Genomic DNA, 56,811 nt, shown 5'->3' with positions numbered 1-56,811 from the left:
GATCCGGCGCTGCTTGCGACCGAACGACAGGTGGTGGGCGCCGAAGCTGCCCAGCGGCTAAGCCCGCTCGCTCGCAAGCTGCGCGATGCCCAACAGCCATTATTCTATGCGGGCACCAGGGCAGCGACGCGCGACGTGATCGGCACAGCCAGGACGCTGGGGCAGGCGGATGCCAGTACCCTGAAGGCCTATTACGAAGCGTGGTACCGGCCGGACAATGCCGTCGTGGTAGTCGCCGGCGATGCAGATCCCGCGTTGCTGGAAGCGGAAGTGCGCCGTGCGTTCGGTGGCTGGAAAGCAGAGGGCGAGGCACTCGCCGCGCCCGACTGGGGCGCACCTGTCACACCGGCGTCGCCGGTCGTGACGTTGGCTGACGCACAGCTGCCCGATCTGTTGTTGCTCGGTTTTGTCGCCCCCCATCTCGACCGGACGTTCGACGTCGCCCGCCAGCAGGAGCAGTTTGCCGAAAGGGTCGCGATTGGCATCCTCAACCAACGGTTCGCGGCCGCCGCCCAGCGTGGTGCGGCGTTCGTCAATGTGAGCGTGCAGTTGGTACAGCAGCGCCGTATCGCGGATCAGGTGCTCGTTCAGATCGGCGCGAAGTCCAGCCAATCGCATGCGGCGCTGAATCAGGCCTATGCGGTGCTGAACGGGGTCGTCGCAAATCCGCCCGCCCAAGCCGAGATCGACCAGCAGGCGGCCGGACTTGCGACCTGGCTCCAGCAACGTGCGGCCTCTGCGTCCACGCAGACAGGCCCGGCGCTTGCCAACTCGATGATCGCGGCGGTGGAGAGTGCGGACGTGGTCGCCTCGCCCGACTATTATGCAAAGTTGTTTGCTGCACAGCGCCCCAGCCTCACGCCGGTGGCGGTGCAGGCGGTCCTTAAACGGCTGCTAGCGCCTGCGCCGCGGTTGTTCGTCGCGGGGCCGCAACCGGTCCCGGGGGGCATCGCTGCCATGACGCAGGCACTGGCGGCTGCACAGAAAGTGGCCGGCGGCGCGACCGAGCTGCTGCGTGCCGTATCGCTTGATCAGTTGATCCTTGGGGGAAAACCGGCAACCGTCACCGGCACCACGGCCATCCCTTCGCTTAACGCCGACATCGTGCGCTTCTCGAACGGCGTCGAACTCGTGTTCAAGCACACCGAGTTCGACAAGGACCGGGTGCTCGTGCGCGTTCAGGTCGGGCGCGGCCTGCTGGGCGAGCCACGCGGCGATCTTGCTCTCTGGTGGACGGCACCGGCGCTCACCGCGGCGGGGGTCGGACCGTTCTCGCCGGACGAACTTGCCCGTGCCGCGGCGGGGCGGCAGGTCGGTTTCGTCGCGCAACAGGGGCTCGACGCGCTGATCCTGACTGGCGCAACCAACGGCGCCGACCTCGGCGACATGCTTAAGCTGGTTACCGGTGCACTTCAGCAGCCGCGCTTCGACGCGGTCAGTGTCGCCCGGGTGCGCGATGCTACGCTCGCTAACTATGCGTCGATCTTCAGCCAGCCGGTCGGCGTGCTGCAGGCGTTCGGCGGCGCAGCGCTGCATGGCGGCGACGACCGCTTCTTGGCAATACCCCCAAAGGAAACGATCGCAAGCCTGTCACTGCCTGCCTTCCGGCAGTTCTGGACCGAACGGCTCGGCCGCGGGCCGCTGCGGATCGTGGTTGTCGGCGACGTCGACCGATCGGCCGTCGTCGCGGCGGTCGCTCATAGCTTAGGCACCCTGGGTGGTCGGCGTGCCGCGCCAGCGTTCGCTATCGACGTGCAGGCGACACCGCCGGCAACGCCCGTGATGTTGCGTCACAAGGGCGACCCAGGCCAGGCGCTCGTCATGCGCGCCTTCCCGACATTGGGGTTTCTGGAGCAGCCCGCAACCAGCGCCGCTCTGGATCTGACCACGGCCATCGTGCAGGCCCGCCTGACGGAAGGGTTTCGCGCAAGCGAGGGATCGACCTATTCGCCGCTTGCCGCGCACAGCCAGTCATCGGAGCTGCCGCGCTTCGGCGTGCTGGTCGCGGGCGCGCAGGTCCAGGCGACGCGCATCGACGGGTTCGAACGTTCGCTCGACGCGGTTCTTGCGGATCTTGCCGCCAAGGGGCCGACGGCCGACGAATTCGGACGGGCGCAGACGACCGCGATCAGCGCTGCCGAACGCAACCGTGAGAACAATGGCTGGTGGGTCGGCGTTCTCGGCAGAGAGCTCTCGCCCGACTTCGTGTCAAGCCTGGCAGGCAGCACGGACCGGTTGAAGGGGCTCACCGCCGCGTCGGTCCAGCGCGTGACGGCGCGTTACCTGACGGTGGAACACTGCTTCACCATTAAAGTCTTGCCCGAAGTAGCTCATTAAACGGAATGTAGATAGTATCGGTGCCGGTCGAGGGCCCTATTACAAATTAGATGATCGAACCGGTGTGGATAAACAGATCCGACGCTTCAAGTTATTTTCACCGTGGTATGACTGCATTGGGAAGGGTGGGGTCAAAACCCGAATGGCGATTTCTGGGCTTTTGCAGATGGTTCGCTTTCGCCGTTCTGCTCGGCCGTGTCGCTGATATCCTAAGTTTCGGACGTCTCGAATGTCGGCCCTTTTTGCGACAGCGGCGTCGCGTCAGGCTATGATCGCGAACGTCCGGGTTTGGGCGTTTGCGGACGGGCGGCTTTCGGGCGTCCGCTTTGCCGATCACTAATGTCGCACTCTGGTGGAAAGCCGACATTCGCTTTCCAAATAAAACGATCGCGTCATGGCAAAGAGCCTCAGTCCGCATTTCGTGCTCATCTTTTATCGTGGCGCTGCTGGCGTGATAAGGTTTCCACCGTTGCATGAGCGAGCAGCATTGTCGGAGTATGTCCCATCCTCAACCTCAATCCGCCGCCCAAGGTCATTACCTTCGACTGCTATGGCACGCTGGTTCAGTGGCATCGTGCCGTGCGGCAGGCCGCTCGAGCCATTCTCGATCGCCACCTGCAGGCGAACACCTCGCAGGAACGGGTTGCCGAACTCGCAAGTCGACTGCGTGCGATCGCAGTGGAGCACCAGCAACAGGCCGGCTTTGTTGATTATGAAACCGTGCTGGATATTAGTTTGAACCAGGCACTGTCCGAAGCCGGTTACGAGGCAGCGGCAGCCGACTTTCAAATGCTCTTGGCAACCCTGGGCCGGATCGATCCTCATCCCGAGGTCCCCGACGCGCTCTCCCGCCTGCGTGAACGCTACTGGATCGCCATTATCAGCAACTCCGGGGACGACCTTATCGCCGGAACCGTGCGGGCGATCGGGACACCCATCGACTTTGTCGTCACTGCTCAACAGGCGCGGGCGTACAAGCCCGACCACCAGCTCTTCCTTCACGCATACGCCACCATGGGTGTCTCCAAAGACGAAACGATCCATGTGGGCATGGGTCAGTTCACGGACCTGAAAGTGTGCCAGGAACTCGGCATCCGGTCCGTCTGGATCGATCGAGAGGGCGAACCGCTCGATCCTGCCTGGCATCCCGACGCGACGCTGAACGATCTGTCCGGACTGCCGGAACTGCTCCTCCCGTCCTGACGACGCTGGTTGTCGTTGGACCGGGCTGTCCAAGGGGATGTCCGCTATTGGACGTTTTCAGCCCCTCGCCTGATAGCCGGTGCGAACGTCTGGCCTTGGTGGAAAACGGACATTGATCAAATGGAGTGCGGGGGCCGACCGGGCGTTCGACGAAAATAGAAGCGGGCCACACACCCTGCCGCTCCTGCGGGTCGGAAAGCGGCGGGGTCCGCCACTTGGCATGAACCGTTCCGATCGAGCGGACCATAAGGCAACCCGCACATGCTACCGTACAAAAATCAGTCTTTCGTAGCAGTCCAGCATTCAACAAAGGATAATAACATAAATCAACAATCTTTTTTAAGTGGCCGGCGATAACGTTCGCACGCGGCCCATACATCCGAGATACCTATGAGCATCACCACGCCCAACGCCAATATGGCCGAACCGATTCATCTCACGGTCGGTACCGATTGCATCCACATGGGTGTGCCGGATGGTGAACTCATTTCGCTGAGCGCAATCGAAGCACTTCGCTTATCGGAACGTCTGCTTAAAGCCGCTGTGCTTCTGCAAGGGCGATCCGCTTCGTCACGTTAAACGAGGATTGGCGAACACCGAAACGCGATACCGAAAAATAGTACCAGATTAGTTCGTTCGCTTTTCCCAGTCGGTCGCTTCTAGGCATCCGTTCGCTGATAACGAATGTCCGCTATTGTGCGTTTGCGGACATTCGCCGGATCGCGGGGCCGGAACGTCGGATTGTGGTGGAAAGCGGACATCAGGCAATGCGGCCGTCAGGAGCCATCTTTGGGACGTGCAGGGCCGGATCGGGGTCCTTGCTCCATGCAAGAAGAAAGTCCCAGGCATGACGATCGTGGAGATGGGCGAACCAGCCAAGGCGCTGACGGTTGCTCCTGTACTGAAAAAGCAACTCCTCAACAGTGAATGGGACAGCGGCAAGCCGGTCGACGATAAGTCCTGCCCATAATTCCGCCGGCACTGGCAAGCCATGCTCAACCATAAAGCCTCTGAGTAATTCGTCGTTTGTCGAGAAGTATCCCGTGAAGGCCCCACGGAATATGCCGGCCTCATCACCCGGTTTATGCTTCAGCAGCCATGTTCGAAGCGCTGGAATCTCCAACCCTAAAACACCGCAATAAACGAACCCCCACGTCCGCCGGTAAGGAGATGGCGAAAAGTACGGCACTACCTCGGGTCGGGATAGCTGCCAAACCTTATCACCCTTCGGAAAAAGCGACTGTTTGGTGAGGCCCGCTTCGGCTAACGCCGCTCCCACAGTCCCGCGCAATTGCTTGATGTCCATGTCTGGACTTTGCAACACGAAGCCTAGGTCCGCAATCGAGCGCTACCCGACCTTCTCATGTTCCAAGCCGGAGAGCAGGTCGGCAAGCTGCCGCCTACGCAATGGCGCATAAGCCGGGTCTTCTGCACGAATGTCGTCATCATCGGCCCAGTAGCTGAGGCCGTGCCACGCCTTCCGCTCCGCGCCCCGCAAATCGGCTGGCTCAGCGATCGCCGCGCCAAGCTCGTTCTTCGTCACGTCTCCGCCATCGATCACGCGTCGGAGGGCCGCGAGCAGGAAGGTGCGAGCGTCGGTCACAGCAGCAGATTGCTACATCGGCGCTCCCCCGGCAACGTCTGCAAGTGGGCGTTAGCGGACGTTTGCGGCGTCACGGGTTAGCCAGCGATTTAACCAAAGGCACGCTACCGTTATCGCGAATGGCGCAAGCAGCATCATGATTGCCCCACCCATGTCGACGCCGGAGCCATCTGGATTTCGCTGATAAGCGATACCTTTTTGGAGCCACCACCATGCCAACCAAAGAGAAACCCCAAGGCCTGCAAGCCAAGGGAGGACATGCTGGCGTGCCTGAAAAGCTAAGACCATCAGCGGCAAAGCAGTGAAGAGCGCGCTCCAAACGAATATGATCGGTTCATCAATGGCGATCGGTCTGCCAAGTGAATTGCTGAACATCAGCCTCTCCGCGCATTGAATACCGAAGCCTAGCACCGCGGCGAGCGCGACTAGGATTGGATGGCGGCGGAAGCGATACTCAAAGATCATCCACGGAACCTGCCGTAATGAATGAATGTCCGCAACTGGGCGTCAGCGGACTTTCGTTGGATGGCCGAGCGGAACTTCCGATCGTGGAGGAAAGCGAACATTCAACAAGGGGTGTCGGCAAACGGATAGGCAACCACTTGGACGTCGTCCTCATAGACGATGTAACCGGGGCGCGCGGTGCGGAGCATTATAACGCTCAAGCCGTAGGCTTGCAGCAATCGCTGATAGCTTTGCATCCGCCGGACGTGTTCGGCAGCGGTATCCCGAAACCAACTTATGGCTTGGGCCTTCGCATGCGGTCGCGCGGAAAGTGAGAAGCGAGTCGGCACCGCGAGATTTGCCTTGAACCAACCGTAAGTGGCGCGGAGTTCTTCAGCGTCACCCTCAGCCATACAACCGTCTCCGAGCAGGTCATCACCAGCTTGAAAAAGGCCTTGTCGCCGCCCAGAATCGCTGTCGATGTGACTGATGACAAAGCGGATGAACATAGTTGCTTTTAACATCTTCGATCGCCCGGCCTAGCGTCCGCTATTTAGCGTTTCCAGCCGGTCCGCTAAGTCAGCGTCTGCCCGGCCGATTGTGAACGTCCGGACGTGTTAGGGGGCGGACGTTCAGTCCACGACGTTGCGCAACAGTTCCGCGACCCTCTCCGGCCCACCTATCTTTCCATCGCTGCGGAAGACTTCGACCTCCGGCTCACGGTCTGCGAAGAATTCTACCTCCCAGCGCTCGCCGGGAAGCGCCACGTGCACCATCACCGCGGCCTCGCGAACCGAGCTTAGAGAATAGTGTGTCCGGCTCGCGTCAAGCTGGCGAAGGAAAGCGTGGATCGGGGTTGCGGTCATCATGCGTGCTTAGAGCCTCACCGTCGATGTCCGCAATTAGGCGTTTCGGGACATTCGTCGGTCGACAGACCGGACCGTCCGATAGTGGTGGAAAGCGGAACGACGTCGTCCTGTCTGGAACGGGTTTAGTTGTCGAGATCGGATCGCCGCATCCGGTTCACGACAAACCGGACTGTGATGAACAGCCCGAGAGCGATAGCCGTACTTGGAAGCAGAACAAATTGAACGAAGCCCTTCTTGCATTCAACGTCCGGGGCGCAATCGCCCAGAGCGTCAGCGATCAGGAAGATGTAAGAATAGCGGCGCGGTCACGAAAGCTGCGACGCCGCAGCCCCACTTGCTTCCTGCGGTACTACCGCCTTGATACCCCCTGTCGCCCACGGACCTATGCTGAACGACCGGCAGGTTTCGGGCAAGGGGCGTCCGTGGCGCTATGTCCGCAATTGGGCGTTTGCGGACATTCGCGCGATCGTCCTGCCGAACGTCCGGGCTTGGTGGAAAGTGGACGTCAGAGAGTTAGGTCCACGTGCTCCACGACACGTCCATCGCCGTTCGCAGGCGCAAACACGAATTTGAATGAAGCGTCGGAAAGCGAAATGCGCTCAGTCCCGCTCGAGCTGGTGATGATCGCCTGGTCGAACGGCTGTTGCGATGAGGATAACCTTACCACCCGCATTGGCACATCATGCCCGGCCGTTGCCGCGAGATAAGCGTTGCAGTCGACGGGTGGCACGTCCCAGCCGTAAGGCACGGTGCTGATCAGCGAGAGCCCGTCTTCGCCTACAGCAGCATATTCACAGGGCTCGGAAACAAGCGTCATGAACAGCACCGATGCTACCCGTTCCCAATTATCGTGCTGCTCCTCCTCCGACCACGGAACAAGGGCCGCATCCATTGTCGGCACCAACCCCCGGCATCCCTTCGCGAAGTTTCGCACGAGGTCGGTCACACTCACTAATGTGCTTGCGTCTTGATGCATGTTCCGTGTTGCTCCGGCCTCGTTTTACCCGTTGTGGCTTGTGACGATAATGCCCGCAATTGGGCGATTGCGGCCATTCGTCGATCGTTCAACGGGAAGGTCCGGGTTTGGTGGTTAGCAGGCATAGGGCAGTCTTGGTCAGACACCCCCGCTCAACATCATTCCACACCCCAGAAGCGCAATCAGAATTGCAGACATCCATGCGTTCAAACAGAATACAACCAAACGTGATTGACGAATGGTATAGATCGCAACTTCTGGAAGAACCACGCCAGCCATAATCAAGCCCAGTGAGCCGCAACGATACCAGAACTCTTGCTCACGACTCTGGAAGGGAAGCTGTTCTATGAGTGCGACGCAGAACCCTATGAAAATCGCGTTGACGATGAGCATTGTCCACGCGTCTCCAACGTCTTTAGCTGGTTCCTGCTCAGTCTGCCCCGCCGGTTCCATTCGAGCAACGTGGCAGGGTCTGGGAACGTCCGCAACTGGGCGTTTGCGGATGTTCACCGGTCGGCGGGCCGAAACGTCCGATGGTCGTTAGCGGAAGTTCGCTGATGACGGCACGGCTGCGCTGCGCTTCTCCGAGATGATCTGCCTCAACATGTGGCGGACCTGTTCGACGGTAACGGTCTCAAGTTGTGCGGTCGGTATCGACTGCACCTCCGATAGGGAAGCGTTGGTCTCCCGGACATAGTCGTTTTTCATGAGAGCGATGCTTGCCGCACGAAGCTGGACGCAGTCCTTCTCGGCTGCAGCGATGGCCGCTTCTGGGTTCTCAGTCGCTGCTGCTTTAAAAACTTTCTCGGCGGCACAACGAACATAAGGATACTCGCTGGCCGTCCCGGCAGCAGCCCAACTCTGAAGTAGCATGATCAGGACCAGCATAGGACCTCCACTGTTGTCCAACACGCGGATTACACCATGCCGCTGATGTCCGCTATTGGGCGTTTCCGGACATTCGCCGGTCGGTCCCACGAAATGTCCGGGTCTGGTGGAAAGCGGACGTTGTTGTTTCGACAAAGTAGCGTCATGGTTCGGAGAGTGAAAACCTACGTTTGGAAGTGGCCGGGGCGACGCGACCTGTATCTGGCGGCTGGCATCCTAGCGAGCAAGAATGGATGCGGCGATTGGGTGCAGTGGGCGTCCGATACGCTGATCCAAGACTTGGACTTACACGGAGACCCCCGGCAGGGCGTGGGTTCTTGGCTTGCTGCCGACGAGGGTGACATCGTGAATGAGTTGGGCGAATGTTTGTGGCGTATTGTCGGACCCGACCCATTCAGCGCTGCCATGAAAATAGCGGCGGAAGGTGCTGCACTCCGGTCGATTGCTTCGAAGCTCGTCGAGCGCATGAAGGCGAACGGACGCGCAGTGGGCTGAACGTCCAATAATGGCGGTTTGCTGACCCGCCGGTTTCGCAGCCGGAGCAGCCGATTTGGCTCCCCGCAGCTGACGAGGAGCCGAAGACGGCTACACCTCGATGCCCTCTGCCAACGTCAGGGCATCCTCGACGTCGACGCCAAGGTAGCGCACGGTGCGGGACTTTCAGAACAAGCTGGTCTGCCAGCGGTGCGGGTATCGCGGGTGGTCGTTTATCAGCCCGGCAAGTCGGGGCTAAGCTTCGTCTGTTCCGCGCTCCGGGGGGTCCAGGACCCACGTCCCCCGCACTACTGTGGCCTTCACGCCGCAGCAGCGGCCGACCGCGCGCAGGGGCTGACCCTCGGCTGTGAGGAGGATCTGCCACTCATGGCCGAGTTCATCGCACGTCATCGGCGGCGGGAGTTCGTCTTTCACGAGCCGAACATACTGAACTCGCCCGCCTTTCGATAGGCCGAGCGAGGTGCCGTCTCGCCGATCAGTTAGCGCTCCCAGCCTCTCCGACGTTACCCGGTCTAGGCGCTATCATTGCCGAAAACGGCCGATACCGCTTATGACAGGGCCGAACCTTTGACGATGTTGTGCAATAACGTCTCGTGCGCCAATCTTCGCACTTAACCGGCATTTCAGGCGAGGGGTTGTCCTGGTCGAAGCGTGGAGACTTTAAGTGACGGACGCGAACGACAACATGACCTTGTCAGCCAGCCTTCGCGGGGCCATCGACATGTGCCGAGGGGCGCTGGAACACGGCTTTGCCTATGCCGACATGGAAGGGCTGCTAGCGCATGCGATGCCGTGGCTCCCGTCGGCAGGTCATGCTGAACTGGCGTTGCTGATCGGTGCAGTCCTGAAACGCAGTGGCGAATGGGATGAAGCCTCGTCGTTTCTCGTTCACCAAGCGGACCGCTTCGACCTGGTACCGGACTTGAAATATGAAGCGGCGCTGGTTTCGATCGATGCCGGGCGTCACGACCGCGCCCGCATGCTGTTCAGTGCGCTTGCAGCGCAGCTGGACCAGCTCTCGCCACGCCAACTTCGCGGCATATGGCGAGGGGCCTCAATGGTGGGCCAGTTCGACATCGCTCTGGCTGCGATCACTGCCCCGGCCGGCCGATCAGGATTTTCCATATCGCCGCAGCTAATCGACCGTATTCGAACGGCAGCCGAGGTCCAGCAAAGCCTCGACCAGCCGACGATAAAAGTCGTGTCCATCGGGGACAATTGCTTGCCGTGGATGGTCGCCAACCGATGGGGCCTGCGCGCAGATCCGGGCGCGGACCATGAACAGAGCGTCTTCAACCTCGCGCAATGCGCGCCGGAAACGCCTTCGAACTTGTTCGCATCCGGGCTGCAGTCGCTTCTGGACCCCACCCAGCTTGCAACCTTTCCGACCGACATCGGAACGCCGCTTCCTTATCATGTGTCGAGCGGCTTCCAGTTCAATCACGAACAGGGGACGGCATGGTGCGCCAACGACTACCAAGCCCTACGGTCTAAATACGATGGCGCCATCTCGAACTTGAACGATGCCTTCGTTGGCCGCGCACGAATCTTCGTCCACTATCGTGAAAAATCCGGCGATATGAACCGCCTAATCGCGACGCTTGCTGCGCTCAACAAGGACCAGAACTACCGTATCCTAATCATAGATCCCCATCGAGATACCACCGAGCCGGTATCGCAACCGCATGCAACCATGAAGCGGATCGCGTTGCCCGCCGCGGAGTATGTCTGGTTCAAGCCCGAGGATTATGAGAGTATTCCGGGGATCGAATTTGAGCGGCAGATCGCAACAGCCATCCTAAATGAAATGGCGATATTACGCGGTTGATACGCATCGGTCTCATGCCCGCCTCTAATGCGAGGTTTGCTGTCCGGTCCTGTCTTGGCTGGACAGCTCTTCGACGCGGGTCGCTATGCGCTCCCAGGTCTCAGCACCTGCTCTGTTCCCCGCCCATGTGAGATTGCAAATCCGCTCATCGATATAAGCCGTGGCGTGTTTGCCATGATTGCGCATGTAATGCTGCGCAATGATTGAGATCTGCCAATCTGCTAGCTCAATTGTCATCATTGGTCCATTCGTCGGTCGACTAGTATAGTATCTAGGTTGTCTTCGCGTCCTCGATCGCTTCTACCTTGTATCTCGGACAGATGGGAAGCGTCGACGTCAGCGTCTCCATGCCCCGTCGACGCAACCGGATGCTTGGTCACCGCGCCTCTAAAACAACGATGTCCTGAAAATCGTGAATACCGCCAGCGACAACGTTCAAAACGTTAAAATACTCACCCCAGACGCGTTGGAGATAATTTCGGTTAGAGAAGGTTATGCCATATTCATAAGCTTCTGAGGAGAGATGTGCCATTTGATTATAGAAATGAAACCCGGACCCGTCAGCTAAGGAGGTCAATGCAAGCTCGAGTTCCTCCCGCGGTGTATTCATCATCTGGAATATCCGCTCTTCATTAACCGCGCGGCTGAGGGCGCGGTAACCGTGAACGGTCAGGAGAAGTGTGCCGCCCGATTTGGTAACACGCTTAAGTTCGCTAAGGTAGAACCGCTGATCGGCTTCGTTCATGTGCGTAAATACAGAAATGCTTACCACGCAATCGAAATGGTTGTCTGGGAATGGCAGCGGCTGCCGAGGGGTTGTCTGGTATGCCTCCACATACGGCAGTGCCCCCTGCATCCATTCAATGCTCTGCTGGTGGACGTCTACGCCGACGTATTCACCGCTGAATCCCTTGAACATGCGAGCCAGCCTGCCGACACCGCAGCCAAAATCGAGGATCCGCGCGAACTTGTTCAGCGGTACCGGGGATGCTGCCGACAGAGCGCGGCTGCATGTCACGCCATGCTCGGTGAACGCAATCTCAGTCCTCTCAGTCGTCGTGAGTTCCATGAGATCAGCGGGTGGAAACGCCGAAACATACTGCCGACCCTCCTCATCAAGCAAGCCGGGCCCTTTGTTAAAGGCAAGCCAGGGCTCGAGCTCCCCCGCCATGCCAGCCTTACCAACGTCTGCGTCTGCATGAGAAAGCGTCATAAGTGGCTGCTCTTCTTGTTGGGGTGTTCACGGAAATTGTCGCATCAGCCGCAATGGCGCAACCGACCTTGATGAAATTCCAATGTGGACGATCCAAAGGACTTGCCACTGATCGTTAGTCTTGTCGTCCGCCTATCGGCGAGATCAGAGGTCCATGTTGCGCCGCTCCATCTCACCTAGCGTCAGCATTTGCTCGTTGGTGGGTTCGCCGTTGACCGCGTCCCAGAGCGCCCGCAGTTCGGTCTCGGACATCGCCATCAGACGGTCTTCATATGCGGTGGTCTCGTGGTCGGTCATGGTCACGCTCCTCGCCCAAATGGAATGCTGCGGGGATGACAGGCGCTCGTCAAGCGCGTGAGGGCCTGAGGATGCCCGTATGGGGCAGGGGGAGGGTTTCCGAGGCTGTCACGGGTCCTCCCTGCGGGTTTTCGACGTCTCGCGAGGTTTTCGATCGATTTTTATGTTTCTGATCGACCAAACTTGCGACCGGGATTGAATCATCTTCGAGTTCGCGGCCGGCGCTGCGCACTTTCGACGATCCGGCCGACTTCGCGCGCCATCGAGCGCCACCGAACAGCAGCGTCGTGGTCGCCATCACGCTTCGCCGCCGGGATCGCTTGGTGGAAATAGTCGCGCACCTCACCGCCGTGCAGACGGATCAGTGCGAGGGCGTCGAGCCAGCGCTGCTCGATATCGACGATCGGCTGCGCGCCGGCCGCTTCGAATAGCTCGACGCCGATGCCGGAGTAAACGCGGGCCCTGCGACGGTCCCAGCTGGCCTCGCCAGCATCGATCGCATCCTATTGGGCAAGGTTCCGATTAGCGCGCCACTGCCCGATCGACTTGCGGAACCGTACGGGCCGGTACCGCGTCACGTCTCTGCCCCAAGTCGTAACGCTGAAATGAACGTCCGATTGTGGTGGATAGCGGACGCTCACTCGACGTCGCTGTTCTCCCACACGAGCCGGGCGGTGCGTGGCTCATAGCAGTAGGTCGGCTCGCCCCCCACGTCACCTGCGCTGAGTGCGAAATTCACGCAGGACATTGAGGGAAAGTTGATTACTTGGACGTGATAGGGTGACATCGCCTTCTCGACCGTTCCACCATTCTTTAGCGACCACCGGCGAATTGCGTCTTGTACAATTGGGGAGCCTCCCAACCTTTCCCGTGACTGGGCGATCACCGCAGCTTTGGCAGCCCGGATGTGATCCACTTCAGAGGCATGTTGTCTTGATAGCCCGAGCGCGTATCCGGCTACCGCAGACGCCAACACTATCGCAATCAAGCCAACAGCACGGGTCGTAACAGATCGCTGCGTCATGAGCTGGATGGTGCCAGCAAATCTGAATGACTGCTACTGGGCGTTAGCGGTCATTCCCTAATTAGCGTGCCGAAATTCGGATCGCGGTCAACAGCGGGCGTGACACTCAACACGCGATCTCCGGCGGAACATGCGCTTCCCACGCTGCTCGGGGTGTGGACAACGTAGAGGGATAAACATCAGCATCATCCTGCCCCGGCACGCTAAATCGCAGAACGGCAAACCGGACACGGTCAGCATCGACACCCTCGTGTCGAAGCCGTCGCGCAATCGTCATTTTGCGCCGCTCAGCGAGTTGACGCGCCGGTCCGTCGATCTGTCCCGGAACGGTAGGAGTGACCGTGATCCAGCCAGAACGCCACAGCGGAACGTTGATGTTCGCGATGTATGCGCCGATCACCTCCTCGGTACGCGTGTCTAGACGAGCGGTGCCGGGAATAAAGCCAAACAGCGGTCCGCCCGGACAGGTCTGGGCGTCCGCCGGTATAGAGGGGGTTGTGACTAGGAGAAGGGCGAGCAGAGCAATCACTGGGCTACACTCCTTCAGGAATTGAATGTCTGCAACTGGGCGACCGTCAGCACCCGTTCGCATCGACTTCGAAGACGATGGGCTTTCCTCGGGAGATTGGCTCCCATCCCGCCGCCAGAGCCGCACGAACCCCGTTTTCGACAATTTGCTGGTTGACGCGCGGACGACGAAGCTGGGGCTGCAGCTTCGATCGACGCGCCGATGGCATCGGAAACTCTAGAACTGCTTCTCGTTGGGCATCATGCATCCGAACGATGATTGTCATGCCCCTCCAACCATCGACGGTGCACCACTGCGGTTCGCGCTGAAGGACCCACTCATACTGGATGCCGTCAATCTCCACGGTGCCACTCAAATCACGGGTGTGAAGCATGCGTGGTACTACCATCTCAGCGAACGCTTACAATCATCGGGGCGCTCGGCTGGGCAGTTGATCGAATGTCCGCTTACGCCCAAACCTGGACATTCCCGATCGACGATCGTTGATCGGGAATGTCCGGGCGTGGTGGGGAACGGTCGAGCTGCTATTGTGTTGGCGATCGGGCCAAGGGGAGGTTCAGTCGAGCGGGGGACTCCAAGGCTCAATTGCCGTCGCTGGATATATTTGAACCGAACCCGGTTCATAGTGGCTTTCAATCGCGTAGCCGAGAGCAGTTAAGTCTGTGCGATACCAACCTACTATCTTGCCCCTCCATGACGCACGGCCCTTCTTTGCTGCATACTCGCCCATCTGGAAGCTGGCGTCTGAGGGCCAAGAGTCATCATTCATCACGGCTCCGATCGATATGGCGGCACGATCTCAATCGCTATGGCGTCCGCACGCATCTGTCCACGCAAACAAGTGACAACTATTGGGCCGCTGCGGTTCGGTGAGGAAGGTCGCAAAGCGGGCGGTAGCGGACAATCCAGCTTTTCCGATCAACGATCCTTCGTGGGAAATCCAGACGAAGGGCGAGGTCTGTTGAGAAGATTAATACTGCTCGGCTTCCTATCCTTGGTTCCATTCGTAAACGTGGACCGGCATACCGCTCGACGGATGAAGGCCTTTATCTACAAAATTCAGTCCTTCGGCTTCGTAAAATCTTCCTGCCCGTTCATTCGTCGCAGTCATTCGCAACCGAAAGCCCGTGGGCATCGCGCGCTTCGCAACCTCCAACAACACACGGCCTACGCCCTTTCCCTGTTCGTTAGGCACGACGAAAATCTGATCGAGCACCGCATCTACAGGCTTGAGAGCAAGCAGTCCGACCACGCGATCAGCACGAAGGGCGACATAAAGCTGCCAACCTGCTTTGAACTCTTGTGCGACACGGCGGCGCATTAGCTCCAAAGGAGGGACATAGGGGTGTCCGTCCATGTTTAACGCGCTTTCCCGCCAGACCTCAGCTGCGGCGTCTAGGTCCACGTCAGCCGCTGGCCTCACAACAAGATCCGGTTCTACCACGGAGGGAGCTTACGCACGTTCCCGTGCGCCGCAATCTCGTTTTGCACCCTATACCGTCGTTCCCAAAACTCGATCGAGTTTTCGGGAACGAGATCGGCTTCTCAAAACTCACGTTGGGTGTGGGAATGAGAGGCCGTCGATGCGATCACGACTGGCAAGCGCTAGGTAAGTTAACTGCCTTTGCCCCTGGCCGCCACTTCATCAGCCATATCTACGCGACCATCAGCGCGAAGACCGCGCTCGACCCCGATCCGGTTCGGCTCCGGCTGGTTCTGACTCGCCTTCCACTTCCCTTCAATCCGCTCGATCGGGATTTCGAGGCCAACGATGCCTTTCATCTGCCCTGCGATGAAGTCTGCGGGAGCGTCATCCGGGCTCCACGGTTCAGCGCGTCCGCATTCATGGATCGAAGTCAGCTCATCGATCTGATTGCGCAGCCAATCCCGGTCTTCGATCACCATCGGCGTGCCGCGCACCTGCACGATGACGTAATTCCAAGTGGGAACAACCTTTCCATGCTCCCTCTTGGTCGCATACCACGAGGGGCTGATGTAGGCCTGCGGCCCTTGGAAGATCACTAAAGTAGGCGATCCGTCCCGCAATTGAGCCACCTGTTCATTTGCTCTGGCTAGGTGCGCCCGCAGCACATCACCCACAGAATCAAGGGTGAATGGCACGACATTCGCTACCAAGCCCGGCGAGCCACAGGTGACGAGCGTGCCGAGCGGATGCGCTCGTATCGCATCGTGGAGAATGTCGCGACGATCTTCGCGAAAGGCGGGAGGGCGGTACATAACCGCTTACATACGGCAGGCGCTCTGCATCTGCTATCGTGACGCTCCCTGCCGATCGGGCTTTCCCAGTTGGGATGGTATTCCGGGAAAGGGGTCAGCAAGCTGCGGCAGATCATACGAGATGCGACCAGCAGAGGAAGCATCCTGACCCTTATTCGGTGAGACCGAACAAGCGATCGGACCATGCATATATCATCCGATCGCAAGCCCCGTCGCGGATCGCTACGCAAATGAATGTCGTTCTCTCGTTAGGAAACCGCTGCGCCGCGACACTCATCCCGTATCCAAAACCGCCATGCCCCCAAATCGGATGCTTGCCCGCCTGGGCGACGAAGCCGAGGCCATACCAACCCTTCTCACTTGGTTCGGTGGCCATCACGCGTGACTTGGCAGACAGTAACACGTTCGAACTGAGCGCGGTGAAGAAGCGCAGCATGTCGGTTGCGCTGGCAACACCGCCTCCGGCAGCCGATCCACGCCAAGGGAGAACTGCGGTGGACGCGATGGGCTTAGGCTCGGCTTCGAAGAAGGTGGAGTAACCGACTGGAACGTCCTTGATGTGCTGCAAGTCCGGGAACGACGCGTGCGTCATCCCGGCAGGGCCGAATACGTGTTGCTGGATGTAGTCTTGATAGGTCTGGCCCGACACCCGCTCGATCACCGCACCAAGTAGAATAAACCCATAATTTGAATAGTCGAACTTGCCGCCCGGCAGAAAGGCTGGAGGCCGGTTGCCATTGAGTTTGATATAATCGTCGATCGTGCGGACCCACCCCCGGTTTGCCGTATCCTCGCGTTGCAGAACGCCATCTTCGCCGGTGCCGCCGCGATGACCAAGCAGCTGCCTTATTGTCACTTTTGCCATGTCCTTGTTCGGGTAGTCGGGGACATAGCGAGAGAGGGGCGCATCAAGCACGACCTTCCCTTTCTCGATTAGCTGAAAGATGCCCACCGCCGTGAACATTTTGCCGGCCGACGCCAGAAACATCGGCGTATCGGCCGTTATGGGCCGTTCATCATCCCGGTTGAAGGTCCCGACGGAATAGGTCCACGGCGCTTGGCCGTCCTGGGCTACGATGATCGAGCCAGCGAATGCATCCGATGCCGCCAACCGCTGGACGATGTCACGCGTGGCGGTAAGCGCGCGCGCTTCGGGCATTGCGAAGGGCTGAAGGTTGAACTTCTCTAGCGTCTTGCCGTCGGCAGCGACCGAGAATGACACGCGGAAAAGCGCCGGGAAACAGCGTTGGACCAGTAGGGCGCGAAACGCTTTGTCGCTCTTGTCCTCGACCCGCGCCAGATCGAACCCACAAGTTTCCTCGCGCAGATTACGGGCGGTCAACGCATCGGCATCGCCAAGATGTTCGCCATAAAATTTCTGGATCGCCGCCTTGTCGCCCGCGTTGAACGTCGCCAGCCAGTTTTTGAATTGCGTTGTCGCGGGCTCCGCATGAGCCGCATTTAAAGGTGAAAGCAGGGCAATAAGGGCAAGAGTTGCTCTGGTCATTCTGTTTCCTTCCGCGAGCCTTCAGGATGTCAGTCTGACATGCAGATTACGATTACAAAAAACTCGTACGCAAAATATTTGGCGGGTGCGCATTGCGCCAGAATTGATCTTTAGATGTTTTGTGTCGTGGGATCACCCGATCCAGCCACTCAGCTAAGCCGGCGAACTCCGTTACAGCGCATCTCCCTGTAGACAGCCGAGCGTTCCCGCAAACGAACGTTGAATGGGAATCCTGCCTTTGGAAGACCCCAAAGGCTCACCGATTTTCTCGAAACCTGTTCCCGATTACGTTGTCTCGAAACTACCCATCAGACATGGCCAAATGGGAAAGCGATCATGTCGCGTAAGTCCTAAGTTTCGGACGTCTCGAATGTCGGCACTTTTGCGACAGCGGCGTAGCGTCAGGCTATGATCGCGAACGTCCGGGTTTGGTGGGAAGCAGCGGGTCAGGTTTATAGACGAACCTTAATTGCCGATCGTTAAAGAGGCTGAGCAGGGAACATCCTGGCTTACCGGTCAGCCGTTATAAAAACATAGTCTGGTTGCACGGCGGCATCCGTGAAGAGCATGGTCCGCGGCTCACCTCGGCGTGGCGGCTCTTGGTCGTCGTCGTGGACAAGGTAGCCCACAATGCACTTGCTTCGCCCTGCCGAACGATAGCCGCGCAACTTTATACCTACCCGACCGTGAAGATGCGACACGGTGTCTGAATAGAGGATCGATTGATCCGCTGAAACCTCACCGCACAAAGTGAGCCGATATCCAACGAAAGCGGGTAGATCGTCCCGCACAGCGTCAATGGTAGGATGATTGCCGGCCGTAGCCGCACCGAGCAAAAGGAACGTGGCTATGATCGTCATAAGGCCGGCAGCCTATGGCCGAATGAATTAGTGGCCGCAATGAGGGGACCGGCTAGAGGCTGTTCGGAATCGTCCGCTAAGCCTCCCGACCGTCCCGATTATGATCGTTCAACGGGAACGTCCGGTTGTGGTGGAAAGCCGACGTTCTGTTTTTGAACGCTCTTGCGGGAACGCAACCTTCGATCGCATACGCTGACGCGATGGAAGGCATGACCCAGTTCAACATACGTGATGAGCAGGGTCTGCTATTATGCCCTGCATGCGGCTATCCGGACTTCTCCTACGCCCCCACATATTTTGACCGTGGCGGAGAACGTATGGTGATCTGCCCGTGCTGCCTTTGGGAGCCGGGTTATGACGATGCAGACGCCCATACCGCAGCCGATGTTCTCACTGCGCTGCGCAATTATCGAACGGGGTGGTCCGGCTCCGCCTCTTGGATCTCGCCGAACGATCCGCCTTGTAATTGGGACGGTCAACGGCAGCTTTCGCATCTTTTCGAGGTCGCACCTAACGTCCGCTAGTCGCCGGTTGCGGACATGCCGCTTTCGGGCGTGCGCCTCGTTGATCGCGAATATCGCATTCTGGTGGAAAGTGGGCGTTCCGCTTACTGACTGGTGACGATTAGCTGCTGCAGCATTCGAGATACGTCGTTGTCCCGGTCGGGCTGTACAGGAAGCTCCATCCGATCTCGAACGACGCTTGTCAAATAGCCCGCGATCTGCTCCGCAGGGGTATTGGCTTTCAGCATTTTAAGCACTTGAGGGGCGTACATGTCGTACTCATCGGCAGCCTCCTCGACGCCTCGTACGCCGATTGGGTCCCAAGCCCAGTGTAGGACAATCCGGACCATCTGTAGGCTGGTATCTTCGCTCATCGCGCGACCCTACGATCTATACCGAATGTCTGAAAGTGGGCGTTAGCGGACGTTTCAGCCTTCCCACAAACGAACGGCTATCGAGACAGACTGGTGGGCCGCGGCAGTCGCGCCGTCTCATCTCGACCATTTTCCTAAAATCCGTTCCTGATTGGCTCTTCTCGAAATCGGCGAACAATGACGGAGAAACGGGAAAGCGGTTTGTTGCATATATTCATGCTTTTGCGACGGTTGGATTGCGCCAGGTGGTGGACTGCGACGCGACTTTCGAACCGGGCTGCCCGATAGGCGCCTTCCCGCAAACGATCGTCGAATGAGAAAGCCCACGGCAGCTCTTGAGACGCCAAGGCATCGCGCTTAACCAACGTAATCTGCTGAACTGCACGGGACGTGGGTTCACTCAGGCCGGCTTCCAGCAAGGCACCGTTGCTTGAAATATGCCGCGCGCCCAGGTGGCAACTTCACCATCGTTGCTCGACAGCGACAACGTAGCTGGCGCACCGCTGGGTTGCTTTACCCAGCCATAGCCACGCACCGTGTAGTCAGTGCCGTGGAGCATTGGTAGACGGATTGATGGTCGGGGTTGTAAAGTTTGCCTGATAGGACCGATGCCAAAGCGGATCGGCAACTGCTCAAGCCGCTCAAGCCAGTCGAGAATTGCCGGACAGTTGGTCGAATAGGCCCAGCGCTCGACCGGTGCTACAGTCAGATCTGACCCGACGGAAATTTTCCGTAGCGCCCAGTGCAGCTTGTTATTTCGGTACACGGTCACAACAGTCCCTCCCATGCAGAACGACTGTGTGGCAGTGACAATTATGGTTCCATAGTATTGGCTATCCGAGTTGGTCTCGGGTGGCAGCTTTGCCGTCGCGCTGTCCAGCCCAGCTTGCATTGTTGTGCAGCGATCTTCCGCGACCGGCCGCGGACGAGAGGGCAGCGTAAGTAATAAAGCCAGTAATAGCGGCATGACGTTCCTTTGACATACCATGCTACCCGCCGGCTCCATCGTAGCCTAGGGGAAATGCTGGGCTGCCATTCCCATTCAACGATCGTCGAGTGAGAAAGCCAAGTTAGGGTTGATCAAAGGACGGGCAATACTCAGTATATTGATCCAGATATCTAATATCAGACCTGAACCTCTCGCTTAATGAGGAACGCGCAAAGCGTCCAGCACGCCGTTGCTGTCAAATATGCAAGAAACAACATTGCGTTGAGGTCGACTCCAGAGAACCATGTAATAATGGAAGCGGCAAAGATCACAAATACGATTACATGCAACCATTTACGAAATAATAAACCACTTACTATAGAGACAACTATTACAAGCGGATTTATCATCGCGGAAAGTGTAATAAGCACTGTAAAACCTAGGAATGCCACGTGATCTCCTGATGTTCTGTATTAATACTACAATAGCTGTTCGGGGGTAATCTGTCCAATGGGCGTCTTACTACAATCGATCGTTCAGCGGGAAAGCTGGAATTTCTGCTAACGCTCACTACCGAACATACTGCCCGGATTAAGATGCTCCGCGGCCATATGGTGCCAGTGCATCTCCCAGAGGGAGAGTTGCGAGCCGAGCGCAAGCGCGCCAAGTGTCAGTTTAGCGGATCATGGTATTCATCGCTGGTGATCACCCCGTCACGATTGCGGTCGTAAGTCGCAAAGAGCTTTTCGATCTGCTCCCGGTAACCAGGAGCTCCTAAGTCGAACGCATAATCGGCCTTGCGTATCGCGAGGTCTGATGGTGCTGCCAGCAAAGGCGGACCTCCGAGGTCGCTCCGCCTTTTAATTTCCCGGCGGAGTTCGGGATCAAAGAGATAGTCGGGCAGGAATCGGCCCTGCGCCAGCATTTTGAACGGGCCCAACGGGCCCTGTGCCAGTTTCTCGAGTGGGCCCAAAAAGAGGACAGCATCTCCCTCTATTGCGGGAGGTTCCGGTCTAGGAAGGACAGGTCCTCTTGGTCCAGACCCGCCCGGCCGGGATCCGCCCGGCTCAGGTTCTAGAGGTGGCAGGGACAGGGTGAAGCATTCACGCGCTCCTCCGCCAGTCTCGTCTCGACTGCGGGTCGCCAACGCTGGTTGGGGCCAGATCGCTGTTACCTGAGAAAGCAAAGCAGCGCAGCCCGGGTACTGAAAGGGAGGAGCATACGGAAGGATGACGAACATCAAGCCTGGATGGGTCGCGTTTAGCTGACCCTTCAAAAAGGTTGGCACGCTGGCAAAATGGGCCGCTCCGTAGATGACGAGCGCCTTCTCGCCCTTCGCAAGTATCTTGTCCCGAATGAGAGTCGCCGGATAGCTGTCACGCGCGCTCCCGGCTGCCTGGATTTGGTCGCGGCTTGGAGCGGTCCAGTCGAGCGGCGGTTCGCCCAGCCATACTTTGATCTGTCGGTTAGGCCGTAGCGACTTGTTCAGATCGCGCACTGCGGCAAAGAACTTGGCGAAACCGACAAGGGCAGGAGGAGGAGCCCAGCCCACCGTGTCGTTCCAGACTTTTCGTAGCTCGACGTAGGGAACAGTTTCACCAGCCAGATAGCGGTCGATAACCTGCTGCTGACTGCTAGCGCCAAATTCGACCACCAGGTTGCGAACGTTACGCGCAAAGCGCGGGTCCCGCACGACTGCCGTGTAGAAGTCCATTTGCTCTGCAAGGCCGTGAGCGTCACCCAAGGCCACAACAGGGTACTTTTCAAACGCCCTGAACATGCCGTCGAGCGCTGGCTCGACCGTCACGCCAACGGCTTTTACGGCTTGATCATTCGGGTGCGCAGCGCCTTTCGGCGGCGGAAGCTGTTGTGCCGTGGCCGGCACCTGGAGCGCCGCTAGAGCGGCAATCAGCATAATGGTTCGAACGCGCATCGCATCCTTCCCGGGCGAGCGATTGGCCGTCCTACCGTGGGCTATGCTATTTTGCATACTGAACCAATAGAATAAGTGTGTCGAGCTGCGGCCGCGCCGTCAACGTCCGCTTTCCACCAAATCCGAGCATTCATAATGCAAAAATCAAAGGTTTCGCATCAACGCATGGCTGATTTCAGCCCGGCAAACATGTATCCCGTTCCTGATGTATGCGCTATGCGGCCCTGCCGCGTTATGTAATCATGAGAGCATGCCCAGGCTCGCTATCATTGCCGCCGCGCTCGTTCTGGGGATTATTGCGCCCTCAGCCGCGCAGGATGCCGGTCCCGCATACGATTTTCAGGATCGGACTCGCGCACTTGCATTTGACCCATCACGCTTTTTTCCTGAACGGTCCGAACCGGCGATGTCGATCCGATATATGGGAGACGATTACGGTTATCCCGTTTACGCGATTGCAGTTCGAAAAGGCTGCACCGACGCCGATCAAGGCGAGGCACGCCGGACATGTGGCGGGCGACTGGTAGCTCGAATGATCCGCTCGCCTTATGAGGGCAAGCCGCCAAGACCGCGAACGCGCGGGCAGAAACTTTTTGGCATGATCGCCCAAGCAAAGCCGCAAAGTGACGAGGCTCTGCTTCGGTTGCTCGACAACACGGGACTGGAGTGGTCCGAAGCCGACATTCGCAAATGCCCAGCTGCGATGATGCATCTCGCAACCGGTCGAGATCTCAAGTTCTCGTCGGCCATCGATCAATCTGGCAACTTTGCCCAAATCGTGTTGCACGCTGATACGATCTCTTTCGAGATTAATGATTACCTGATGCGGTCGCGCTACGAAGGCTGGCTAAGGTCGGGCAGTCCAGCCGCTTGGGCGGACGAATTCGCCAGCAGCTTAGAAACTTGCTGGAAGCCTTCTACGGCGACAGTCCCGTGGCGAATAATCAAGCATAAGTCGCGAGATTAGACGCACGCATCGTGGCGATCGAGCCATCCTCCGGATCTAAAGCCGAGGCATCCCGATAGCGCACAATCCGTCTGCTTTAGGGTTGAATATTAAAAGGGAGGCGGGATGGCTTTCTTAAAGCGAACCTTAACTATCCTACCGCCATCCAATACGATTCCAGCGTTCCAAGTCCCGCCTGCGAAAAGATATATGGCTTCCAGATCGTGTCCCTTTTCATCTTTCAGATCGGAATCTAATAAGGTGTCATCCAAAGCTTTAACGTAATTTCTTACGTAGCTGATGCTTGAGATCGGAAATTTCTGGATCGCAACGCGACCATTGGTGATTGGCGTTGTATACTTTTTTGATAGACCCTTCGCTTGGGAAGGATTCTTCCTGACATAGTCTCGCATGACACGAGCCTCTTGGTCGTCAATGCTAACAACAACCTTACGATCCCCGTTCATTCGTAAAGAGTTGAGCAAACGGAGAATCGCGAACGTCCGACCAGCTAGTTTTTCGTCCAGAGCAAAAAACTCGTAGCGTTTTGCTTCACATTGCGATGCTCCATTTTTTTGTACCGCCATCCGGTATAACTTCGTCAGCGACACAGATTTTGGTCGCGATGGTGGTAATTTTCGCTGAACGCGTAGCACAGGTTCTAACGTCACCACTGCCCTTGTCTTCTCGCAGAAATCGGGTTGCTGAGCAGGCTCTGCTGCAGAGAAAAGCTTGATTTCGCTTTCTTCGGGTAAATCTGGAGGGGGTGGAGGTAGCATTCCTTCAGGTCCAACAACCGCCTCTACAATAGGCGAATGACCAGCCTTGAGTAACGCATTGCCCAAGTCGGCTGGTGACATGCTACGAGCTTGCTCCAGGGCAACGGGTGGTGCATTATGACGGATATCAATTGTTGCTGCTAACATGATGAGCGTAAGCATATTATCCCCCTACATTTTAAAAACCGCGCGCAACAAATTTGCATATGAGGATGTATGTTACCACTCATTCCGTCTTTTCGACATCGGAAGACGCATCGGCTCGGGATCGCTCAACAATTGCGACAACGGTATTTTGCTAAGGCCTAGGTCACGCCGATCCAGCGATAGCTGCGCCCCTCCGCAATAAGCGCAAGCACTCCGGGTTGCGAGACGGTCGGACTTGGGACGGTCACCGGTTTGCCGCCCAAGCTTGCGACCCCGTGCTTTCGCCGCGGCGAGGCCGGACCGGACGCGCTCGCTGAGCATGTCTCGCTCGAACTGTGCGATGCCGGCAAGCACCGTCGCCATCATCCGTCCGTGAGGCGTATCGACCTCGAACGTCATGCCGCTCATCGCAACTCGGGCTGGACGAACGGGGAAAAATGTTCCGCTTCTGGCAGAAGGGTGAGGGACCAGCGATCGGGAACGCTGAGCTGGTGGAGTTCAGGTGGTTGGACGCAGTATGGCAGCTCGGTTAACCGTGGCGACGGCGTAGGAGACACTAAGCTCTTATGGCCGTCGCGATGGGAAGCGCAGCATCGGTCGCCGCAGCGGGCCGCTCAGCGCTGGGAATCATCAGGGCGACGTCGCTGCGCACGGCCGGACGAATGCCGAGCGCCTCAGCGATCAGTCGGGCGTGATCGGTCATGGTCTGCGAGCGGGTGGCATAATCGGACAGGACCGAGGGATCGAGCGAGAGCTGTCGCGCGAGGAAGATGACGAGCGCGCCTGGCACGCTGCCCTCAATCTGAAGTACCTGCGCCAGTGTCATGCCGGGATGGCGGATCAACGCGAACTGCAAAGCCATGCCCAGTCGATTGCGATCGTGACGTCGCTCGCCGATCAGACTCAGGTCATCTTTCTCTAAAGTGAATCGCCGTGCCAGTTCGTCCGCGTCGTTCGGAATGCGGAACAGCGTCGCACGTTCGGCGTCACTGAAAAGAACATGCTCGCGTGCTGGCATTGACCGTCCCTAAAACGTGCTTGGCGCACGAAGACGCGTCGGATTAAAGAGACGTAGTTTCTGGACGGGTTTCGGCGCACCGACAATCGGTCGGCACGATCGTCCACAGAACGGCCGTTTGGGAGACGCGATCGATGGGCGGTATTCTGGGCTACGCCCGCGTCAGCACCGGCGATCAGGATGTCGCAGGCCAGCGGATGCGGCTCGAACAGGCCGGCGCGATCCGCGTGTTCACCGACGTGATATCGGGCAAGAGCATGGATCGACCGGGGCTGGCCGACTTGCTCGGTTTCGCGCGCAAGGGTGACACGCTGGCGATCGTTCGGCTCGATCGCCTCGGTCGTTCACTGGGCGAGTTGCTGACGACGGTGAATATGCTGCGCGATCGCGGGATCGCGCTCCTCAGTCTGGAAGAGAAGATCGACACCTCGTCCGCAGCCGGCGAACTGATCTTCCATGTCTTCGGCGCCATCGCGCATTTCGAGCGCCGTCTTATTTCTGAACGCACCCGTGACGGGATCGCCGCGGCGCGCGCCAAGGGCAAACTACCGGGGCGGCAGCCGCTCGACGGTGACAAGGTGAGCGCGGCGCTCAAGTTGATTGCTGCAAGTGTTTCTCCGGCGGAGGCCGCACGGCAGCTCGGGATCGGCAGATCGACGGTATACCGCGAGATGAAGCGGCTGGGGATCGCCCGGCCGGTGTCAGCATGACCCCTGTCGATTCCGGTTCTTCGATCGTTACAAAGAGACGAGTTGGTTTTCTAGGATGGGTTTTACGCGGTCTTGCCACCCTGCTGTTTTTGCTGGTGCTCGGATCCGCATCACTCGTCGCCTACTTCACTTTTGTCGTCTCTCCCCGGCAGCAAGCAGAACAGGAAAAGGCTAAGCATGACGCTGCCATATTCGCTAACCTGAGCGGATCGACACGACGCCTCGCGATCTTCGATGCGTTCGTCGACCGTATCAATGCCCACTATTACGATCAGCGCTTCAGCGGATTTGACTGGAAAGCCCTGACACGGTTCTGGCGCGAAAAAGCGGCCACAGCGCATAGCGACTTCGATCTATACTTTGGTGTCTTATTCCCGCTCACGCAACGATTTCCTGTGTCGCATGTGAACGTCGAGATGCCGGACAGACACACCGCGAGGGCAAGGCCTTCGAAGGCACTGGATATGCCTCTGCTGAAGCCAGCATTTTGCGGTGATTTTGCCGACACGGGAATGCAGATTGTCCCGATACGTCGGCCCATGCCCATCTATATCGTCGGGGAGGTTGCCCTAAATTCACCAGCGGCCCGCGCCGGGGTGACGCCAGGGTGGATCATCCGATCGTTCACTCAGCGCCCTCATGCGAACGGTGGCGAGATAGAAGCTCAGCTCGTAAAGGTCTCACCCTCTCAGATGCATGAATTTGAGACGATGGAACCAAATAAGTCTTCTGCATCAGGCTCTTCCAAATCCCGTCAACCTGCGAACCTCAAACCAACGTCTATACGGCTCACCTACGCATGCGGATCTGGTAACAGTGGATTTTCTACACACCGGATTTCCTCAGGCCCACTTTATATCCGTTTTGATCAGTTCCTGCCGGTCGAGATTGATAAGGTCAAGGAAGCCGTTCGATCCGCAGATCGACGCGGTGTCGTGCTGGATTTGCGATACAATACTGGTGGTTATAGCTTACTTCTTCTCAACGCCCTGATGGGGAGAGGTCAGCCAGTATATCGTACGCGGAATGCATCTGGCTTGACGGTGGTCAAGACGGACTATTGGACGAACCGATACGACGGACCGCTGGCCGTCCTCGTCGGCCCGGCATCTGCGAGCGCAGCCGAAATTTCGGCTGCGGTATTGAAGCAATCCAGACGGGGCATTGTAATCGGTAGAATGACCAATGGCTCAGTCTTAGGCGCACTATCGTACCCTTTACCCGACGGAGGCAGCGTTCAGGTTCCGGTTGAGGACGTCGAAATGCTTGATGGCAAGCGTTTAGAAGGTCGAGGTGTTCTCCCCGATGTTGAGGTTTACCCGACGATCGAACAGATCCGTGCCGGTCGCGATGCGGCTATCGATGAAGCGGTGCGCGAACTACGCAAATCTGGCTCTGACCGCTGACCGCTATGAGGACAGCGGGGCTTAGCGTTGTTTAGCGCAGAATCAGCGCTCTGCTCTCTGCCATCAGCTTTTCTGCACGTCCATTCCAGCTCGTGTGAGCTGGGTTCTCTGCATCCCGCAGGAAGGCGCTGACGGCGGGATCAGAGGCTACTACGGTCGCAAACACCGGCGGGTTTGTGAAATAACTGGCCTCGTTAGGCACCGTAATCGCGTTTCGGATAAACAACGGAGCCGGACTGGCCCCGGCGGGCGCCGGTTGCAGATAAACGTCAAAACTGCCGTTACTTCGACCGTCTGCTATCGAGTTGCAAACGATCGGGAGGCGAAAATGCAGAAGGTCTCCGCGAAGATGGCCCGCCCGAAGATCCTGAACGTGAGCACCCTCGAGAACACCTTCAAAACCGGCCGAACCGTCCCAGCCAGCTGCACATTTACGGGCGCTCCCCGGACTCGGATCGTATGTTCGCGACAGAACATCATAAGAACCCTTGCGATGCGACCAAACGTCGCTTAAAGAATAGCGACATTCGGTCGCTTAGGGGCGAAACATGCCAAAGCAGCCGCCGCTTACTCGAGCGGATATCATGAACCGCGTTGATATCCCCAAGGACGTTTGGACGTTCTGGACTCGGGGCGGTGTGCTGCAACCGGTGGAGGGCGGGAGGGGCACTGGCAACCGGAACAAGTTCCCGTGGTACGAGGCGAACATTGCCGCGATCATGAACCAGCTGCGCATTCTTGGGGTGAAGATCGAGGGAATGCTATCAATCGCTCGCGTTTATCGCGACTCAATCGCCTACTTTGAGGGCTTGGGGGTCGACCGCGACCAAGTGAACGCACTCTGGCAACTGTTCATCATTCAGGGCCACATCGTTGCCAAACGGACCGAATGGCACCGCGTTCGGGACTTCGTCAACGCACCCGATCTCAATCCCGAGAGGTTCCTGCATCTTGTCGAAGCGGCGGCCGACTATTCCATTGAGGACGTTTGGGCTGAGGAGATCGAGGCCGCACCCGACGAGAAGCACGGAGCGCAGCGGGTCACTCTTGAGCTGTGGGACCTTTGGTCGACGCTGACGAGGGAAGAGTTCTACCGGCACCTTGACCCGTATTTGACCGTAACCGAGCAGCCGAAGCCGGGGGAACCGGGCGTCGAAAACTCGAACCTCGAAGAAATGACATATTTTTGGCGGGTTGGCGAAGGCGACGAGTATCGGTTCTCGTGGGGATCGAGCACAAAGGCCGGAGAGGATGGCGCGACTGCCATGATCGCGGTTGACGTCACCGCCGTTCTTTACAAGGTTTGGAACAGCGACACCGACGAGGCCGCCGGCCACGACGAAGGCGAAGGCGAGTGACGCCGATCGAACCCTTAGCCCAGATCGCGCCGCCGCCCCCGTGGCGCACGATTGAGGAGGTGTTCCGGACCCAGCCGCACCGCTGGTGGCTTATCTTGCTGGCAAAAGGCAACGTGATGGACGAGCCGCCTCTGCGACCGCCCAAGGCACTGCCGAACTACTGATCGCAAGCGCTTAGTCGCTGCCACACTTGGAACTCTGCTTCCGAGGGCGCTGCCGCTTTGTCTGCAGTGATGACCAGGTACGCAGGCGAGACCGAGGTCAGCAACGGTCGCCGCCGTGACGAAATCGAAAAGGCGTTGGAACGTCCACCCCCAAACGAACCGAGGATCCGATGTCCGAGCAAAGTGATGAAATTTTGCGACTGCCCGAAGTGAAGCGGCGCACCGGCCTCAGCCGGACCGCGATCTACCGGCTGATGGGTGAGGGAATATTCTCTGGTCACCAGAAGATCGGACTGCGCGCGGTCGGCTGGAAAAGGTCGGTCATCGACGCATTCGTCGCCAGCGGCGCCACGAATTAGCGAACAGCACATTAGCGAACAGCACAAATAATATCGGGGGTATCTTTGGGGGTATCATTCGAAAGGGATGGTTAAATATGACTGTTAGAACAGAAGGTTGCGGACTGGCTTCGAGAGTTACCCTGTCCACCAACCCCGCGACGCGCGGCAGTGGCGACCTCGGCGAGGCGCCGACACCTTCATCGTCGTAGGGCCTGAGCACCAGGCTTTACACAGCGGTCCCTGGTCCGGACGGAATTCGCCGTCATTTGTTCGCCTGGTGGCATCCGATCGTCGCCATGCTGCGGCGATACGATCGTATCGGCTTGGCTGATGGTTGACGGAGTGCGGTGCGCGCTCCATCCCTTCGGCCTGTCAGTTGCCGGAGATCCGTTGCCGATGTTGTTCCGCCCCGTCCGCCTTGCCGTCCAGTCCGTCCTGCTGGTCACCACCTGCCTTTCGGTCGCCGCCAGCGCGCAGCCGCGGCAGACGATGGCGGCGGTGCTGCCGGTGCCGGACAACATCCCCGCGGCGCGCGACGTGCCTTATCCGGGGACGGTGACGCTGGTCGTCGATGCGACCGATACGCAGCGCGGGATCTTCACGGTGCGCGAGACGATCCCGGTGGCGCAGGCCGGGCCGCTGACCTTGCTCTATCCGAAATGGCTGCCGGGCAACCATGCGCCACGCGGGAGCATCGACGATGTTGCTGGGCTGAAGATCAGTGCGGGCGGTCAGGTGCTGCCGTGGAAGCGCGATCCGGTCGAGGTGTATGCGGTCAAGGTCGACGTGCCGCAGGGTGCGACTGAAGTGACGGTCGAGTTCCAATATGTGTCGCCGGTGTCGAACGCGCAGGGGCGGGTGGTGATGACGCCCGAGATGCTGAACCTGCAGTGGAACCTGACGGCGTTCTATCCGGCGGGATATTATGCGCGGCAGATTCCGGTGGCGGCGACGGCGATCCTGCCCGCGGGCTGGAAATACGGCGTCGCGCTGGAGCCCGTCGATCCCGCGGCGACGGGTACGGTGGCGTTCAAGCCGGTGTCGTTCGAGACGCTGGTCGACAGTCCGATGTTCGCGGGCATTAATTTCCGGCAGGAGACGCTGGCGCCGGGCGTGCGGCTGAACATCGTCGCCGATACGCCGGAGGAGCTGGCCGCGACGCCGGACCAGATCCAGAAGCACCGCAACCTGGTGACGCAGGCGACGCGCCTGTTCGGGGCGCAGCATTACGACCATTATGATTTCCTGCTGGCGATCACCGACAAGATGGGCGGGATCGGGCTGGAGCATCACCGGTCGTCCGAGAATGGCGTGACGCCGGGTTACTTTACGAAGTGGGACGAGGGAGCCGGCCGCCGCAACCTGTTGCCGCACGAATATACGCATAGCTGGGACGGCAAGTATCGCCGCGGGGCGGACCTCTACACCGCCGAATATTCGCAGCCGATGCGCAATTCGCTGCTGTGGGTTTACGAGGGCCAGACGCAATATTGGGGTTATGTGCTGCAGGCGCGGTCGGGCATCGTGTCGAAGGAAGATACGCTTGCGGCCTATGCGTCGATCGCGGCGACGCTAGACAAGCGGCCGGGGCGGAGCTGGCGGCCGCTGATCGATACGACCAACGATCCGATCCTGTCGGCGCGGCGGCCGCAGCCGTGGGTCAGTTGGCAACGGTCGGAGGACTATTACAACGAGGGGCTGCTGATCTGGCTGGATGCGGACATGCAGATCCGCGAGCTGACCAAGGGTAAGAAGTCGCTCGACGATTTCGCGAAGCTGTTCTTCGGGATGAACGACCGGGATTGGGGCGTGCTGACCTATCAGTTCGCGGATGTGGCGGCGGCGCTGAACAAGGTCGTGCCCTATGACTGGAACACGTTCCTCGACACGCGGGTGAACCAGATCGCGCCGCGTGCGCCGCTCGGCTGGCTGGAGAAGGGCGGGTACCGGCTGGTCTATGCCGCCGAGCCGACGCAGTGGTGGAAGAACAACGAGAAGACCGCGAAGAACACCGACCTGACCTATTCGCTCGGCTTCACGGTCGGCGCCGACGGCGGGCTGGGGCAGGTGATCTGGGACAGTCCGGCGTTCCGGGCGGGGCTGACCAACAATGCGGTCATCACCGCGGTGGGCGGCAAGGCGTATAGCGGCGACGCGCTGAAGACCGCGGTGAAGGACGCGCAGACGCGCAAGACGCCGATCCAGTTGCTGGTGAAGCAGGGCGACCGGTTCAGCACGGTGGCGATCCCTTATTTTGACGGGCCGAAATATCCGCGGCTGGAGAAGGTGGGCAAGGGCACTGCGCGGCTCGACACGCTGCTGACCGCGCGCTGAGCGCGGGGGCGGATAGCATGTGGCGGTTCTGGGTCGATCGCGGCGGCACGTTCACCGACATCGTGGCGCGGGCGCCGGACGGGTCGATCCGGACGGCCAAGCTGCTGTCCGCCGATCCGGAGCGTTATGACGATGCCGCGGTGGCGGGAATCCGCCGGCTGACGGGGATCGCTGACGGACCGTTGCCGCCGTTGGAACTGCGGATGGGGACGACCGTCGCGACGAATGCGCTGCTGGAGCGCAAGGGCGCGCGGACCCTGCTGGCGATCACCGCGGGGTTCGGCGATGCGCTGCGGATCGGGAACCAGAACCGGCCGGATATCTTTGCGCGCGACATAAGGCTGCCCGAACCGCTGTACGACGATGTCGTGGAGATTTGCGAGCGGGTGACGGCGGAGGGGGCGCTGTTGCAGGCGCCTGATCCGGACGCGGTGCGTGCGGCGTTGGGCGTGGCGTATGAGGCGGGGTTTCGGGCGATCGCGGTGGTGCTGATGCATGGGCATCGCCATCCGGCGCATGAGGTGATCGTCGCGGACATCGCGCGCGCGGTGGGGTTCACGCAGGTGTCGGTGAGCCATGTCGTCGGGCCGCTGGTGAAGCTGATCGGGCGCGGCGATACGACCGTGGCGGATGCGTATCTGTCGCCGGGGCTGGCGGCGTATGTCGACCAAGTGCGGGCGGGGCTGGGCGCGGAGGCGCGGACCCTGTTTATGCGGTCGAGCGGCGGGCTGGTCGACGGGGCGCTGTTCCACGGGCGCGACGCGATCCTGTCGGGGCCGGCGGGCGGGATCGTCGGGATGGCCCATACCGCGCGGGCGGCGGGCGTGGACGACGTGATCGGGTTCGACATGGGGGGTACGTCGACCGACGTGTCGCACTATGCCGGGCGGTACGAGCGGACGAACGAGGCCGTGGTGGCCGGCGTCCGGATCCGTGCGCCGATGATGCGGATCCATACGGTCGCGGCGGGCGGCGGATCGATCTGTTTGGTGGAACAGGGGCGGTTCCGCGTCGGGCCGGAGTCGGCGGGGGCGGTGCCGGGGCCGGCCTGTTACCGGCGCGGCGGGCCGTTGACGGTGACCGACTGCAACCTGCTGCTCGGCCGGATCAGGGCGGAGCATTTTCCGAGCCTGTTCGGGCCCGACGGGAACCAGCCGCTCGACCGCGACGCGGTGGTGGCGCGGTTTGAAGAGCGTGGGCTGGACATGCCGGCAAGCCAAGCGGCGGAGGGGTTCCTGGCGATCGCCGTCGCCAACATGGCCAATGCGATCAAGACGATCTCGACGGCACGAGGCCATGACGTGACGCGCTACACGCTCGCCTGTTTCGGTGGGGCGGGCGGGCAGCATGCGTGCCTGGTGGCGGACGCGCTGGGCATGGGGCGGGTGATGATCCACCGCCATGCGAGCCTGCTGTCGGCTTATGGCATGGGAATGGCGCGACAGTCGGCGGTGCGCGAGCGGACGCTGGGGATCGCGCTGGATGCGGATGCCGGGCCTGCGATCACGGCGGCGGTGGCGGCGCTGTCCGACGCGGCGCGGGCGGAGCTGGCGGAGCAGGGGATCGTGGACGCCGCGGTCGAGGGCAGCGCGCATCTGCGCCAGCCGGGGAGTGAGAGTGCGATCGAGGTGACGCTTGGCGATCCGGCGGCGATGGCGGCGGACTATGCGGCGGCGTACCGCGCGCGCTTCGGTTATGCGAGCGATGCGGTGCCGGTGCTCGACATGCTGCGCATCGAGGCGGTCGAGCCGGGTGATGGCGGGGATGAGCCGGACTGGGCGGCGGTTGGCGAGGACTTGGAGGAAAGTGCGACGGCCTGGATGGACGGGGCGGCGCGTTCCGTCGCGGTCCGGCGGCGTGGGGCGCTGGCGGCGGGGACGGAGGTTGCGGGGCCGGCGCTGGTCGTCGATGCGACGTCCACCGTCGTGGTCGATCCGGGCTGGTCGGCGCGGGTCGATGCGCTCGGTAACCTGATGCTGGCGCGGGTGGACGGGGTGGCCGGCGCGGTGGTCGGGCCGGAGCTGGACCCGGTGCGGCTCGAGATCTTCGACGGTCAGTTCATGGCGATTGCGGAGGAGATGGGGGCGGCGTTGCAGCATAGTGCGTCGTCGGTGAACATCCGCGAGCGGCTCGATTTTTCCTGTGCGCTGTTCGACGCGCATGGCAATCTGATCGCCAATGCGCCGCATATTCCGGTGCATCTCGGGTCGATGGGCGACAGCATCCGGACGATCATCGCCAATCGCGGTGGCGCGGCGGACGGGCGGGGGATCCTGCGCGGGGACGTCTATGCGCTGAACGCGCCTTATGCGGGGGGCACGCACCTGCCCGATCTGACGGTGATTATGCCGGTTTTTGCGGACGGATCGGATGCACCGGACTTCTTCGTCGCGGCGCGCGGGCATCATGCCGATATCGGCGGGTCGAGCCCGGGGTCGATGCCGCCGGGCAGCACTTCGGTGCTGGAAGAGGGCGTGCTGTTCGACGACGTGGTGGTGGTCGATGCCGAGCGGTTCCGCGAGGCGGAGGTGCGCGTGCTGCTGGCGGGCGGGCGGTGGCCGGCGCGCGATCCGGACCGCAACATCGCCGATCTGCGCGCGCAGATCGCGGCGTGCGCGCGCGGGCAGGCGGGGCTCGATGCGCTGGTGGAGCGCTACGGGCTGGTCACGGTCGCGGCGTATATGGAGCATGTCCAGGCCAATGCGGATGCGGCGGTGAAGGCGCTGATCGCGGAACTGCCGGAGGGCGCGTTCGCGTACGAGCTGGACGGTGGTGCTGCGGTGCGGGTGGCGGTGCGGATCGATCGCGTTGGGCAGACCGCGACGGTGGATTTCACGGGGACGAGCGGGCAGCTGCCGAGCAACTTCAACGCGCCGCGGTCGATCACGCGCGCGGCGGTGATGTATGTGTTCCGGACTTTGGTCGGGGGCACGATGCCGCTGAACGACGGGTGCCTGCGCAGCGTGGAGATCGTGATCCCGGACGGGTCGATGCTGAGCCCACGCTATCCCGCCGCCGTGGTCGCCGGGAATGTCGAGACGAGCCAGGTGGTGACGGATGCGCTGTACGGGGCGCTGGGGTTGCTGGCGGCATCGCAGGGGACGATGAACAATTTCACGTTCGGCAACGCGGCGCACCAATATTACGAGACGATCGCGGGTGGCGCGGGGGCGAGTGCCGCCGCCGACGGGGCGAGTGCGGTGCAGACGCATATGACGAACAGCCGGCTGACCGATCCGGAGGTGTTCGAGGACCGGTTCCCGGTGCTGCTCGAACGCTTCGCGATCCGGCGCGGGTCGGGGGGTGCGGGGGCGCATCGGGGCGGGGACGGCGTGGTGCGGCATGTCCGGTTCCGCGAGGCGATGACGGCGGGGATCCTGTCCAACCGGCGGCGGGTGGCGCCGTTTGGGGTTGCCGGCGGTGCGGATGGCGCGGTGGGCATCAACCGGGTGCGGCGGGGGGACGGTTCCGTCGAGATGCTGGGCTCGACCGCGCTGGTGGAGATGGCGGCGGGGGATGTTTTCCTCATCGAGACGCCGGGTGGCGGCGGGTTCGGGACCGAGTGATGGGGCGGGTTGGTTGTGGCGCCGACGTGGCGTGTTCGGCTTTCAAACGACCGAGCCATGACCGCAAGTGTTCCCCGGCGCAGGCCGGGGCCTTGGGACGACTGCTTCACCTAGGCTCCGGCCTTCGCCGGGGAACTGTTCTGAGGACTGGACGCAGCGTTGGGGCTGTAGCGTCGTGTTAGTCCGGTCCGGTATTGCGGTCGTCGCGTTGGGTTTCCTCCTGCGGTTCAATCCGTTGCTGGTCGTCGCGGCCGCCGCGCTGGTGACGGGGCTGGCGGCGGGGTTGGAGCCGGTGGCGGTGTTGGCGGCGTTCGGGCGGGCGTTCAACGATACGCGCTATGTCACGATCATCTATATCGTTTTGCCGGTCGTCGGGCTGCTGGAGCGGCAGGGGTTGCAGGCGCGGGCGCGTGGGTTGGTGGCGGGGATGCGGGGGGCGACGGTCGGGCGGTTGCTGCTGGGGTACATGCTGTTCCGGCAGGTAACGGCGGCGCTGGGGCTGACGTCGATCGCGGGGCATCCGCAGACGGTGCGGCCGCTGGTGGCACCGATGGCGGTCGCGGCGGCGGAGCGGCAGGGGTTCGACCCGCCGGCGTGCGAGCGGGTGAAGGCGATGGCGGCGGGCACCGACAATATCGGACTGTTCTTTGGCGAGGATATCTTCATCGCGATTGGATCGATCCTGCTGATCAAGGGGACGATGGCGCAGTACGGCTATGACATCACGCCGATCCATCTGTCGCTGTGGGCGATCCCGACGGCGGTGGCGGCGTTGCTGGTGCATGGCGCGCGGTTGTTGTGGCTGGATCGGCGGGCGTGAGGGCTCCGCTTGAGCCTGGTTCGGGTGGCGTTGGCTCGCTCGGTCGGCGGTGTACCGCGTGATCGGGCTCGACTTCGTCTATGCGGTTGCGGGGGCGACGTTTGCGGCGTTTGCGTGGTTGTCGCTGACCGACCGGAGTAATCCTCGGCGGTTCGGGACGGGGGCGTTCTACGGGCTGATCGCGGTGAGTTTCTTTGCCGGCGATCGGTTGGGGGACGTCGGCAACGGGGTGCTCGTGCTGGCGCTGGTCGCGTTGGGCGGGACCGGGGCGGTGGGGCGTGGGGCGGCCGTTTCGAGCGATGGTGCGGGGGCGGAGTGGTATGGGAACAGGCTGTTCCTGCCGGCGCTGATCGTGCCGGTGGTGGCGCTGGCGGGCACGTTGCTGAAGCCCGACTGGATCGATCCGAAGCAGGTGACCTTGGTGTCGCTGACCATCGGCGTGCTGGTGGCGCTGGCGGTCTGTTATGTCTGGTTCCGCCCGACCGTGCGCGCGCCGTTCGATGCGGGGCGGGGGTTGATGGACGGGGTCGGCTGGGCTGCGGTGTTGCCGCAGATGCTGGCGGCGCTGGGGGCGGTGTTCGCGCTGGCGGGGGTTGGCGACGTGGTTGGAGGGCTGGCGGCGCGCGCGATCCCGGACGGCAATCTGTTCGTGGCGGTGCTGGTCTACGGGCTCGGCATGGCGGGGTTCACGATCGTGATGGGCAATGCGTTCGCGGCGTTCCCGGTGATGACCGCGGGGGTCGGCGTGCCGGTGCTGGTGCGGGGCATGGGCGGCGATCCGGCGCTGATCGCGGCGGTGGGGATGCTGGCCGGCTTCTGCGGCACGTTGCTGACCCCGATGGCCGCGAATTTCAATCTGGTGCCGGCGGTGCTGCTCGACCTGGACCGGAGTGCGGTGATCCGCGCGCAGGCGCCGACCGCGGTCGTGCTGCTGGTGGTCAATATCCTGCTGATCTACTTTCTGGGGTTCCGGACATGACGATGTTGACGCCTGGTCTCGCCGCACGGTTCGCGGAGCTGACGCTGGGCCATGTCGGGCGGCCGTGGCCGTTCAAGCTGGATCAGGTGCTGACCGGGCCGGACGATGTGGTGGCGCCGGCCGTGCTGCATCCGGCGTTCCATGGCAGTTTCGACTGGCATAGCTGCGTCCATGGCTGGTGGCAGCTGATGCGGATCGCGCGGCTGTTCCCGGACTTGCCGCAGGCGGTCGCGATCCGGGAGCGGGCCGATGCGACGCTGACCGCGGAGAAGCTGGGCGGGGAGCGTGCTTATCTCGACCGGCCGGGGACGAACGGGTTCGAGCGGCCTTATGGCTGGGGCTGGGCGCTCGCGCTGCATCATGAGCTGGAGCGGCATGATGAGCTGCGCTGGGCCGACGCGATGCGGCCGCTGGCGGAGGCGTTTGCGGCGCGGCTGATGGAGTATCTGCCAAAGCTGACCTATCCGGTGCGGACCGGCACGCATGGCAGCACGGCGTTTGCTTTGATCCTTGCGCTGGAGTGGGCGGATGCGCGCGATCCGGCGCTGGCGGCGCTAATCCGGGCGCGGGCGGTGGACTGGTTCGGGGGCGACCGGGGCGCGCAGGCTTGGGAGCCGGGCGGGGACGATTTCCTGTCGGCGACGCTGGTCGAGGCGGTGCTGATGGCGCGCGTGCTGGGCGACGGGTTCGGGGCGTGGTTCGCGGCGTTCCTGCCGGATGTGGGGAAGGGGGAGCCGGCGACGTTGTTCCTGCCCGCGACCGTGTCGGACCGCAGCGATGGCAAGATCGCGCATCTCGACGGGTTGAACCTGAGCCGGGCGTGGTGCTGGTTCGTACTGGCCGACGCGGCGGGGATGCCGGGGTTGCGCGATGTGGCGATGCGGCACCTGGACGCCGCGCTGGGTCATGTCGCGGGCGATTATATGGGCGAGCATTGGCTGGCGACGTTCGCGTTGCTGGCGTTGGGGGCCGGCACCGCGGCGCTTCCGCCGCAGGGGTAGCGCGCGGAACATTCAGGCTGATTGTGGACAAGGACGACGGACGATGCAGACGATCTCCTTGAAGCCTTCGACGAACGCGACGTATCGCGCGATCACGCGGCTGCTCACGATGATCCACGAGTTGCACAAGGCGGGGTATCAGCGGATTCGCTTCCGTTCGGGCATGGCGCCGAGCGGTCTGCACTGGCGATGCCTCATCACGCATGCCGACGCGATGCTGGCCGACGGTATGGCGCTGGCGGACGGGCATCGGCCGGATGAAGTGGCCTATTATTCGACGGGTTCGCAGGATGGGTATTTCGGGTGGACCGATGTGCCCGGGCGGTCCGCGCGTGAATTGGGCGTGATGTTTCTCGATCGGTTTCCTATGATCGCGGCGAAGGGTCAGGGTCGCGACTGGGCCTATGCCGGGTGGTTGACCGAAATTCTGGGATGTGCGGAACGCGACGAGAAACGCGGTTTCCCGGTTTGGTTTGCGGATTATCCGATCGAAATCGTCAAAGCAGATCGACCGCCACCAATAATCTCGTCTATTGCATGAAATAGATGTTGTTCGTTTATTTCTTATGACGAACACTGACATTGGCGATCGTTATGCTGAGGTTCAGAATTGTGGAACAATAATCCCTGGATCGATCATAATATAAGTTAGTGTCAAAAAGGGGATTCGGGATGCGGTTCATCGGTCTTGCGGGTTTGCTGGTGCTGGGCGGGTGTACCGCGGTCGTCGATCAGGGGTCGCTATTTCCGGAGATGGCGCTGAGCGGGCAGCCGCCGGCGCTGGTGACACCGGCGGGCTATACGCTGGACGAGCGGATGCTGGACCTGCCCGGACTGGGGCAGGTGCATGCGGTGCGGATGACGCGACCGGGGTCGGTCGGGACGTTGCTGTACAGCGGCGGCAACGGGTCGTTCGTGCGGACGTCGGGAGAACGGTTCGCGCGGCTGGCGGCGATGACGGGGGCCGATATCGTCGCGTACGACTATCCCGGGCGCGGCGGGACGACGGTGCCGGCAACGGTCGATGCGCTGATCGCGATGGGGCCGGCGTTGCGCGCGGCGTTCGGTGCGGCAGGCTGGGTGAAGCCGGGGCCGGTGTGGGCTTACGGCTTCTCGCTGGGTGGGGCGCCGGCCTCGAACATCGCGGCGGCGGGTGGCGTGACCGGGTTGGTGCTGGAGGCGACCGCGGCGGACATTCCGGCGGTGGGGCGCAACATGGTGCCGGGAATGCTGCGGCCGTTCGTGCGGATCGAGGTGGCGGACGACGTGAAGCGCTATGATTATCAGGGCTATGTCGTGCGGGCGCGGGTGCCAGTGTTGCTGCTGGTCGGGCGGGATGATCGGACGGTGGATGCCAAGACCGTGACACGGTTCGGCGAGACGCTGAAGGCGGCGGGGGTGGATGCGACTCTGGTGACGGTGCCGGGCGGGCATGGGGATGCGATCGACGGGGATGCGGGGGTGACGGCGGTGCGTGGGTTTCTGGCGCGGACGGGTGGCGGGGTTTCTTGACCTTTCCTGCTGAGCGGTTTGCGGTTGGCGCGCGGCTCGCGTGTCGACCTCAATGATTCCCCCCATCCGTTTGGTTCGAGCTTGTCGAGAACGTTGCGTGGCGTTCTCGACAGGCTCGAACCAAACGGATTTTTTAGGGTGGGGGGTGGCCTAGAATCGTTGCGTCGTGGAGAACTGTTGGCTTCTCGGCTTCGCTCGAAGGGTCCCTCGACTGCGCTCGGGATGGACGGTTTTCTGCGCCACGCAGTTGTGTTTAGGCCTCGGCGTTCGCCGGGGAACTCTCCTGGCTACTTGCGCAAAAATGCGCGTTTGCCGCCGACCCAGGTTTCCTGGACCTTGGTGGCGCGGATCTGGGTTGGGGTGGCGGTGAAGGGGTCGGTGTCGACGAGGATGAAGTCGGCGAGGTGGCCGGGCTGGAGGCTGCCGAGAATGCCTTCGGTGAAGCTGGCATAGGCAGCCCCCGTGGTGAAGCCGGCGATCGCGGTCGGCAAATCGACCTTCTGCTCGGGGTGCCAGCCGCCGGGGGGCTGGCCGGAGGGGTCTTCGCGCGTGATGGCGGCGGCGATGCCGGCGAAGGGGTCGGGCGATTCGACCGGATAGTCGGAGCCGAAGGCGAGCTTCGCGCCGGCGTCGAGCATCGATTTCCAGGCATAGGCCCCGGCCAGCCGCGCCTCGCCGAGGCGGGCCTCCGCCATCAGGCGGTCGCTGGTCTGGTGGACGGGCTGCATCGAAGCGATGATGCCGTTCTGGCCGAAGCGTTTCAGGTCCACCGGGTCGACGATCTGGGCATGTTCGATCCGCCAGCGCCGATCGCCCTTGTAGGTGAGCGCGACCTCCTCGATCGCGTCGAGCGCCTGTTCGTTGGCGGCGTCGCCGATCGCGTGGATCGCGACCTGGAACCCGTCCATCGCGGCGCGGCTCATGAGGTTACGCAGCTTGGTGTCGTCGAGGAACGGCAGGCCACGCTGGTTGGCGGCATCGGCATAGGGGCGCTTCAGCCAGGCGCCGCGCGAGCCGAGCGCGCCGTCGTCGTAGAGTTTGACGCCGACCATCTTCAGGTGGGTGTCGTAGAGCCACGGCGTCGGGCCGGTGCCGGCGATCGACAGCATCGGTTCGATCCCGCCGGCGTAGGAGATCAGCCGGACGCGGAGCCGCCCCGCGTCGCCCGCGCGGCGGTAGGTGTTCCAGTCGTCGGGCGTGGTGCCCATGTCGGCGGTGGCGACGATGCCGAACGCGAGCAGCTGGTCCTGCGCGCTGCCGAATGCGACGTCGCGTTCGCGCGGCAGCGGTTGCGGGATGGCGCGTTCGAGCAGTGCCTGGGCGGCGTCGACCAGCACGCCGGTCGGGTTGCCCTTGGCGTCACGCTCGATCCGGCCGCCGGCGGGGTCCCTGGTCTTGGCATTGATGCCGGCCGCGGCCAGGGCGGCGCTGTTGGCGAGCATCGCGTGGCCGTCGACGCGGGCGAGCGCCACGGGGCGGTCGCGGACAACGCCGTCGATGTCACTCGCGGTCGGGAAGCGGCCGAGGCCCCAGCGTTCCTGGTTCCAGCCGCCGCCGCGGATCCAGGTCGGGGTGGTGTGGTCGCGGGCATAGTCGCGGAGCTTGCCCTGCGCATCGGCGAGCGAGCTGGTGTTGGCGAGATCGAGTTCGGTCGCGCGGAAGCCGAGTTCCATGACGTGGCCGTGCGCGTCGATCAGGCCGGGGAGGAGGGTGCGGCCCTTGGCATCGAGCTTGAAATCAAGCCATTTTTCGCGGGTGTCGCCGGACTGGTAGAGCTTCGACACACGGCCGGCCTTGTCGATCAGCATGCCGGTGAAGCGGATCACGCGGCCATTCTGATCAAGCGTGTAGCCGTTGACGTTGTCGATCAGGCCGCCCTCATTGGGCGGGGCTGGCAGCACGACGGGTTTGCGCCGCGCATGCGCCGGGGCGGTGGCCAGAAGGATTGCGGCGGCGGCGAGGAGGGCGGTGCGGGTAGCGTGCATCCTGTGGTCTTAGAGTGCGGGCGCGGGGTTTGCGAGAGGCGCGATGGAGGTCGGCTTTCGGTTGCGAATGCGTCTCGCGTGTTTCGTATACCGCTTGGGGTTCTCTATCTCCGCCCAGTCCGATACGGAGCCGGCATGACTACCGTCCCCACATCCGCCGACCTGCCGGTCTCGATCGACGATATCCGCGCCGCCCATGCCCGCATCAGGGATGCGATCGTGCGGACGCCGACGCTGCTCAGCCGGACGCTGTCCGAGATGACCGGGGCGACGGTGTATCTGAAGTTCGAGAATCTGCAGTTCACGGCGGCGTACAAGGAGCGTGGCGCGCTCAACACGTTGTTGCAGATGACCGATGCGCAGCGGCGCTGCGGCGTGATCGCGGCGTCGGCCGGCAACCACGCGCAGGGCCTGGCCTATCATGCGCGGCGGCTGGGCATTCCGGCGACGATCGTGATGCCGACCACGACGCCGATCGTGAAGGTGCAACAGACCGAGAGCCACGAGGCGCGGATCATTCTGTTCGGCGAGAATGTCGACGAGTCGCTGGCCCATGCGCGCGCGGTGGCGGCGACCGAGGGTCAGACGATCGTCCACCCGTTCGACGATGCGAAGATCATCGCCGGGCAGGGCACGACCGCGATCGAGATGCTGGAGGACGTGCCGCAGATCGACATGTTCGCGGTGCCGATCGGCGGCGGCGGGCTGATTTCCGGGATCGCAACGGTCGCCAAGGCGCAGGACCGCGCGATCGAGGTCGTGGGTGTGGAGGCGGAACTGTATCCGTCGATGTACAACCGGATCAACGGCAAGAACCTGGAATGCGGCGGCGATACGCTGGCAGAGGGGATCGCGGTGAAGGAGCCCGGCGGGATCACCGCGCGGATCATCGCGGAACTGGTCGACGATATCGTGCTGGTGGCCGAACGCGATCTGGAACGCGCGGTGTCGTTGCTGTTGCAGATCGAGAAGACCGTCGTCGAGGGCGCAGGGGCCGCCGGGCTGGCGGCGCTGCTCGCCTATCCGGAGCGGTTCCGCGGGCGGACGGTGGGCATCGTGCTGTGCGGCGGCAATATCGATACGCGGTTGCTGGCGAACGTGCTGCTGCGCGATCTGGCGCGGTCGGGGCGGCTGGCGCGGCTGCGGATCCGGTTGAAGGACCGGCCGGGGCAGCTGTTCAACCTAGCGCGCGTGTTCGATGAACAGCAGGTCAACATCATCGAAGTGTATCACCAGCGCGTGTTCACGACCCTGCCGGCCAAGGGGCTGATCACCGACATCGAGTGCGAGACGCGCGACCGGGCGCATCTGGAACGGCTGATGACGGCGCTGCATATGGCGGGATATGAGGTGACGCCGGTCGAGCTGGCCTAACGCGGGGCGGGAGTATCGCGCGAGGACGCAAGGGAAATGTCCCGCGTCAGGACGGTCGGGCATGAACGCTCTTTTCAGACTCGTGCGCTAACCCCATAGTCTGTGTTCCCCGACGAGAGGCTCCACCGCCGGTGAGCGCGCAATTCCGTTTCCCCCGTTTCTTCGTGACGTCTCCCGCGCCCTGCCCGTACATCCCGGGCCGGATCGAGCGGAAGGTGTTCACCGAATTGTCGGGCGACCACGCGACCGAGCTGAACGATGCGCTGGGCCGGATCGGGTTCCGGCGTAGCCAGGGCGTGGCGTATCGCCCGTCCTGCGTGGAATGTACGGCGTGCATCTCGGTGCGGGTGGTGGCGAAGGAATTTCGCCCGAACGCCAGCCAGCGCAAGCTGATCCGGCGCCATGCCGACCTGGACATCACCGCGTGCAAGCCGTGGACGACCGAGGAGCAGTTCGCGCTGCTCCGCCGTTATTTGGCCGCGCGGCATCCGGGCGGCGGGATGGCGGAGATGGACGAGCTGGATTTCGCCGACATGGTGGAACAGACGCCGGTCGACACGCTGGTGGTGGAATATCGCGAGCCCGCGGTGGACGGGCGGCCGGGGCGGCTGGTGGGTGCGTGCCTGACCGATCATCAGGCCGACGGGCTGTCGATGGTCTACAGCTTCTTCGAACCGGACGAGAGCGTGCGGCAAGGGTTGGGGACGTTCATCATCCTCGACCACATCCTGCGAGCGGCGCGGTCGGACATGGATTATGTCTATCTCGGCTACTGGGTCGAGCAGAGTCCGCGGATGCAGTACAAGACGCGCTATCGCCCGCTGGAGCAGCTGGGGCCGGGAGGCTGGGTGCGGATGGCTCCGCCGGTTGCCGACGCGCGTATGGCGGGGGTGCCGGCGCGGGATGATGCGGTGGTTGCTGCGGAGTAGAGGCAGCGCGGTCGGACTTGCCCTACCTTGACCGTCATCCCGGCGGAGGCCGGATCTCCCTTGGGCTTGCCGTGGGCTCTTCAACTAAGGGAGATCCCGGCTCTCGCCGGGATGACGGTTTGGGGGAGGGGCTCCGTGGCGCGGGCAGTTTAGAGCGGACAGTCGCCAGCAGCCCCGATGCGGAAAAACCCGCACCCGCCCTTACTTGTCGCGCTTCTTGCGGTGCTGTTCCATGTCGAGGACCGTGGTGTCGGCGCCTTCCGGGAGCAGGCCCAGGCGGCGGGCGATTTCCTGGTAGGCTTCGACTTCGCCGCCGAGGTTCTGGCGGAAGCGGTCCTTGTCGAGTTTCTCGCCGGTGGCGATATCCCAGAGGCGGCAGCCGTCGGGGCTGATTTCGTCGGCGAGCAGGACGCGGGCGAAATCATTGTCCCAGATGCGGCCGAATTCGAGCTTGAAGTCGACCAGCCGGATGCCGATCCCGGCGAACAGGCCGCACAGGAAATCGTTCACGCGGATCGCCATGTCGGCGATGTCGTGCATCTCCTCCTGGCTGGCCCAGCCGAAGCAGGCGATATGTTCGTCCGCGATCATCGGATCGCCGAGTGCGTCGTCCTTGTAGTAATATTCGATGATCGTGCGGGGCAGCTGCAGCCCTTCCTCGATCCCGAGGCGCTTGACGATCGAGCCGGCCGCGACGTTGCGCACCACGACCTCGATCGGGATGATCTCGACCTGGCGGATCAGCTGCTCGCGCATGTTGAGGCGGCGGATGAAGTGGGTCGGCACGCCTATATTGCCGAGCATCGTGAAGATGTGTTCGGAGATACGGTTGTTCAGCACGCCCTTGCCGCTGATTGTGCCCTTCTTCTGCGCGTTGAAGGCGGTGGCGTCGTCCTTGAAATACTGGATCAACGTGCCCGGCTCGGGACCCTCGTACAGGATCTTGGCTTTGCCTTCGTAGATCTGGCGGCGGCGGGTCATCGGCGGCTCCGGCAGTTCGGACGGGTGTCCGTAGAAAGAGGACCGCCCCGGATGCGACATCGGTGGGATGCGCATCCGGGGCGGACGAGTCTCGTTCTTAGCGGAGGCGGGCGGTGGACGCAATTCGCGACCATCGCCCGCTTCGGCTTATTCCGATTCCTCGAAGATCGAGATTGCAACGTCGGCATTGGCGGAGAGGCGGACGTCGTTGCCCTCGACCTCGGCCACCAGGCCGGTCGCGATATAGTGATGCTTGCCGTCGCCGCTGTCGTTCTTGGTCAGCTTGATCCGGTCGCCGTCGAGATGATCGACGGTGCCAACATGGACGCCGTCGGCACCGATGACGTTGGCGTGCTCTTTGATCTGGGTAAGGTCGACCATGGGGATAGCTCCTTCATCTTGGCTTCGGGGCTTCAACGCGCCGGCCCGGCGAAGGGTGCATGTCGTCAGCAGCAGGCACAGCAATACGGCGCATGCCGAGACCGCCCAGCCGATCTGTTCCACCGTGGTGAGACCGGTGGACAATAGGCATCGGGGCCCGGCAGGATGCCGGACCAACCCGGTCGCGGGGTCCACACTCGTCGGTACGAGGCCGCCGGCGCACCGTGCCAAGACGCCCGGAAACCAGAAGCGGCGGCTGGTCTGCAGCCCGGCGCGGGTCGTGATATCCGGCGTGTGGCGGGCCAGCGCCTCGGCGGCGATGCTGGAGCGGATCGGGCCGGCGGCGGGGAGATATTCCGGCACGTCGGGCGCATCGCGGTCCAGTTCGGCCAGCGTCGGATGACCAGCGGCGAACGGCGTGGTGACGATCGGCACCGCCAACGCCAGCGCCGGCACCAGCCAGAGTGACCGTATGTGTCCGGCACCGGACGCGATCGCCCCGGCAAAGGCGGTAGCCAGCGCGAATTCGGCGATGGTGAGCGCGCGCCACGGAAACTGGACCTTGGCGAGCAGCGGAAGCGCCCAGAAGCCGGGGACCATGTTCGCCGCGACAAGACATGCAAAGAGCGTGACCGCCGGCCAGAAGCGCGCGGTGGACCGCCAGAGCCCGACGGCCGCGACCGCGAGCGCGATTTCGAGCGACGCGAACACCATGCCCGCCGCTGGCGAAACCCAGCGGTCGGGCGCGAGCAGGCTCCACGCCGCCGGGGTGAGGCCCGGTTGTCGCCAGAGAAACGCCATGTCGACGTGACGTTGGAGCAGCAGTGCCGGGAGCAGGTAGACCGAGGCGAGGGCAAGACCCAGCAGCAGGCCGGCGGCAATCGTGGGTAGGCGCGGCCGGCAGGCGGGATGAAGCGCGAGCGGCAGGATCAGCAGGAGGCTGGCCAGCAGCGCGGTCGGCAGATGCGTCATGACCAGCGCGGCATAGGACACCGCAAGCCCGGCGATCCCGCGCTGGTCGCCTGCCCGGCAGACCGCACGGGCGACCAGTGGAAGCAGGGCGAAGGCGGCGAACTCCGCCAGCGCACCGCGGCGGTGGAAGTCGATTAGATGGTAGGGAAGCAGCATGTAGAGCAGGGCGCCGGCGTTCGGCGCCACGCCGTGACCACCCAGCCAGCGCCGCATGGTCAGGCCGCTCGCGGCGTGCAGCAGGATGAAGGTCGCGATCAGCGCCGGGTAGGCGGGCAGGCCGAGCGCCATGACGAACGCCACGGCGTAAAAGGACAGCGGCGCGTAGAAGTAGAAGACGGGCGCGCCGAGCCCGCCGAACGATCCGTCGAGCCACCGTGGATAGACCGTGCCGTTCGCCAGCGCGGCATGGAAGCGCTGCGCCCAGACATAGTCGATCCAGAAACTGTCCTGCACCAGCGGCGCAGACCGGAGCACAGGAACCGCGAGCAGCAGGGCGAGCGCGAACGGCCAGAGCCACAGGATCGGCCGCAGCGGACCGCGGGGGATATCGAGAGGCGCGGTGCGGGGGATCATCGCCGCCCATCCTAGCGGGCGATGGTTAACAAGCCGGTCGGCGGTTCGTTGAGGCGGCGCGCCCACGGTACTCGCTTCGTTCCGTCTGCTTTGCTATCCGTGCGCCATGGCAGACCCGACCGAGATCATCGACACCCCGTTCGACGAGGCGCTGGAGCAGCGCTACCTGGTCTATGCGATGTCGACGATCACGGCGCGGTCGTTGCCGGACGTGCGCGACGGGTTGAAGCCGGTGCATCGCCGGTTGCTGTGGGGGATGCGCCTGTTGCGGCTGGATCCGACCGCGGCGTACCAGAAATGCGCACGCGTCGTCGGCGAGGTGATGGGCAAATATCACCCGCACGGCGACCAGTCGATCTACGACGCGATGGTGCGGTTGGCGCAGACCTTCTCGCTGCGCTACCCGCTGGTCGACGGGCAGGGCAATTTCGGGAATGTCGACGGCGATAACGCCGCGGCGATGCGTTATACCGAAGCGCGGATGACCGCGGCGGCGGCCGAGCTGATGGCCGGGCTGGACGAGGGCACCGTCGACTTCAAGCCGAGCTACAACGGCGCGGAGATCGAGCCGGAGGTGTTTCCCGGGCTGTTCCCCAACCTGCTGGCGAACGGCGCGTCGGGCATCGCGGTGGGGATGGCGACGTCGATCCCGCCGCATAACGTGGCCGAGCTGATCGATGCGGCGCTGATCCTGATCGATGCGCCGGAGACGGAGGCGGCGGCACTGGTCGATCCGGTCGACGGACCGGTGCGCGGGCCTGATTTTCCGACGGGCGGCGTGCTGGTCGACAGTGCGGCGGCGATCCGTGAGGCCTATGCCACCGGGCGCGGAGGGTTCCGGATCCGCGCGCGGTGGGAGCTGGTGGAGCCGGCGGACAAGCGCACGGCCTATGCGATCATCGTCCACGAGATCCCGTATCAGGTCCAGAAATCGCGGCTGATCGAGCAGATCGCGGACCTGATCAACGAGAAGAAGCTGCCGATCCTGGAGGATGTCCGCGACGAGAGCGACGAGACGATCCGGCTGGTGCTGGCGCCGCGCGACCGGAAGGTCGATCCGCAGATGCTGATGGACAGCCTGTTCCGCATGACGGACCTGGAGGTGCGGATTCCGCTCAACCTCAACGTGCTGGACGCGAACCGGACGCCGGGGGTGATGAACCTGGCGCAGGCGCTGAATGCCTGGCTTGAGCACCAGTTCGTCGTGCTGCGCCGCCGGTCCGAGCACCGGTTGCAGAAGATCGACGACCGGATCGAGCTGCTCGAAGGCTATTTGATCGCGTATCTCAACCTGGACCGCGTGATCCAGATCATCCGGACCGAGGACGAGCCGAAACCGGTGATGCTGGCGGAGTTCGAGGGGCTGACCGACCGGCAGGCGGAGGCGATCCTGAACATGCGGCTGCGCTCGCTGCGCCGGCTGGAGGAGATGGAGATCGTGCGCGAGCGCGACGGGCTGGCGAAGGAACGCGCCGGGCTGGTCGCGCTGATGGACGATCCGAAGAAGCAGCGCGCGCGGATGAAGAAGGACCTCGGCAAGCTGCGCGAGCGGTATGGGCCGGAGACGGCGCTGGGCGCGCGGCGGACGACATTGGTCGAGTCGGGGCCGGCGCGCGAGATCCCGCTGGAGGCGATGATCGAGCGCGAGCCGATCACGGTCATCCTGTCCGAACGCGGCTGGATCCGTGGGATGAGCGGGCACCGCGACCTGGCGGCGGCCGATACGCTGAAGTTCAAGGAGGGCGACGGGCCGGCGTTCGCGTTTCACGCGCACACGACCGACCGGCTGTTGCTGGTGTCGGATAACGGGCGATTCTATACGCTGGCGGCGGACAAGCTGCCGAGCGGGCGGGGGTTCGGGGAGCCGGTGCGGCTGCTGATCGATGTCGAGGGTGAGGCGGCGCTGCTGGCGATGTTCCCGGCCCGGCCCGAGGGGCGGCTGTTGCTGGCGAGCGGCGACGGGCGCGGGTTCATCGCGCGGATGGCGGAGGTGGTGGCCGAGACGCGCAAGGGGCGGCAGGTGGTCAATGTACGGCCGGGATCGAAGCTGCGCGTCGTGCGGGCGGTCGACCCCGCCGACGATTATGTCGCGGTGATCGGCGAGAACCGCAAGCTTGTGGTGTTCCCGATCGCCGAACTGCCCGAACTGGCGCGCGGGGCGGGGGTGCAGTTGCAGCGATACCGTGACGGCGGGTTGTCCGACGCGATCACGCTGGCGTTCGACCGGGGGCTGAGCTGGACGATGGGCGGCGACAGCGGGCGGACGCGGACCGAGACGGACCTGAGCGCATGGCGGACCGCGCGCGGGGCGGGCGGGCGGATGCCGCCCAATGGGTTCCCGCGCGACAACAAGTTCGAGGAGCGCCGCGGTGACGCTACGGCACCAAACCCTGCGAACCGACCAATGAAGAATTAACCATTGGGCGGCTAGGTCGGGTCGACCATGCTGGGCCAGCCCGACATTCGCGACGATTCGCAACCGGTGGATGCCGTGCCGCCCGAGCCGGGACTTGGACTTGGACCGAAAGTGATCGCCGCGATCGGCAGCGTGCGGCAATCCTATCTGGACGCGCTGCCGATCCCGACCGCGATCGTGTCGGTTCGCGACGGCGCGATGACGGTGCTGCACTATAACGAACGCTATGCCGTCAGCATGCGCGTGCCGTCCGACGGTCTGCTCGACAAGCCGGACATGGCGACCGCGGTGTGCCGGTTCGCGGCCGAAACCGACGCGATCGAGGAATTCGACTGGATCGATGGCGACGAGATCGACGGACAGCACTATCGCGTGCGGCTTGCGCGCCTGTCGCGGCTGGATCCGGGCGCCGAGCGGGTGATGGTGTCTGCACTCGATCGAACGGCGGAAGTGCAGACTCAGCGATCGCTGCGTGCGGAGATGACGCATGACAGCCTGACCGGACTGCCGAACCGCACCGCATTCGCCGACGCGATGGCCGATGCGATTGAGGCCGGGGGTACTGCGCCGGACGCGCGCAGCGGCGCCGGGCTGGCCGTGCTGATCGTCGATCTGGCGCGGTTCAGTCGGGTGAACCAGTGCCTGGGGTCAGCGGTCGGCGACGAACTGATCGTCACGGTCGCCCGGCGGCTGGTCGGCACGGTGCGCAGCGGCGACATGCTGGCGCGGATCGGTGGTAATGAATTCGCGATCCTGATGCGGCTGGCCGACGTTGCCGACGACGCCGTGGTGGCGGCACACCGTATCCAGGCCGCGCTGGCGACGCCGTTCCGGCTGTCCGAGATGGAGATTCGCGTGGATTGCGCGATCGGCTGCGCAATGCCCGACGAGCGCGGATCGTTGGCGACCGACCTGTTCCGCAATGCGCAGTTCGCGGTGAAACAGGCGAAACAGACCGGGCGGATCGAACTGTTCCAGGCGCGCGAGGTGAACGCGGTCCGGCGGCGGTTCAGCCTGGAAACCGAATTGCGTCGTGCGATCGAGAATGACCGGCTGACGCTGGCGTACCAGCCGCTGATCGACCTGCGCACCGGCGCGGTGAGCGGGTTCGAGGCGCTGGCCCGCTGGCACGACCCGCAGCGCGGGCCGATCGAACCGGGCGAGTTCATTCCGGTGGCCGAGGAGTCGGGGCTGATCCTGCCGCTCGGCCGCTGGGCGATCGAGGCCGCGGCGCGGACGCTGGTGGCGTGGGACCGGACGGCGGGGCGCAAGCTGCCCGTGCAGGTGTGCGTCAATCTGTCTGCCGTGCAGATTCAGCGCGACGATGTGTCAGCGACCGTCGAGGCGGTGCAGGCGGCGCATGATGTCGCGGGCCGGATGAAGCTTGAGCTGACCGAAAGCTGCATCGTGGCGGATCCGGAACGCGCGGTCCGGGTGCTGCACGCGTTGCAGGAACAGGATGTGCGGATCGCGATCGACGATTTCGGAACGGGCTATTCCTCGCTCGCCTATCTGCAGAAGCTGCCGATCGACGAGCTGAAGATCGACCGCAGTTTCATCACGCCGATGCTGCGCGACCGTGATTCGCTGGCGATCGTGCGCGCGGTGCTGAGCCTGGCGGCCGCGCTGGGAATGAGCACGACGGCCGAGGGAGTCGAGACGGTGGAGCTGGGCCAGACGCTGGGGGCGCTGGGCTGCACGCGCGGGCAGGGCTGGTATTATGCGCGTCCCCTGACGCCCGAGGCGGCCTATGCCTATTGGCTGGCGCGCAGGCACAACAGCTAGCGGTCGGTTTTGGCCCGTTCCACGGCGGCGCGCGCGATGTCGGCGACGCGGTCCGGCGGGAAGCCGGCGTCGGACCAGCTCCGTTCGATCTGGTGCAGCGTGCGCGCGACGAGCGGGCCGGGGGCAAGGCCCATCGCGATGAGGTCGCCGCCGCTGATCCCGAGGACGGGGCGTTCCCAGCCGTCGAGTGCCGCGACGTCGCCGCCGGTCAGCAGCAGCCGGTCGATCGCGGGTTCCAGCCGGACGCGGTAGGCGAGCGCGGCCGGGGACTCCACTGGATCACGCGTGGCGGCGAGCTTGAGACGCAGGACCTGTTGCTTCGACAGTTTCAGTCGCTGGCCCACGCCCTCGGCTTTCGCAGGGTCGACCGGGAGTAAAGCGGCCAGCCGGCGGAGACCGTCGGGTGGGATGTTGGCCGCTGCCTCCGCCGCGACCAGCGCGGACAGCCGGGGTAGTGCGGCGGCATCGATTTCGGGCAGGACGGGCACGAACAGGCCGCCGGAGATCATGAGGTCCACGGTCGCTGTCGGATCGGGCAAGGCGAGGAGCTTCAGCAGTTCGACGGCGATCCGTTCGCGAGACAGGGCCATCAGGTCGTTGGCGCGCGCGGAACAGGCGGCGAAGGAGGCCGGGTCGGGCGCGCCGCGGCCGAAGCGGGCGTGGAAGCGGAAGAAGCGCAGGATGCGGAGATGATCCTCCGCAATGCGGATTAGTGGATCGCCGATGAACCGCACGAGGCCCTGGTCGAGATCGGCCAGCCCGCCGAAATAGTCGTGGACGACGCCGGAGACAGGATCGGCGGACAGCGCGTTGATCGTGAAGTCGCGCCGGGCGGCGTCGGCGCGCCAGTCGTCGGTGAACGCGACCTGCGCATGGCGGCCGTCGGTCGAGACGTCGTGGCGCAACGTGGTGATCTCGACCGGCTGGGGGCCGAGCATCGCGGTGACGGTGCCGTGCGCGACGCCCGACGGCGTGGTCCAGTAGCGCAGATCGGCCGCGTCGAGCCGGGCGGTGACCGCATCGGGCGCGTGCACGGTGGCGAGGTCGATATCCTGCGGCGACAGGCCGAGCAGCGTGTCGCGGACCCAGCCGCCGACATAGCGCGCGCTGTCCGGCCCGAGTGCGGCGAACAACGCGGTGACCAGCGCGGGATCGACGCCGACGGGCGGCAGCGTGACGTGCGTCGCGATCATTCGGCCAGCCTGCGTGCGAGGTTGACGATCATCGCGGCGGTGGCGCCCCAGATGCGGTTGTCGTCCCAGGTCATTTCGTAGATCGTCCGTTCGCGGCCGCGCCAGATCATGGTGCGCGGCGTATGGTTTTCGGGGGCCAGCAGGAAGGCGAGCGGGACCTCGAACAATTTCGCGACCTCCGCCTCCTGCGGCACCAGCGGCAAGTCGGGCGGGACGACCGCGACGACGGGCGTGACGTCGTATCCGGTGACGGTGCGGTAGCGGTCCGCGATCCCCACGACGTCGGCGAGATGACGGGGCAGACCGATCTCCTCCTCCGCCTCGCGCAGCGCGGCCGCGACCGGCCCGTCGTCGCCAGGATCGATCCGCCCGCCGGGAAGGGCGACCTGGCCGGCATGGGCGCGCAACGTCTCGGTCCGGCGGGTGAGCAGGACGCCGGGTTCCGCCCGGTCGGTGATCGCGAACAGCACTGCGGCCGGTGTGCCGCGCATATCCTCGACGCCGTCGATGTCGTCGCCGGGCAGGAAGACGGTGCCGCGCGCATCGCCCGCCGCCATCCGCACGCGCAACCGCGCCGCCAGCGTCATGCCGCGGGCGTCATCGGGAAGAAGCAGCCGGCGCTCCACAGGCCGGGGGGGGCGTCGTCGTCCGCGGTCGCGATGACGGCGAGCTCGTAATAGACCGGGCGGGCGATGAGCGCGTCGAGCCCGGTGCGGACCGTGAGATAGGGATGCGGGCCGTCCGCGCGATCGACGAAGTGGAGCGGGTGATCCGCGTCAGCGATCACGACATCGCCGGTGTTGAGCCGGAAGGCGAGCGTGGTGTCGGGGCCCTCACCGGCGACCTTGACCTCGACCGCGACGAACGGCGCGTCCTCAACCGCGATGTCGAGTTTCTCGGCGGGGGTGACCAGCACGTAGCCACCGTCCGGTTCGCGGCGCAGGATGCCGGCGAACAGCCGGACCATCGCGGGGCGGTTGATCGGTGCGCCCTCATGATACCAGGTGCCGTCGCGCGCGATCCGCATCGCACTGTCACCGCAGCGGGCCGGGTTCCAGCTGTCGACCGGCGCCAGTTTGCGGTCGGCGACCAGTTGCGCGATCTGCGCGAGCGACAGGGTGCTCAGGTCGGACGGGGGCGCGGGGGCGGGCATCGCCGCGATCTACGGCAAGTCTGGCGGCGACGCAAAGGCCGGGCCGATCATCCCGCGCGCGGGCAGCGCCTTGGTCGACAGCGGCAGGACGAGCAGGCGGTGACGCTCGAAAGGGCCGGGCAGGTCCCAGCCCTGGGTCGGCTCCGCGACGAAGCCAAAGCGGCCATAATAGCCGGGGTCGCCGATCAGGACGGGCGGCGGCGCGTGACCATCGACGATCGCGTGGATCGCGGCGCGGGTGAGCCGCTTGCCGAGGCCGCCCGCCTGGTGCGCCGGATCCACTGCGACCGGCCCGAGCAGGGTGAGCGGGGTAACGGTGCCGTCATCGCCGAACAGTGCGACGGGCCAACATTGCACGGAACCGACCAGCCGGTCGTCCTGGACCACCGCAAAAGACTGCGCCGGGAGCCAGTCCACGCCGTTGCGCAGACGGTAGGCCGTGCGGCCGTGGCGGTCCGGGCCGAATGCCGTGTCGAGCAAAGCCTCGACCGCGGCCGGATCGACCAGCCGGAGCGGGAGCAGCGCGGTGGCGGCGACGGGCGGAGCGGTGGACAGTGCGGGAGACCTTGGCAAGGATACGGGATGCGCGGCTATACTGGCGGGCGTCGCATGAACAAAGTCGATGCGGCTGAAGGGGTGAGTGAAGCCATGACATCGGAATTCGGGACGCCGCGGACGGCCATCGTCACGGGCGGCGCGCGGCGGATCGGGGCGGCGCTGGTTCGCGCTTTGCATGCCGATGGCTGGCATCTGCTGCTGCATTGCCATGCGTCGGAGGCGGACGGGGTGGCACTGGCCGGGGAGCTTGGCGAGCGCGTGACGGTGGTGGCCGCGGACCTGGCCGAGGCGGACGTGGCGGAGCGGGTGATGGCGGCGCTCGACGGGTTGCCGCCGCTCGGGCTGCTGGTGAACAACGCGTCGCGCTTCTCCTATGACAGCCTCACCGATTTCACGGTGGCGGACTGGGACACGCATCATGCGATCAACCTGCGGGCGCCGGCGTTGCTGATCCAGGCATTCGCCGCAGCAGTGCCTGAGGGGGCGGGCGGGCTGATCGTCAATATCCTCGATGCCAAGCTCGCTCAGCCTAACCCGGACTTCTTCTCCTATACCGTGTCGAAGATGGGGCTGGCCGGGCTGACCGAACTGGCGGCGCGGGCGCTGGCCGGGCGGGGCATCCGGGTGTGCGGGATCGCGCCGTCGATCACCCTGGTGTCGGGGGCGCAGACGCGCGACAATTTCGACGCGGTTCACCGGATGAACGCGCTGCGCCGCGGTGTGGTGGTGGACGACATCGTCGCCGCGCTGCGCTATCTGGTCGCGACGCCGGTGATGACCGGCCAGACGATCACGCTCGACGCGGGGCAGCGTTTCCTGGCGTTGCCGCGCGACGTGCAATATATGGACGCTTCATGACCGACAGCCTGTTGCAGACCCCATCGATAGACGGCCTCGTGCCCACCGCGCTCGCCCCCAAGACGCACCGGATTTTCCTGACCGACTACGACCTGCCGGTCGACATCGGGTTCCACGATTTCGAGATCGGGACGCCGCAGCGGATCCTGGTGTCGGTCGAGGTGTGGGTCACCGCCGCGGCGTTCGCGCTGGACGATACCGCCGAGTCGGCGTGGAACTATGATTTCCTGCGCACCGAGATCGGCCGGCTGGCGCGTGCGCGGCGGTTCAACCTGCAGGAGACGCTCGTCACCGCGATCTACGACCTCATTGCGGCGCGGGCGGGTGTGACGGGCCTGCGCGTCTCGGCGCGCAAGCCCGACATCTATCCCGATTGCGCCGGGGTAGGTGTCGAAGTGTCGTCCTTCTGACGACCTAGCGGCAGGGACCGAGCCCGGCGCGGACGACGGCATAGTCGGCGCGGGCGGCGGCATTGTCCTCCGGTGACAACGCGGCGGTGGCCGCATCGGGCAGTGCGGCGGGCAGCCCGCAGGCGAGCCGGTACCAGAGCAGCGTATCGCGCGCCGGTGCCGCGGCGGTTTCATCGACGATATCGGACAGCGAGACCGCCCAGCGCGGCTGCTCGCCGGGGCGGCGCAGGACGCTCAGCGACACCGGCTTCGCGCTGGCGGTGGTGAGGAAGATCTGCGTCTCGCTCTCGCCCGGCAGCGATCCGGGGACGTGGAATGCACTCGAGATGCCGGTGATGCTCGGCGGCGCATCGGGCGCGACGAGCGCGGTGGCCAGCGTGCGGAGGCGTTGTTCGGTGGCGGGTGTCCAGTCGAGCTGCGCGTCCTGGCCGACCAGCTGCAGTTCGGCCGGGCGGCCTGCGACCGGGCTGGCGAGGAGCAGCACGCGCTGACCCTTCGGCTTGGGCGGGCGGCCGCGCGCGTCGGACGGCAAATCGACCAGATATGTGACACGCGCGGGCAGGCCGCCCTTGCCGCGAAGCAGGGTGACGAGGTCCGCCTCGACGAAGAAACGCGAGGCGCCAGGGGCGACACCGGGGGCTTCGGCGGGTTTCAGGCGGACCGCGCGGCGAATCTCCACCCCGGCGATGACAGGTGCGCGAACAGCCATATCGGCGAGCGCCGCGAAGCCCGGACCGCTATTTACCGCTACGGCGGGCGTGGGTTGCGCCTGCGACGCCAGCGGGGCGCAGAGCAGCACGGCCAGCGGTGTCATAAGCGAAGTGTTGGAAATACTGGACTTTTTCACGGTCTTGTCGCCTTCAGCTGCGCATTGTTCGCCGCGCCACCATGGCCGCAGCGTAGGCGCCTGTCGAACTCCGACAAATGGTTTGACGCCGCAACGAGTGTCGCGATACAAAGTCTTAATACGTCAACAAACGCCGAATAAGTATGGCGGATGTAGGGCGAACGGGTGGCCTTGTGCTGTCCCGCGTCGCATGGGAGTTCCAGGGGCACCGAGCGTGTCGGTCGAAGGAGAGACCTTGGTTAATGGCATACGCTGATTCCCAAACCATGAGCACGCGGAAGCTGGTTTCGATTGGCTTCGTTATCGTGCTCCATGTGTTGCTCGGATACGCCTTCATGAACGGCCTCAGTTTGAGCGTCATCAAGGCGAAGGTCGAGGATCTGAAGACGTTCAACGTCGAAGAGCCGCCGCCCCCGCCCGAGCCGCCGCCCCCACCGCCGCCGGAAACGCCTCAGGTCGTTCCGCCGCCTCAGGTCGTGTCGCCGCCGCCGATCGTGCGGACCCCGGTCGTCACGCCGCCGCAGGTTGCTGTGGTCCGGGTTGCTCCGCCGCCCACGATCACGACGGTCGCTCCGCGCATCCAGGCACCGGTCGCTCCGGCTCCGGCTCCGGCCGTTGCACCGGTCGCGTCCAAGGCGGCTGCGGCACGGGGTAATCCGGGTTCGTGGGTTACGGCCGACGACTATCCGCCGTCCTCGATCCGTAATGCGGAGCAGGGCACGTCGGGTCTGACGTTCGACGTGAACGCCCAGGGTCGGATCGAAAATTGCCGCGTGACCTCCTCCAGCGGTTCGAGTGCGCTCGACGATACGGCTTGCCGGCTCGTCACCCGGCGCGGTCGGTATTCGCCGGCACTGGATCAGGCGGGCAACCCGATTGCGGGTGGCACCAAGACGCTGCGCTTTACCTGGCGTCTGCCGGAAGAGTGATCTGACTTTCCTTCGGGCGGCGTGAAGCTCGCGTCGCCCAGACCCATCAATCGCATATCCCTATTCGTGAAGGACCACCCATCATGGCAACTCCGACCGCCGCTGCTGCGGAAAACCAATTCGGCCTGATGGCCGCGCTCGAACAGGGCGGCACCATTGCTTGGACCGTGTTCATCATCCTCGTGGTCATGTCCGCCGCCAGCTGGTACATCCTGTTCACCAAGCTGTTCGAGCAGCAGAAGATCCTGAACCAGGCGAAGCGCATGCGCACGTCGTTCTGGGGCACGCCGTCGATCCGCGAAGGCGCCAATAAGCTCGAGAAGAACTCGGCCTATCG

General features: G+C 63.1%; 57 protein-coding genes (2 of these 57 running past the window's edge). 25 read left to right on the top strand and 32 right to left on the bottom strand.

From position 1 onward, the window contains the following. The 3 genes from IEX50_RS06745 to IEX50_RS06735 form a co-directional block, all read left to right on the top strand. Positions 1-2,337 carry the 3' portion of a M16 family metallopeptidase gene (locus IEX50_RS06745; RefSeq protein WP_184075040.1) on the top strand. Its footprint begins 498 nt before the window's first position, so the window shows 2,337 of its 2,835 coding nt (coding positions 499-2,835); its start codon lies beyond the left edge, outside the window; it ends in the stop codon at positions 2,335-2,337. 486 nt (positions 2,338-2,823) lie between these two features. After that, positions 2,824-3,540 carry a haloacid dehalogenase type II gene (locus IEX50_RS06740; RefSeq protein WP_157175832.1) on the top strand — a complete coding sequence of 239 codons (717 nt, stop codon included), beginning with the start codon at positions 2,824-2,826 and terminating at the stop codon, positions 3,538-3,540. Between the two features lie 390 nt (positions 3,541-3,930). After that, positions 3,931-4,119 (top strand): hypothetical protein, encoded by a 189-nt coding sequence (locus tag IEX50_RS06735; protein ID WP_157175067.1) that lies wholly within the window; start codon positions 3,931-3,933, stop codon positions 4,117-4,119. A 181-nt stretch (positions 4,120-4,300) separates the two neighbouring features. Here IEX50_RS06735 and IEX50_RS06730 read toward each other — a convergent pair whose 3' ends face one another. The 8 genes from IEX50_RS06730 to IEX50_RS06695 all read right to left on the bottom strand — a co-directional run bounded on the left by IEX50_RS06730 (position 4,301) and on the right by IEX50_RS06695 (position 8,320). Further along, positions 4,301-4,846: a hypothetical protein gene (locus tag IEX50_RS06730; protein WP_157175068.1), complete on the bottom strand. Its 546-nt coding sequence runs from the start codon at positions 4,844-4,846 to the stop codon at positions 4,301-4,303. Between the two features lie 42 nt (positions 4,847-4,888). Continuing rightward, positions 4,889-5,143, bottom strand: a complete 255-nt coding sequence (locus IEX50_RS06725; protein ID WP_157175069.1) for a hypothetical protein — start codon at positions 5,141-5,143, stop codon at positions 4,889-4,891. A 51-nt stretch (positions 5,144-5,194) separates the two neighbouring features. Then, positions 5,195-5,608 (bottom strand): hypothetical protein, encoded by a 414-nt coding sequence (locus IEX50_RS06720; RefSeq protein WP_157175070.1) that lies wholly within the window; start codon positions 5,606-5,608, stop codon positions 5,195-5,197. Between the two features lie 101 nt (positions 5,609-5,709). Then, a complete protein-coding gene (locus IEX50_RS06715; protein WP_157175071.1) occupies positions 5,710-6,096 on the bottom strand; it encodes a hypothetical protein in 387 nt (128 codons plus the stop codon). 123 nt (positions 6,097-6,219) lie between these two features. Further along, positions 6,220-6,453, bottom strand: coding sequence for a hypothetical protein (locus tag IEX50_RS06710; protein ID WP_188699428.1), 234 nt, complete (start codon positions 6,451-6,453; stop codon positions 6,220-6,222). Between the two features lie 508 nt (positions 6,454-6,961). Beyond that, complete coding sequence (locus IEX50_RS06705; RefSeq protein WP_157175073.1) at positions 6,962-7,402, bottom strand: hypothetical protein; 441 nt, start codon at positions 7,400-7,402, stop codon at positions 6,962-6,964. A gap of 168 nt (positions 7,403-7,570) precedes the next feature. Next, positions 7,571-7,885 carry a hypothetical protein gene (locus tag IEX50_RS06700; RefSeq protein WP_188699426.1) on the bottom strand — a complete coding sequence of 105 codons (315 nt, stop codon included), beginning with the start codon at positions 7,883-7,885 and terminating at the stop codon, positions 7,571-7,573. 87 nt (positions 7,886-7,972) lie between these two features. Next, positions 7,973-8,320: a hypothetical protein gene (locus tag IEX50_RS06695; RefSeq protein WP_157175075.1), complete on the bottom strand. Its 348-nt coding sequence runs from the start codon at positions 8,318-8,320 to the stop codon at positions 7,973-7,975. A gap of 1,159 nt (positions 8,321-9,479) precedes the next feature. On the opposite strand from IEX50_RS06695, the gene IEX50_RS06690 reads away from it, so the two are divergent. Then, positions 9,480-10,643, top strand: coding sequence for a hypothetical protein (locus IEX50_RS06690; RefSeq protein WP_157175076.1), 1,164 nt, complete (start codon positions 9,480-9,482; stop codon positions 10,641-10,643). A gap of 24 nt (positions 10,644-10,667) precedes the next feature. On the opposite strand, the gene IEX50_RS17795 is transcribed toward IEX50_RS06690, so the two are convergent. The 13 genes from IEX50_RS17795 to IEX50_RS06630 all read right to left on the bottom strand — a co-directional run bounded on the left by IEX50_RS17795 (position 10,668) and on the right by IEX50_RS06630 (position 22,049). Then, positions 10,668-10,829, bottom strand: coding sequence for a DUF6961 family protein (locus IEX50_RS17795; RefSeq protein ID WP_373285293.1), 162 nt, complete (start codon positions 10,827-10,829; stop codon positions 10,668-10,670). Positions 10,830-11,019: 190 nt separating this feature from the next. Next, positions 11,020-11,856 carry a class I SAM-dependent methyltransferase gene (locus tag IEX50_RS06685; protein ID WP_157175077.1) on the bottom strand — a complete coding sequence of 279 codons (837 nt, stop codon included), beginning with the start codon at positions 11,854-11,856 and terminating at the stop codon, positions 11,020-11,022. A 144-nt stretch (positions 11,857-12,000) separates the two neighbouring features. Continuing rightward, positions 12,001-12,153, bottom strand: a complete 153-nt coding sequence (locus IEX50_RS06680) for a hypothetical protein (RefSeq protein ID WP_157175078.1) — start codon at positions 12,151-12,153, stop codon at positions 12,001-12,003. 49 nt (positions 12,154-12,202) lie between these two features. Further along, positions 12,203-12,451, bottom strand: a complete 249-nt coding sequence (locus tag IEX50_RS06675) for a hypothetical protein (protein WP_157175079.1) — start codon at positions 12,449-12,451, stop codon at positions 12,203-12,205. 832 nt (positions 12,452-13,283) lie between these two features. Next, positions 13,284-13,706, bottom strand: coding sequence for a hypothetical protein (locus IEX50_RS06670; protein ID WP_157175080.1), 423 nt, complete (start codon positions 13,704-13,706; stop codon positions 13,284-13,286). 46 nt (positions 13,707-13,752) lie between these two features. Then, positions 13,753-14,079, bottom strand: a complete 327-nt coding sequence (locus IEX50_RS06665) for a hypothetical protein (RefSeq protein WP_157175081.1) — start codon at positions 14,077-14,079, stop codon at positions 13,753-13,755. Positions 14,080-14,262: 183 nt separating this feature from the next. Beyond that, on the bottom strand, positions 14,263-14,475 hold the full coding sequence (locus IEX50_RS06660; RefSeq protein ID WP_157175082.1) for a DfrB family trimethoprim-resistant dihydrofolate reductase: 213 nt from the start codon (positions 14,473-14,475) through the stop codon (positions 14,263-14,265). Positions 14,476-14,694: 219 nt separating this feature from the next. Further along, on the bottom strand, positions 14,695-15,111 hold the full coding sequence (locus IEX50_RS06655) for a GNAT family N-acetyltransferase (RefSeq protein ID WP_184075037.1): 417 nt from the start codon (positions 15,109-15,111) through the stop codon (positions 14,695-14,697). 209 nt (positions 15,112-15,320) lie between these two features. Continuing rightward, positions 15,321-15,944 (bottom strand): FMN-binding negative transcriptional regulator, encoded by a 624-nt coding sequence (locus tag IEX50_RS06650; RefSeq protein WP_157175084.1) that lies wholly within the window; start codon positions 15,942-15,944, stop codon positions 15,321-15,323. Between the two features lie 151 nt (positions 15,945-16,095). After that, entirely contained in the window at positions 16,096-17,451 is a 1,356-nt protein-coding gene (locus IEX50_RS06645) for a serine hydrolase domain-containing protein (RefSeq protein WP_157175085.1), read from the bottom strand. A gap of 1,467 nt (positions 17,452-18,918) precedes the next feature. Beyond that, positions 18,919-19,188 carry a hypothetical protein gene (locus IEX50_RS06640; RefSeq protein ID WP_157175086.1) on the bottom strand — a complete coding sequence of 90 codons (270 nt, stop codon included), beginning with the start codon at positions 19,186-19,188 and terminating at the stop codon, positions 18,919-18,921. Positions 19,189-19,588: 400 nt separating this feature from the next. Continuing rightward, positions 19,589-20,155, bottom strand: coding sequence for a hypothetical protein (locus IEX50_RS06635; protein WP_157175087.1), 567 nt, complete (start codon positions 20,153-20,155; stop codon positions 19,589-19,591). Positions 20,156-20,786: 631 nt separating this feature from the next. Next, on the bottom strand, positions 20,787-22,049 hold the full coding sequence (locus tag IEX50_RS06630) for a hypothetical protein (protein WP_157175088.1): 1,263 nt from the start codon (positions 22,047-22,049) through the stop codon (positions 20,787-20,789). Positions 22,050-22,299: 250 nt separating this feature from the next. Here IEX50_RS06630 and IEX50_RS06625 point away from each other — a divergent pair, with 250 nt between their 5' ends. Beyond that, positions 22,300-23,016 carry a hypothetical protein gene (locus IEX50_RS06625; RefSeq protein WP_157175089.1) on the top strand — a complete coding sequence of 239 codons (717 nt, stop codon included), beginning with the start codon at positions 22,300-22,302 and terminating at the stop codon, positions 23,014-23,016. Positions 23,017-23,105: 89 nt separating this feature from the next. On the opposite strand, the gene IEX50_RS06620 is transcribed toward IEX50_RS06625, so the two are convergent. The 3 genes from IEX50_RS06620 to IEX50_RS06610 form a co-directional block, all read right to left on the bottom strand. Further along, a complete protein-coding gene (locus tag IEX50_RS06620) occupies positions 23,106-23,936 on the bottom strand; it encodes a hypothetical protein (protein WP_157175090.1) in 831 nt (276 codons plus the stop codon). Between the two features lie 57 nt (positions 23,937-23,993). Next, positions 23,994-24,284, bottom strand: a complete 291-nt coding sequence (locus IEX50_RS06615; RefSeq protein ID WP_229673799.1) for a recombinase family protein — start codon at positions 24,282-24,284, stop codon at positions 23,994-23,996. Positions 24,285-24,477: 193 nt separating this feature from the next. Continuing rightward, entirely contained in the window at positions 24,478-24,939 is a 462-nt protein-coding gene (locus IEX50_RS06610) for a DUF4158 domain-containing protein (protein ID WP_157175091.1), read from the bottom strand. 134 nt (positions 24,940-25,073) lie between these two features. Between IEX50_RS06610 and IEX50_RS06605 the strand changes: the two genes are divergently transcribed. The 12 genes from IEX50_RS06605 (at position 25,074) to IEX50_RS06550 (ending at position 39,130) form a co-directional block, all read left to right on the top strand. Beyond that, a complete protein-coding gene (locus tag IEX50_RS06605) occupies positions 25,074-25,649 on the top strand; it encodes a recombinase family protein (RefSeq protein WP_157175092.1) in 576 nt (191 codons plus the stop codon). Continuing rightward, positions 25,646-27,055 carry a S41 family peptidase gene (locus IEX50_RS06600; protein ID WP_157175093.1) on the top strand — a complete coding sequence of 470 codons (1,410 nt, stop codon included), beginning with the start codon at positions 25,646-25,648 and terminating at the stop codon, positions 27,053-27,055. Before IEX50_RS06605 ends, IEX50_RS06600 begins: the two co-directional genes overlap by 4 nt. 584 nt (positions 27,056-27,639) lie before the next feature. Further along, positions 27,640-28,413, top strand: coding sequence for a hypothetical protein (locus tag IEX50_RS06595; RefSeq protein ID WP_157175094.1), 774 nt, complete (start codon positions 27,640-27,642; stop codon positions 28,411-28,413). Then, a complete protein-coding gene (locus IEX50_RS06590; protein WP_157175095.1) occupies positions 28,410-28,577 on the top strand; it encodes a hypothetical protein in 168 nt (55 codons plus the stop codon). The genes IEX50_RS06595 and IEX50_RS06590 overlap by 4 nt, the downstream gene beginning before the upstream one ends. A 170-nt stretch (positions 28,578-28,747) precedes the next feature. Beyond that, the gene (locus tag IEX50_RS06585) at positions 28,748-28,936 is read left to right on the top strand and encodes a helix-turn-helix transcriptional regulator (RefSeq protein ID WP_157175096.1); all 189 of its coding nucleotides are present in this window, start codon (positions 28,748-28,750) and stop codon (positions 28,934-28,936) included. Positions 28,937-29,314: 378 nt separating this feature from the next. Beyond that, positions 29,315-31,252 (top strand): M61 family metallopeptidase, encoded by a 1,938-nt coding sequence (locus IEX50_RS06580; RefSeq protein WP_157175097.1) that lies wholly within the window; start codon positions 29,315-29,317, stop codon positions 31,250-31,252. Positions 31,253-31,269: 17 nt separating this feature from the next. Then, a complete protein-coding gene (locus IEX50_RS06575) occupies positions 31,270-34,818 on the top strand; it encodes a hydantoinase B/oxoprolinase family protein (protein WP_157175098.1) in 3,549 nt (1,182 codons plus the stop codon). Between the two features lie 175 nt (positions 34,819-34,993). Beyond that, positions 34,994-35,638 (top strand): DUF969 domain-containing protein, encoded by a 645-nt coding sequence (locus tag IEX50_RS06570; protein WP_157175099.1) that lies wholly within the window; start codon positions 34,994-34,996, stop codon positions 35,636-35,638. Positions 35,639-35,696: 58 nt separating this feature from the next. Beyond that, positions 35,697-36,617 (top strand): DUF979 domain-containing protein, encoded by a 921-nt coding sequence (locus IEX50_RS06565; RefSeq protein WP_157175100.1) that lies wholly within the window; start codon positions 35,697-35,699, stop codon positions 36,615-36,617. Then, complete coding sequence (locus tag IEX50_RS06560) at positions 36,614-37,618, top strand: DUF2891 domain-containing protein (RefSeq protein WP_157175101.1); 1,005 nt, start codon at positions 36,614-36,616, stop codon at positions 37,616-37,618. Before IEX50_RS06565 ends, IEX50_RS06560 begins: the two co-directional genes overlap by 4 nt. Positions 37,619-37,661: 43 nt before the next feature. Continuing rightward, positions 37,662-38,159 carry a hypothetical protein gene (locus IEX50_RS06555; protein WP_157175102.1) on the top strand — a complete coding sequence of 166 codons (498 nt, stop codon included), beginning with the start codon at positions 37,662-37,664 and terminating at the stop codon, positions 38,157-38,159. Between the two features lie 131 nt (positions 38,160-38,290). Further along, positions 38,291-39,130: an alpha/beta fold hydrolase gene (locus IEX50_RS06550; protein ID WP_157175103.1), complete on the top strand. Its 840-nt coding sequence runs from the start codon at positions 38,291-38,293 to the stop codon at positions 39,128-39,130. Between the two features lie 287 nt (positions 39,131-39,417). On the opposite strand, the gene IEX50_RS06545 is transcribed toward IEX50_RS06550, so the two are convergent. After that, positions 39,418-41,115 (bottom strand): amidohydrolase, encoded by a 1,698-nt coding sequence (locus IEX50_RS06545; protein WP_157175104.1) that lies wholly within the window; start codon positions 41,113-41,115, stop codon positions 39,418-39,420. 135 nt (positions 41,116-41,250) lie between these two features. Here IEX50_RS06545 and IEX50_RS06540 point away from each other — a divergent pair, with 135 nt between their 5' ends. After that, positions 41,251-42,489, top strand: coding sequence for a threonine ammonia-lyase (locus IEX50_RS06540; protein ID WP_157175105.1), 1,239 nt, complete (start codon positions 41,251-41,253; stop codon positions 42,487-42,489). A 131-nt stretch (positions 42,490-42,620) separates the two neighbouring features. Further along, entirely contained in the window at positions 42,621-43,418 is a 798-nt protein-coding gene (locus tag IEX50_RS06535) for an arginyltransferase (RefSeq protein ID WP_157175106.1), read from the top strand. A gap of 201 nt (positions 43,419-43,619) precedes the next feature. Here the strand turns inward: IEX50_RS06535 and purC are convergent, their stop codons facing one another. After that, the gene (gene purC / locus IEX50_RS06530; protein WP_157175107.1) at positions 43,620-44,399 is read right to left on the bottom strand and encodes a phosphoribosylaminoimidazolesuccinocarboxamide synthase; all 780 of its coding nucleotides are present in this window, start codon (positions 44,397-44,399) and stop codon (positions 43,620-43,622) included. Positions 44,400-44,546: 147 nt separating this feature from the next. Then, the gene (locus tag IEX50_RS06525) at positions 44,547-44,780 is read right to left on the bottom strand and encodes a DUF2171 domain-containing protein (RefSeq protein WP_157175833.1); all 234 of its coding nucleotides are present in this window, start codon (positions 44,778-44,780) and stop codon (positions 44,547-44,549) included. Positions 44,781-46,431: 1,651 nt separating this feature from the next. Between IEX50_RS06525 and parC the strand changes: the two genes are divergently transcribed. Beyond that, positions 46,432-48,741 (top strand): DNA topoisomerase IV subunit A, encoded by a 2,310-nt coding sequence (gene parC, locus IEX50_RS06520; RefSeq protein ID WP_157175108.1) that lies wholly within the window; start codon positions 46,432-46,434, stop codon positions 48,739-48,741. Positions 48,742-48,768: 27 nt separating this feature from the next. Then, a complete protein-coding gene (locus tag IEX50_RS06515; RefSeq protein WP_157175109.1) occupies positions 48,769-50,526 on the top strand; it encodes a putative bifunctional diguanylate cyclase/phosphodiesterase in 1,758 nt (585 codons plus the stop codon). Here the strand turns inward: IEX50_RS06515 and IEX50_RS06510 are convergent. Genes IEX50_RS06510 through IEX50_RS06495 form a run of 4 tightly spaced genes read right to left on the bottom strand, consistent with a single transcriptional unit; the run spans position 50,523 to position 53,445 of the window. After that, positions 50,523-51,719 carry a CCA tRNA nucleotidyltransferase gene (locus tag IEX50_RS06510; RefSeq protein ID WP_157175110.1) on the bottom strand — a complete coding sequence of 399 codons (1,197 nt, stop codon included), beginning with the start codon at positions 51,717-51,719 and terminating at the stop codon, positions 50,523-50,525. The genes IEX50_RS06515 and IEX50_RS06510 overlap by 4 nt on opposite strands. Continuing rightward, positions 51,716-52,306: a CoA pyrophosphatase gene (locus IEX50_RS06505; protein ID WP_157175111.1), complete on the bottom strand. Its 591-nt coding sequence runs from the start codon at positions 52,304-52,306 to the stop codon at positions 51,716-51,718. The genes IEX50_RS06510 and IEX50_RS06505 overlap by 4 nt, the downstream gene beginning before the upstream one ends. Beyond that, the gene (locus IEX50_RS06500) at positions 52,303-52,872 is read right to left on the bottom strand and encodes a DUF1285 domain-containing protein (RefSeq protein ID WP_157175112.1); all 570 of its coding nucleotides are present in this window, start codon (positions 52,870-52,872) and stop codon (positions 52,303-52,305) included. Before IEX50_RS06500 ends, IEX50_RS06505 begins: the two co-directional genes overlap by 4 nt. A 9-nt stretch (positions 52,873-52,881) precedes the next feature. Further along, positions 52,882-53,445 (bottom strand): GNAT family N-acetyltransferase, encoded by a 564-nt coding sequence (locus tag IEX50_RS06495; protein ID WP_229673696.1) that lies wholly within the window; start codon positions 53,443-53,445, stop codon positions 52,882-52,884. Between the two features lie 75 nt (positions 53,446-53,520). Between IEX50_RS06495 and IEX50_RS06490 the strand changes: the two genes are divergently transcribed. After that, a complete protein-coding gene (locus IEX50_RS06490) occupies positions 53,521-54,288 on the top strand; it encodes an SDR family NAD(P)-dependent oxidoreductase (RefSeq protein ID WP_157175114.1) in 768 nt (255 codons plus the stop codon). Continuing rightward, positions 54,285-54,698, top strand: coding sequence for a dihydroneopterin aldolase (locus IEX50_RS06485; RefSeq protein ID WP_157175115.1), 414 nt, complete (start codon positions 54,285-54,287; stop codon positions 54,696-54,698). The genes IEX50_RS06490 and IEX50_RS06485 overlap by 4 nt, the downstream gene beginning before the upstream one ends. A gap of 4 nt (positions 54,699-54,702) precedes the next feature. Here the strand turns inward: IEX50_RS06485 and IEX50_RS06480 are convergent, their stop codons facing one another. After that, complete coding sequence (locus IEX50_RS06480; RefSeq protein WP_229673694.1) at positions 54,703-55,545, bottom strand: hypothetical protein; 843 nt, start codon at positions 55,543-55,545, stop codon at positions 54,703-54,705. Positions 55,546-55,811: 266 nt separating this feature from the next. On the opposite strand from IEX50_RS06480, the gene IEX50_RS06475 reads away from it, so the two are divergent. Both IEX50_RS06475 and IEX50_RS06470 read left to right on the top strand, forming a co-directional pair. Next, entirely contained in the window at positions 55,812-56,474 is a 663-nt protein-coding gene (locus tag IEX50_RS06475; protein WP_229673692.1) for an energy transducer TonB, read from the top strand. Between the two features lie 83 nt (positions 56,475-56,557). Next, positions 56,558-56,811, top strand: partial view of a MotA/TolQ/ExbB proton channel family protein gene (locus IEX50_RS06470; RefSeq protein ID WP_157175118.1) — the beginning only. The gene runs 502 nt beyond the window's last position; the window shows 254 of its 756 coding nt (coding positions 1-254); it begins with the start codon at positions 56,558-56,560; its stop codon lies beyond the right edge, outside the window.

The sequence above is a fragment of the Sphingomonas prati genome (genome assembly GCF_014643515.1).
Lineage (GTDB): Bacteria > Pseudomonadota > Alphaproteobacteria > Sphingomonadales > Sphingomonadaceae > Sphingomonas_R > Sphingomonas_R prati.
Note: the sequence above shows the minus strand (reverse complement) of the source record. Positions and strands in the feature narration are given on the sequence as shown.

Excerpts from the sequence above, each read along its gene's own strand:
- IEX50_RS06505 (WP_157175111.1), bottom strand. The coding sequence starts at position 52,306 with ATGACGCTGGCGGCGCGGTTGCGCGTGCGGATGGCGGCGGGCGATGCG.
- IEX50_RS06700 (WP_188699426.1), bottom strand. The coding sequence starts at position 7,885 with ATGGAACCGGCGGGGCAGACTGAGCAGGAACCAGCTAAAGACGTTGGA.
- IEX50_RS06500 (WP_157175112.1), bottom strand. The coding sequence starts at position 52,872 with ATGCCCGCCCCCGCGCCCCCGTCCGACCTGAGCACCCTGTCGCTCGCG.
- IEX50_RS06550 (WP_157175103.1), top strand. The coding sequence starts at position 38,291 with ATGCGGTTCATCGGTCTTGCGGGTTTGCTGGTGCTGGGCGGGTGTACC.
- IEX50_RS06720 (WP_157175070.1), bottom strand. The coding sequence starts at position 5,608 with ATGATCTTTGAGTATCGCTTCCGCCGCCATCCAATCCTAGTCGCGCTC.
- IEX50_RS06560 (WP_157175101.1), top strand. The coding sequence starts at position 36,614 with ATGACGATGTTGACGCCTGGTCTCGCCGCACGGTTCGCGGAGCTGACG.
- IEX50_RS06610 (WP_157175091.1), bottom strand. The coding sequence starts at position 24,939 with ATGCCAGCACGCGAGCATGTTCTTTTCAGTGACGCCGAACGTGCGACG.
- IEX50_RS06510 (WP_157175110.1), bottom strand. The coding sequence starts at position 51,719 with ATGATCGCGACGCACGTCACGCTGCCGCCCGTCGGCGTCGATCCCGCG.
- IEX50_RS06490 (WP_157175114.1), top strand. The coding sequence starts at position 53,521 with ATGACATCGGAATTCGGGACGCCGCGGACGGCCATCGTCACGGGCGGC.
- IEX50_RS06630 (WP_157175088.1), bottom strand. The coding sequence starts at position 22,049 with ATGCGCGTTCGAACCATTATGCTGATTGCCGCTCTAGCGGCGCTCCAG.
- IEX50_RS06620 (WP_157175090.1), bottom strand. The coding sequence starts at position 23,936 with ATGCTTACGCTCATCATGTTAGCAGCAACAATTGATATCCGTCATAAT.
- parC (WP_157175108.1), top strand. The coding sequence starts at position 46,432 with ATGGCAGACCCGACCGAGATCATCGACACCCCGTTCGACGAGGCGCTG.
- IEX50_RS06600 (WP_157175093.1), top strand. The coding sequence starts at position 25,646 with ATGACCCCTGTCGATTCCGGTTCTTCGATCGTTACAAAGAGACGAGTT.
- IEX50_RS06650 (WP_157175084.1), bottom strand. The coding sequence starts at position 15,944 with ATGTACCGCCCTCCCGCCTTTCGCGAAGATCGTCGCGACATTCTCCAC.
- purC (WP_157175107.1), bottom strand. The coding sequence starts at position 44,399 with ATGACCCGCCGCCGCCAGATCTACGAAGGCAAAGCCAAGATCCTGTAC.
- IEX50_RS06475 (WP_229673692.1), top strand. The coding sequence starts at position 55,812 with ATGAGCACGCGGAAGCTGGTTTCGATTGGCTTCGTTATCGTGCTCCAT.
- IEX50_RS06685 (WP_157175077.1), bottom strand. The coding sequence starts at position 11,856 with ATGACGCTTTCTCATGCAGACGCAGACGTTGGTAAGGCTGGCATGGCG.
- IEX50_RS06625 (WP_157175089.1), top strand. The coding sequence starts at position 22,300 with ATGCCCAGGCTCGCTATCATTGCCGCCGCGCTCGTTCTGGGGATTATT.
- IEX50_RS06730 (WP_157175068.1), bottom strand. The coding sequence starts at position 4,846 with ATGGACATCAAGCAATTGCGCGGGACTGTGGGAGCGGCGTTAGCCGAA.
- IEX50_RS06525 (WP_157175833.1), bottom strand. The coding sequence starts at position 44,780 with ATGGTCGACCTTACCCAGATCAAAGAGCACGCCAACGTCATCGGTGCC.
- IEX50_RS06605 (WP_157175092.1), top strand. The coding sequence starts at position 25,074 with ATGGGCGGTATTCTGGGCTACGCCCGCGTCAGCACCGGCGATCAGGAT.
- IEX50_RS06640 (WP_157175086.1), bottom strand. The coding sequence starts at position 19,188 with ATGAGCGAAGATACCAGCCTACAGATGGTCCGGATTGTCCTACACTGG.
- IEX50_RS06615 (WP_229673799.1), bottom strand. The coding sequence starts at position 24,284 with ATGGCGACGGTGCTTGCCGGCATCGCACAGTTCGAGCGAGACATGCTC.
- IEX50_RS06585 (WP_157175096.1), top strand. The coding sequence starts at position 28,748 with ATGTCCGAGCAAAGTGATGAAATTTTGCGACTGCCCGAAGTGAAGCGG.
- IEX50_RS06485 (WP_157175115.1), top strand. The coding sequence starts at position 54,285 with ATGACCGACAGCCTGTTGCAGACCCCATCGATAGACGGCCTCGTGCCC.
- IEX50_RS06635 (WP_157175087.1), bottom strand. The coding sequence starts at position 20,155 with ATGCCGCTATTACTGGCTTTATTACTTACGCTGCCCTCTCGTCCGCGG.
- IEX50_RS06715 (WP_157175071.1), bottom strand. The coding sequence starts at position 6,096 with ATGTTCATCCGCTTTGTCATCAGTCACATCGACAGCGATTCTGGGCGG.
- IEX50_RS06575 (WP_157175098.1), top strand. The coding sequence starts at position 31,270 with ATGTGGCGGTTCTGGGTCGATCGCGGCGGCACGTTCACCGACATCGTG.
- IEX50_RS06515 (WP_157175109.1), top strand. The coding sequence starts at position 48,769 with ATGCTGGGCCAGCCCGACATTCGCGACGATTCGCAACCGGTGGATGCC.
- IEX50_RS06580 (WP_157175097.1), top strand. The coding sequence starts at position 29,315 with ATGTTGTTCCGCCCCGTCCGCCTTGCCGTCCAGTCCGTCCTGCTGGTC.
- IEX50_RS06665 (WP_157175081.1), bottom strand. The coding sequence starts at position 14,079 with ATGCTTCACACCCGTGATTTGAGTGGCACCGTGGAGATTGACGGCATC.
- IEX50_RS06735 (WP_157175067.1), top strand. The coding sequence starts at position 3,931 with ATGAGCATCACCACGCCCAACGCCAATATGGCCGAACCGATTCATCTC.
- IEX50_RS06660 (WP_157175082.1), bottom strand. The coding sequence starts at position 14,475 with ATGAATGATGACTCTTGGCCCTCAGACGCCAGCTTCCAGATGGGCGAG.
- IEX50_RS06595 (WP_157175094.1), top strand. The coding sequence starts at position 27,640 with ATGAACCGCGTTGATATCCCCAAGGACGTTTGGACGTTCTGGACTCGG.
- IEX50_RS17795 (WP_373285293.1), bottom strand. The coding sequence starts at position 10,829 with ATGCGCAATCATGGCAAACACGCCACGGCTTATATCGATGAGCGGATT.
- IEX50_RS06710 (WP_188699428.1), bottom strand. The coding sequence starts at position 6,453 with ATGACCGCAACCCCGATCCACGCTTTCCTTCGCCAGCTTGACGCGAGC.
- IEX50_RS06645 (WP_157175085.1), bottom strand. The coding sequence starts at position 17,451 with ATGACCAGAGCAACTCTTGCCCTTATTGCCCTGCTTTCACCTTTAAAT.
- IEX50_RS06680 (WP_157175078.1), bottom strand. The coding sequence starts at position 12,153 with ATGACCGACCACGAGACCACCGCATATGAAGACCGTCTGATGGCGATG.
- IEX50_RS06540 (WP_157175105.1), top strand. The coding sequence starts at position 41,251 with ATGACTACCGTCCCCACATCCGCCGACCTGCCGGTCTCGATCGACGAT.
- IEX50_RS06555 (WP_157175102.1), top strand. The coding sequence starts at position 37,662 with ATGCAGACGATCTCCTTGAAGCCTTCGACGAACGCGACGTATCGCGCG.
- IEX50_RS06695 (WP_157175075.1), bottom strand. The coding sequence starts at position 8,320 with ATGCTGGTCCTGATCATGCTACTTCAGAGTTGGGCTGCTGCCGGGACG.
- IEX50_RS06675 (WP_157175079.1), bottom strand. The coding sequence starts at position 12,451 with ATGGCGACCACGACGCTGCTGTTCGGTGGCGCTCGATGGCGCGCGAAG.
- IEX50_RS06545 (WP_157175104.1), bottom strand. The coding sequence starts at position 41,115 with ATGCACGCTACCCGCACCGCCCTCCTCGCCGCCGCCGCAATCCTTCTG.